Annotated in this window: 46 protein-coding genes and 1 tRNA gene (2 of these 47 only partly in view); 20 read left to right on the forward strand and 27 right to left on the reverse strand. The window is 70.8% G+C overall.

Annotated features, from left to right (window positions below; all coding sequences use genetic code 11):
• Positions 1-416 carry the 5' end (the start) of a S9 family peptidase gene (locus ACZ4XD_RS16650; protein WP_468042785.1) on the reverse strand. The gene continues 1420 nt to the left of window position 1, outside the view, so the window shows 416 of its 1836 coding nt (coding positions 1-416); the start codon lies at positions 414-416; the stop codon falls past the left edge of the window.
• Positions 417-662: 246 nt separating this feature from the next.
• On the opposite strand from ACZ4XD_RS16650, the gene ACZ4XD_RS16655 reads away from it, so the two are divergent.
• Together ACZ4XD_RS16655 and ACZ4XD_RS16660 are read left to right on the forward strand one after the other, a co-directional pair.
• Positions 663-1496 (forward strand): class I SAM-dependent methyltransferase, encoded by an 834-nt coding sequence (locus ACZ4XD_RS16655; protein WP_468042681.1) that lies wholly within the window; start codon positions 663-665, stop codon positions 1494-1496.
• 391 nt (positions 1497-1887) lie between these two features.
• Complete coding sequence (locus ACZ4XD_RS16660) at positions 1888-2970, forward strand: hypothetical protein (protein ID WP_468042683.1); 1083 nt, start codon at positions 1888-1890, stop codon at positions 2968-2970.
• 102 nt (positions 2971-3072) lie between these two features.
• Here the strand turns inward: ACZ4XD_RS16660 and ACZ4XD_RS16665 are convergent, their stop codons facing one another.
• Together ACZ4XD_RS16665 and ACZ4XD_RS16670 are read right to left on the reverse strand one after the other, a co-directional pair.
• Positions 3073-4365 (reverse strand): cytochrome P450 family protein, encoded by a 1293-nt coding sequence (locus ACZ4XD_RS16665; RefSeq protein ID WP_468042685.1) that lies wholly within the window; start codon positions 4363-4365, stop codon positions 3073-3075.
• A gap of 286 nt (positions 4366-4651) precedes the next feature.
• The gene (locus ACZ4XD_RS16670) at positions 4652-5413 is read right to left on the reverse strand and encodes a TetR/AcrR family transcriptional regulator (protein WP_468042687.1); all 762 of its coding nucleotides are present in this window, start codon (positions 5411-5413) and stop codon (positions 4652-4654) included.
• Positions 5414-5830: 417 nt separating this feature from the next.
• Between ACZ4XD_RS16670 and ACZ4XD_RS16675 the strand changes: the two genes are divergently transcribed.
• The 3 genes from ACZ4XD_RS16675 to ACZ4XD_RS16685 all read left to right on the forward strand — a co-directional run bounded on the left by ACZ4XD_RS16675 (position 5831) and on the right by ACZ4XD_RS16685 (position 9723).
• A complete protein-coding gene (locus ACZ4XD_RS16675; protein WP_468042689.1) occupies positions 5831-6010 on the forward strand; it encodes a hypothetical protein in 180 nt (59 codons plus the stop codon).
• Positions 6007-8118: a bifunctional polysaccharide deacetylase/glycosyltransferase family 2 protein gene (locus ACZ4XD_RS16680; protein WP_468042691.1), complete on the forward strand. Its 2112-nt coding sequence runs from the start codon at positions 6007-6009 to the stop codon at positions 8116-8118. Before ACZ4XD_RS16675 ends, ACZ4XD_RS16680 begins: the two co-directional genes overlap by 4 nt.
• A 234-nt stretch (positions 8119-8352) precedes the next feature.
• Entirely contained in the window at positions 8353-9723 is a 1371-nt protein-coding gene (locus ACZ4XD_RS16685; RefSeq protein WP_468042693.1) for an LCP family protein, read from the forward strand.
• Between the two features lie 194 nt (positions 9724-9917).
• Here the strand turns inward: ACZ4XD_RS16685 and ACZ4XD_RS16690 are convergent, their stop codons facing one another.
• Positions 9918-10367 carry a DoxX family membrane protein gene (locus tag ACZ4XD_RS16690; protein WP_468042695.1) on the reverse strand — a complete coding sequence of 150 codons (450 nt, stop codon included), beginning with the start codon at positions 10365-10367 and terminating at the stop codon, positions 9918-9920.
• A 192-nt stretch (positions 10368-10559) separates the two neighbouring features.
• On the opposite strand from ACZ4XD_RS16690, the gene ACZ4XD_RS16695 reads away from it, so the two are divergent.
• Complete coding sequence (locus ACZ4XD_RS16695; protein WP_468042697.1) at positions 10560-11777, forward strand: amidohydrolase family protein; 1218 nt, start codon at positions 10560-10562, stop codon at positions 11775-11777.
• 135 nt (positions 11778-11912) lie between these two features.
• On the opposite strand, the gene ACZ4XD_RS16700 is transcribed toward ACZ4XD_RS16695, so the two are convergent.
• The gene (locus ACZ4XD_RS16700; RefSeq protein ID WP_468042699.1) at positions 11913-12443 is read right to left on the reverse strand and encodes a hypothetical protein; all 531 of its coding nucleotides are present in this window, start codon (positions 12441-12443) and stop codon (positions 11913-11915) included.
• A gap of 287 nt (positions 12444-12730) precedes the next feature.
• On the opposite strand from ACZ4XD_RS16700, the gene ACZ4XD_RS16705 reads away from it, so the two are divergent.
• A complete protein-coding gene (locus ACZ4XD_RS16705) occupies positions 12731-13627 on the forward strand; it encodes an FkbM family methyltransferase (RefSeq protein WP_468042701.1) in 897 nt (298 codons plus the stop codon).
• A gap of 84 nt (positions 13628-13711) precedes the next feature.
• Here the strand turns inward: ACZ4XD_RS16705 and ACZ4XD_RS16710 are convergent, their stop codons facing one another.
• From ACZ4XD_RS16710 to ACZ4XD_RS16750, 9 genes are all read right to left on the reverse strand, one after another.
• Positions 13712-15349, reverse strand: a complete 1638-nt coding sequence (locus tag ACZ4XD_RS16710) for a glycosyltransferase family 39 protein (RefSeq protein WP_468042703.1) — start codon at positions 15347-15349, stop codon at positions 13712-13714.
• Positions 15350-15497: 148 nt separating this feature from the next.
• Positions 15498-17717 carry a hypothetical protein gene (locus ACZ4XD_RS16715; RefSeq protein WP_468042705.1) on the reverse strand — a complete coding sequence of 740 codons (2220 nt, stop codon included), beginning with the start codon at positions 17715-17717 and terminating at the stop codon, positions 15498-15500.
• Positions 17714-18424, reverse strand: a complete 711-nt coding sequence (locus tag ACZ4XD_RS16720) for an ABC transporter ATP-binding protein (protein ID WP_468042707.1) — start codon at positions 18422-18424, stop codon at positions 17714-17716. Before ACZ4XD_RS16720 ends, ACZ4XD_RS16715 begins: the two co-directional genes overlap by 4 nt.
• A gap of 278 nt (positions 18425-18702) precedes the next feature.
• Positions 18703-19461, reverse strand: a complete 759-nt coding sequence (locus ACZ4XD_RS16725; RefSeq protein WP_468042709.1) for a glycosyltransferase family 2 protein — start codon at positions 19459-19461, stop codon at positions 18703-18705.
• 5 nt (positions 19462-19466) lie between these two features.
• Complete coding sequence (locus ACZ4XD_RS16730) at positions 19467-20255, reverse strand: GntR family transcriptional regulator (RefSeq protein ID WP_468042711.1); 789 nt, start codon at positions 20253-20255, stop codon at positions 19467-19469.
• Between the two features lie 633 nt (positions 20256-20888).
• Complete coding sequence (locus ACZ4XD_RS16735) at positions 20889-24896, reverse strand: nSTAND1 domain-containing NTPase (protein ID WP_468042713.1); 4008 nt, start codon at positions 24894-24896, stop codon at positions 20889-20891.
• Positions 24897-25620: 724 nt separating this feature from the next.
• Positions 25621-25694 (reverse strand) — tRNA-Pro (locus ACZ4XD_RS16740).
• Between the two features lie 12 nt (positions 25695-25706).
• The gene (locus ACZ4XD_RS16745; protein ID WP_468042715.1) at positions 25707-26435 is read right to left on the reverse strand and encodes a Pr6Pr family membrane protein; all 729 of its coding nucleotides are present in this window, start codon (positions 26433-26435) and stop codon (positions 25707-25709) included.
• Positions 26436-26600: 165 nt separating this feature from the next.
• Positions 26601-27527 (reverse strand): metallophosphoesterase, encoded by a 927-nt coding sequence (locus ACZ4XD_RS16750; RefSeq protein ID WP_181018553.1) that lies wholly within the window; start codon positions 27525-27527, stop codon positions 26601-26603.
• A 126-nt stretch (positions 27528-27653) separates the two neighbouring features.
• Here ACZ4XD_RS16750 and ACZ4XD_RS16755 point away from each other — a divergent pair, with 126 nt between their 5' ends.
• A complete protein-coding gene (locus ACZ4XD_RS16755; protein ID WP_042150569.1) occupies positions 27654-28118 on the forward strand; it encodes a GatB/YqeY domain-containing protein in 465 nt (154 codons plus the stop codon).
• 93 nt (positions 28119-28211) lie between these two features.
• Here the strand turns inward: ACZ4XD_RS16755 and ACZ4XD_RS16760 are convergent, their stop codons facing one another.
• Entirely contained in the window at positions 28212-30401 is a 2190-nt protein-coding gene (locus ACZ4XD_RS16760; protein ID WP_468042718.1) for a transglycosylase domain-containing protein, read from the reverse strand.
• 383 nt (positions 30402-30784) lie between these two features.
• Here ACZ4XD_RS16760 and ACZ4XD_RS16765 point away from each other — a divergent pair, with 383 nt between their 5' ends.
• Positions 30785-31126: a WhiB family transcriptional regulator gene (locus ACZ4XD_RS16765; RefSeq protein WP_042150566.1), complete on the forward strand. Its 342-nt coding sequence runs from the start codon at positions 30785-30787 to the stop codon at positions 31124-31126.
• A 277-nt stretch (positions 31127-31403) separates the two neighbouring features.
• Here the strand turns inward: ACZ4XD_RS16765 and bagB are convergent, their stop codons facing one another.
• Both bagB and bagA read right to left on the reverse strand, forming a co-directional pair.
• A complete protein-coding gene (gene bagB, locus ACZ4XD_RS16770; RefSeq protein ID WP_468042721.1) occupies positions 31404-32780 on the reverse strand; it encodes an ATPase BagB in 1377 nt (458 codons plus the stop codon).
• Positions 32777-33835, reverse strand: coding sequence for an ATPase BagA (bagA, locus tag ACZ4XD_RS16775; RefSeq protein ID WP_042150562.1), 1059 nt, complete (start codon positions 33833-33835; stop codon positions 32777-32779). The genes bagB and bagA overlap by 4 nt, the downstream gene beginning before the upstream one ends.
• A 209-nt stretch (positions 33836-34044) precedes the next feature.
• On the opposite strand from bagA, the gene ACZ4XD_RS16780 reads away from it, so the two are divergent.
• The 4 genes from ACZ4XD_RS16780 to ACZ4XD_RS16795 all read left to right on the forward strand — a co-directional run bounded on the left by ACZ4XD_RS16780 (position 34045) and on the right by ACZ4XD_RS16795 (position 36610).
• Positions 34045-34206 carry a DUF4177 domain-containing protein gene (locus ACZ4XD_RS16780; RefSeq protein WP_003975360.1) on the forward strand — a complete coding sequence of 54 codons (162 nt, stop codon included), beginning with the start codon at positions 34045-34047 and terminating at the stop codon, positions 34204-34206.
• Entirely contained in the window at positions 34203-34667 is a 465-nt protein-coding gene (locus ACZ4XD_RS16785; RefSeq protein ID WP_467113012.1) for a RidA family protein, read from the forward strand. Before ACZ4XD_RS16780 ends, ACZ4XD_RS16785 begins: the two co-directional genes overlap by 4 nt.
• 123 nt (positions 34668-34790) lie before the next feature.
• Complete coding sequence (locus tag ACZ4XD_RS16790; RefSeq protein ID WP_468042724.1) at positions 34791-35777, forward strand: NUDIX hydrolase; 987 nt, start codon at positions 34791-34793, stop codon at positions 35775-35777.
• On the forward strand, positions 35774-36610 hold the full coding sequence (locus tag ACZ4XD_RS16795; protein WP_468042726.1) for an MBL fold metallo-hydrolase: 837 nt from the start codon (positions 35774-35776) through the stop codon (positions 36608-36610). The genes ACZ4XD_RS16790 and ACZ4XD_RS16795 overlap by 4 nt, the downstream gene beginning before the upstream one ends.
• A 56-nt stretch (positions 36611-36666) precedes the next feature.
• Here the strand turns inward: ACZ4XD_RS16795 and ACZ4XD_RS16800 are convergent, their stop codons facing one another.
• Positions 36667-37476 carry a nucleotidyltransferase gene (locus ACZ4XD_RS16800; protein ID WP_468042728.1) on the reverse strand — a complete coding sequence of 270 codons (810 nt, stop codon included), beginning with the start codon at positions 37474-37476 and terminating at the stop codon, positions 36667-36669.
• 134 nt (positions 37477-37610) lie between these two features.
• On the reverse strand, positions 37611-38285 hold the full coding sequence (locus ACZ4XD_RS16805; RefSeq protein WP_006604164.1) for a Crp/Fnr family transcriptional regulator: 675 nt from the start codon (positions 38283-38285) through the stop codon (positions 37611-37613).
• A gap of 445 nt (positions 38286-38730) precedes the next feature.
• Here ACZ4XD_RS16805 and nth point away from each other — a divergent pair, with 445 nt between their 5' ends.
• From nth to ACZ4XD_RS16820, 3 genes are read left to right on the forward strand one after another with little or no spacing between them, the layout of a single operon-like run.
• On the forward strand, positions 38731-39729 hold the full coding sequence (gene nth, locus ACZ4XD_RS16810) for an endonuclease III (protein ID WP_468042730.1): 999 nt from the start codon (positions 38731-38733) through the stop codon (positions 39727-39729).
• A gap of 53 nt (positions 39730-39782) precedes the next feature.
• A complete protein-coding gene (locus ACZ4XD_RS16815) occupies positions 39783-40502 on the forward strand; it encodes an NUDIX hydrolase (RefSeq protein ID WP_468042732.1) in 720 nt (239 codons plus the stop codon).
• A 13-nt stretch (positions 40503-40515) separates the two neighbouring features.
• Positions 40516-41715: a MarP family serine protease gene (locus ACZ4XD_RS16820; protein WP_468042734.1), complete on the forward strand. Its 1200-nt coding sequence runs from the start codon at positions 40516-40518 to the stop codon at positions 41713-41715.
• A gap of 121 nt (positions 41716-41836) precedes the next feature.
• Here the strand turns inward: ACZ4XD_RS16820 and ACZ4XD_RS16825 are convergent, their stop codons facing one another.
• From ACZ4XD_RS16825 to ACZ4XD_RS16855, 7 genes are all read right to left on the reverse strand, one after another.
• A complete protein-coding gene (locus tag ACZ4XD_RS16825; RefSeq protein ID WP_468042736.1) occupies positions 41837-42034 on the reverse strand; it encodes a hypothetical protein in 198 nt (65 codons plus the stop codon).
• A 247-nt stretch (positions 42035-42281) separates the two neighbouring features.
• Positions 42282-43220 carry an alpha/beta fold hydrolase gene (locus ACZ4XD_RS16830; RefSeq protein WP_468042738.1) on the reverse strand — a complete coding sequence of 313 codons (939 nt, stop codon included), beginning with the start codon at positions 43218-43220 and terminating at the stop codon, positions 42282-42284.
• Positions 43217-43675 carry a phage holin family protein gene (locus tag ACZ4XD_RS16835; RefSeq protein WP_018089969.1) on the reverse strand — a complete coding sequence of 153 codons (459 nt, stop codon included), beginning with the start codon at positions 43673-43675 and terminating at the stop codon, positions 43217-43219. The genes ACZ4XD_RS16830 and ACZ4XD_RS16835 overlap by 4 nt, the downstream gene beginning before the upstream one ends.
• Before the next feature lie 44 nt (positions 43676-43719).
• The gene (gene nhaA, locus ACZ4XD_RS16840) at positions 43720-45114 is read right to left on the reverse strand and encodes a Na+/H+ antiporter NhaA (RefSeq protein WP_468042740.1); all 1395 of its coding nucleotides are present in this window, start codon (positions 45112-45114) and stop codon (positions 43720-43722) included.
• A 376-nt stretch (positions 45115-45490) separates the two neighbouring features.
• Positions 45491-47455: an acetate--CoA ligase gene (acs, locus tag ACZ4XD_RS16845; protein ID WP_042150544.1), complete on the reverse strand. Its 1965-nt coding sequence runs from the start codon at positions 47453-47455 to the stop codon at positions 45491-45493.
• 148 nt (positions 47456-47603) lie between these two features.
• Positions 47604-49934 carry a bifunctional SulP family inorganic anion transporter/carbonic anhydrase gene (locus tag ACZ4XD_RS16850; RefSeq protein WP_468042743.1) on the reverse strand — a complete coding sequence of 777 codons (2331 nt, stop codon included), beginning with the start codon at positions 49932-49934 and terminating at the stop codon, positions 47604-47606.
• Positions 49935-50343: 409 nt separating this feature from the next.
• Positions 50344-51330, reverse strand: coding sequence for an ATP-binding protein (locus ACZ4XD_RS16855; RefSeq protein WP_468042745.1), 987 nt, complete (start codon positions 51328-51330; stop codon positions 50344-50346).
• A gap of 101 nt (positions 51331-51431) precedes the next feature.
• Here ACZ4XD_RS16855 and ACZ4XD_RS16860 point away from each other — a divergent pair, with 101 nt between their 5' ends.
• Positions 51432-52316: a Fic family protein gene (locus ACZ4XD_RS16860; RefSeq protein WP_468042747.1), complete on the forward strand. Its 885-nt coding sequence runs from the start codon at positions 51432-51434 to the stop codon at positions 52314-52316.
• A gap of 369 nt (positions 52317-52685) precedes the next feature.
• Here ACZ4XD_RS16860 and ACZ4XD_RS16865 read toward each other — a convergent pair whose 3' ends face one another.
• On the reverse strand, positions 52686-53594 hold the full coding sequence (locus tag ACZ4XD_RS16865; RefSeq protein ID WP_468042749.1) for an HAD family hydrolase: 909 nt from the start codon (positions 53592-53594) through the stop codon (positions 52686-52688).
• A gap of 463 nt (positions 53595-54057) precedes the next feature.
• On the opposite strand from ACZ4XD_RS16865, the gene ssd reads away from it, so the two are divergent.
• The 3 genes in view from ssd to ACZ4XD_RS16880 are tightly spaced (each overlapping or abutting the next) and all read left to right on the forward strand, a layout consistent with a single transcriptional unit that may run on beyond the window.
• Positions 54058-55296 (forward strand): septum site-determining protein Ssd, encoded by a 1239-nt coding sequence (gene ssd, locus ACZ4XD_RS16870; RefSeq protein WP_468042751.1) that lies wholly within the window; start codon positions 54058-54060, stop codon positions 55294-55296.
• On the forward strand, positions 55293-56459 hold the full coding sequence (locus ACZ4XD_RS16875; RefSeq protein ID WP_468042753.1) for a TadA family conjugal transfer-associated ATPase: 1167 nt from the start codon (positions 55293-55295) through the stop codon (positions 56457-56459). The genes ssd and ACZ4XD_RS16875 overlap by 4 nt, the downstream gene beginning before the upstream one ends.
• Positions 56456-57326 carry the 5' portion of a type II secretion system F family protein gene (locus ACZ4XD_RS16880; protein WP_468042755.1) on the forward strand. The gene runs 50 nt beyond the window's last position, so the window shows 871 of its 921 coding nt (coding positions 1-871); the start codon lies at positions 56456-56458; its stop codon lies beyond the right edge, outside the window. Before ACZ4XD_RS16875 ends, ACZ4XD_RS16880 begins: the two co-directional genes overlap by 4 nt.

Genomic DNA, 57326 nt, shown 5'->3' on the forward strand with positions numbered 1-57326 from the left:
GGCGGTTCGCCCGGCCGCACGACATGGACCGTCGAGCCCTCCTCGTCCGTCGAGCACCCGACGACCGCCGTCCCGTCCCGGCCGATCGCCAGCCCTCCCGGATACGAGGGGGCGAGCCCCGGGGTCGCCGGCTCATCCGGGCCGCCCTCGAAGGGCTGCCGCATCCAGACACCGAACTCGTCCCCGTCGGTGTCCGAGAACCACCAGATCGACCGGCCGTCCGGCGACAGCGTCCCGTCCGTCGTGCCGTTCGGCCGGTCCGTGGCCTGCCGTTGCTTGCCGGTGGCCCGGTCCCAGGCGTAGAGCTCGAAGGTGCCGGTGGCGTTCGAGACGAACAGGGAACGGTCCGGGGCGTCCTCGGCCCAGTCCGGCAGCCCGATCCGCGGTGCGCGGAAGCGCTTCTCCCAGTCCGGCATCGAGGCGTCCGCGCCGCCGGGGGCCGCCGAGCCGGTCGCGCTCGTCGTCGACCCGTCCGCCTCTGTTATCGGGCCGGCCGAGCCGGTGCCCGTCCCGGCGGTGGGCCGGGGGTCGGTGGTCGAGGGGTGTGGAGCGGTGGCGTCGGGGCCTGGGGCTGGGGTCGTCTCGTCAGTCATGGGCCCATTCTGCGCCCGGGGCGGGAAAACCGTTGGCGAGGGCCGCAAGGCTGTGGATAACTTCGCCGAATGCGCAGAATTACCGGTGCCGAGGACTGGCGGGAAGCGAATCGTGCGAGGTGGGACGAGCGCGTCGCCATCCACACCGCGAGTGATTTTTACGACCAGGACAGGTTCCGCAGGGTCCGGGACGTGCTCCGTGACTTCGAGGTCGCGGAGGTCGGCGATGTCACCGGCCGGTCCCTCCTCCACCTCCAGTGTCACTTCGGCCAGGACACCCTCTCCTGGGCCCACCGCGGCGCGGCCCGCGTCGTCGGCCTGGACTTCTCCGAAGCGGCCATCGACACCGCCCGCGCCCTCGCCGCCGAGCTCGGCTACGGCCCGGACCGCGCGGCGTTCGTCGCCGCCGATGTCTATGACGCCGCCGAAGCCGTCCCCGACGCCGGGTACGACATCGTCTACACCGGTTTCGGCGCCCTGAACTGGCTCCCGGACCTGGAACGCTGGGCCGACACCGCCGCCTCCCTCGTCGCCCCCGGCGGCTTCCTCTACCTCGCCGAATTCCACCCGCTCTGCGACGCCCTGGACGACGAGACCGGCTCGCGCATCGTCCACGACTACTTCAGCCGGGACGCCTGGGTGGACGAAGTCCCCGGCACCTACACGGACTTCGGCGCACCGACGGTCAACAACCGCAGTGTCGAATGGCAGCACCCGCTCGGCGATGTCGTCTCCGCGCTGGCCGCCACCGGCCTGCGCATCGACTTCCTGCACGAGCACGACTGGACGATGTTCCAGCGCTTCACCGCGCTGAGCCGTCACGACGACGGCTACCACCGTTTCCCCGCCGGCCGCCCCCGTATCCCTCTTATGTACTCGCTGCGGGCCAGTCGGCCGAGTTGAGAACGGCCGGACCGGCGGCCGGCAATCCCGCCCCGGCCCGGCTGTATGCCCCCCCCGGCTGTATGCCCCCCCGGCCGTATGCCCCCCCGGCCGTATCCTCGCCCCTCCCGTATCCCCGCCCCGCCCGTATCCCCGCCCCGCCCGTAACCCCGCCCCAGACGCGCGCCCGGCTCGCGCGCCCGACTTAGCCGCCCAGGGCCCGCTGCCGCCCGACCGCACCCGGGCGGCTAAGTTCGGGCGTCGAGTGACGTGACAGCGGTCGTGCGGTGCGGCACCACACAACGGTCGTGTGGTGGGACGCCACGCGGCACACATCAACGGGGGATTCACCGTGCGCAGGCCCATGCCCATGCCCATGCCCATGTCCATGCCCGTGCCTAGGCCCATGTCCATGCCTATGCCCATACGCATCGCCGGCGCGGTCGGCCTCAGTGCGCTCATGATGCTGACCGCGGGGTGCGCCGGCGGTCCCGGAGCCGGCCAGGCCCGGCCGGGGGCCCCGGAAGCCGTCACGCCCGCCAAGCCGCTGCCGATGAAGGCCACACCGCGCCCGGCCACCTGGACCGACTCCGACGACAAGGCGCACCAGCTGCGGATCACGCCCACCCGGCTGGCCCGCGGCTCGGACTCCGACCTGGTGCACATCCAACTGGACGACGACCTCAAGGGGATGGTGCCGTACTACCTCACCTTCTCCTACACCAACACCGGCAAGAAGACGGTGCGCGATGTGGACCCGGCGCGGAACTTCTCCGTCAACGGGGCGGACGGCCAGGCCGCCGAGCAGGTCTCGCTGTTCAGGAGCAACCCGATGGCCACCGGCTCGGGCGAGCCCCCGGAGTGCCGCGAGAGCGGCAAGGCGGCACTGGCGGCCGGTGCCACCACGGCGATCTGCCAGATCTTCATGCTGCCCAAGGAGCAGCGGCCGGCGACCGTCTCGTACAAGGACGACGGCGGCGACACCCTCATCTGGCAGGTCGGCGGCGGCAAGGGCGGGGCGTCCGCCGGAATGCTGCCCGCGGGCGAGACCGCCGACGGCAGCACGGAGGACGCCCGCAGCCGCCCCGTCCCGCTGCGCATCACACCGAAGGGTGTGCGCACCGGCTCCCTCGCCGACCTGAGCCGCTTCGACCTGGATGCGGACGAGAAGAAGCTGATCCCGTACTACGTGACGATGCAGTACCGGAACAGCGGCACGTACGACCTGCTGCCCAGCATGAGCGACGGGGTGACGCTGCGGACCACGGGCGGTCAGACCGTGCAGAAGCTGACGCTGATCGACATCGGCGGGCCGGGGGTCGGCCGGTGCCCCGATGCCGTCCCGCACGAGATGGTCAAGCCGGGCGGCACCGTCACCGAGTGCTCCATCCACCTGCTGCCGAAGGGCGATGCCCCGGCCGCCGTCGTCTTCGAAGGCGAAGGGGAGGGCGCGGAGCAGGTCACCTGGCGGGCGTCGGTGGACGACAAGAAGTAGCGGCGGCAAAAGGGCCCCGTGCGGAGAACTCGCCCGCACGGGGCCCTCGTCGCGTCGGCGCCCGTCCGGCGGCGGCCGCCGCGCGCCAGCCGTACGGGACGGTCACCCCAGTCGCAGCGGCAGGCGGTCCAGCCGCCAGCTGCCGGGCGACTGCGTCCGCTCCAGCTGTTCCGCCGCGACGCCCAGCGACAGCTCCGGGTAGTGCGCGAAGAGCCGGGAGAGCGCGACTTCGCCCTCCTGTTTGGCGAGGGTGGCGCCCAGGCAGTAGTGCATCCCGTGGCCGAACCCCACATGGTTCTCGGCGTGGCCGGCGGGGTGACGGGTCAGGTCGAGACGGTCGGGGTCGGTGTAGTGGCGGGGATCGAAGTTCGCCGATACCAGGACCAGTTGCACGGCGTCGCCCTTGCGGATCGTCGTCCCGGCGACCTCGACATCCTCGGAGGCGAACCGCAGCTGGGTGATGTGCACCGGCCCGCACCAGCGCATCAGCTCGTGGACGGCGCGCGGAAGCAGCGCCGGATCGTCCTTGAGCAGGCGCAGCTGGTCGGGGTGGGTGAGCAGCGCCGCCGTGCCGTTGCCTATGAGGTGGGCGGTGGTCTCGTGGCCTGCCAGGACGATGGTGAGGACCATGGTGACCATCTCGATGTCGCTGAGCCGGCCGCCGTCGTCGTCATGGGTACGGATCAGCTCGCTGAGCAGATCGTCGGTGAGTGCGCCGCGCCGCTCGCGGATCAGCTCATGGATGTGCTCGATCATCGCGGGGAACGCGGTGCTCAGCCGCTCCGGCTCCAGCGAAACGAGGTCGGCACCCCACTTCCGCCATTGCGGACGGTCCGCTTCGGCTATGCCGACCAGTTCGCAGATCACGGTGATCGGCAGGGGGTAGGCGAAGTGCTGGATGAGGTCGACCACACCGTCCTCGGCGTGCTCGGGAAGCCGGGCCAGCAGCTCGTCGGTGATCTGCTCGACCCGCGGCCGCAGGTCGGTGATCTTGCGTGCCGTGAAGGCACGCGAGACCAGCCGGCGCAGCCGGGTGTGGTCGGGGGCGTCGTAGTTGAGGATCGATCCCAGCAGATACGGCCGGAACTGGTCGGGCAACCCCAACATCTCCAGCAGCCTGACCGCGGGGCTCTCGTCGATCGAGCGCCCCAGTGACGGCGCGGCCGGATTGTTCACGAGCCGCTGATCGCGCAGGACTTGGCGGACCTCTTCGAAGCGCGTCACGAGCCAGACGGGCGAGTCGTCCATGAACCGGCCCCGTATGACCGGGCCTTGCTCACGCAGTGCGCCGTAGCCGCCGAACGGGTCGGTGATCAGCGCCGGGTCCATCACATTCGGCTCGCCGGGGTGTTTCCCGACATGTGCGGCGAGCGGGGAGCTGGATAATGCCGACATCTTTCGATCTCCTCCGGGTTGGGAGTCGGCCCGCGGGCCAGGGTGGGGCCCGGCCGGGCCAGGGCTTGGACGTGGCTCTTTTCCTTCGTGGAACGCGTGAGCAGTCGTGGCCGGATATTCCGTCGGGCAGGGTCAGCCGGGCGGATTCCGCTTCGTGGAGTCGGCGGCGGGCGGCGGCCGGTCGTGTGCCGCCCCTCGTAGGGAGCCCTCCCCGGACCCGAAGAGAGAGGAATCTCTGTTCGAATCCACCGGGGGAATCCGCCCGCACGGAGAATCCGCCGCGGTCTCAGTCACGTATCTGCCGGCGCATCTCCTGTGCGCAGAGTTCGGCGAAGCACTCGTAGCGGGCGATGATCTCGGGAGCGGCCGCGGTCGCGGCGGCGCGCAGTCGGGCCGAAGCGGCGTCCGGCCCGGAGCCTGGGCCCAGGTCGGAGCTGGAATGCGGGCCGGCGTCGGCCGGCTCCTCCAGCGCGCTTCGGACGGTGTGGGCGAGGATGCCGGCGCGTACCTCCAGGCCGTCCGGGGCACGGTCGATGTGCAACGCCTCGGACATGAAGAATCCGCTGCAGGTCGCCAATAAGGCGTATTGCTGGTGTTGTACGTCGGTGTCGCGGCGCACCAGACCGTGCTCGCGGAGCACTTCGAGATGGTGCCGCAGATTCCGGTCCCCCTCGGCGATCAGATCCGCGAACTCCTCCTTGGCGGTCTCGTTGAGCCGGCCGAGGATATCGCCGTTGTCGCTGTAGGCCGCGCGCAATACCGGTTCGGCCTGGAATTCGAGGAAGAGCCGGCTCATCATCCGGCTCGGCAGAATCTCCAGCGGATCCGCCCGCAGCCGCTCCAACTGCCGCTGGTGCATTCGGGACTGGGCCTTCAGCATCACGGCGAGGAGCAGTGAGTCCTTGGTCTTCCAGTGCAGATAGACCGTGCCCTTGCCGACGTTGGCGCGGCGGGCGATCTCGTCGATCGTCACCCGCCGGTAGCCCCAGGCGAGCAGCAACTCACCTGCCGCGTCCAGGATGCGGTCAGCGCGCTGCGCTCGTTCCATGCCGTGGCCCCCCTCCGGCTCCATGACCAGATTTCGAATCTGGTCACACAGTCAAAGCTAGGTCGGACGCAGCCGGGGGTTAAGAGTGTTTTCAGTCACCGTCCGGGGCGGCTCCGGTGGGGTCGGGTGTTACAACACTCTCAGGCGGAGGGGGCGGGACGCCGCGTTGCAGAGGTCGCAATACCGGGCAAAGGTCGCTGGAGAAATCCGCCTGACCTGGTCAAATGTTGCGCGGGCGCGAGGCCGGGAGGCCGGCTCGGAGGTTGTCACCGCAGCAAGGGATCGTGTGCAGACACCCTTACCCGATCTTCGCAGTGAGTACACTCGCCGACCATGTGTGAGGCCAGCCGGAACGCAAAACGGCAGAAAATACGTCTTCCCCAGTCATGTGCCGACCCTTCCGGCCGGCACGAAAGAGTGCTGCGGAAGTCGGTCGCCGCCGTCGGAAGCGCGCCCCGCCGGGCGACCGCCGCGACCGCCGGCGACGTCCCGACGTTCCTCACCCGCGCCGCGGGCGCTCCGGCAGCAGCCGTCGGCGTCGCCGTCCGAAGACACTCCGTCCTCACCATGACCGAGGTCACCCCGGGAGCGACGTGAGGCGCCGCACGAACCGTGGCCGGCACGCGCAGTCCCGTGATCCCCGGGGTCACTGGCTGCTGCTGATGATCGTCCTCCCGCTCGTCTTCGGCGCCCTGCTCTTCGAGGGCTGGACCGCCCACGAGGTCGACGCCGCGAAGACCCGGAGCGACTGCACCACGCCGGTGCCGAGCGCCGTGGACAAGGGCGGTCCGGTGGTGCGCATCGACGGCGGCAAGACGAAATCCGCCGGGATGCCCGCCCGCAACGTGGCCCTCACCTACGACGGGGGCCCCGACCCCGTATGGACGCCACGCCTGCTCGATCTGCTGCGCAAGCACCATGCGCGCGCCACCTTCTTCTTGCAGGGGGCCAAGGTCGTCCAGCACCCGGACCTGGTGCGCCGCATCAAGGCCGAGGGGCATGAGATCGGGTCGAACACCTACACCGGCGCGGTCATGGGCTCGGCCTCGCCCCTCCGTGCCCAGCTGGAGCTGACGCTGACGCAGAAGGCGCTGGCGGGTACCGCGGGCATCCACACCAACCTGCTGAGGCTGCCGCAGACCACCGCGGTGGACACCATGTGCGGTCCGGAGTGGAAGGCCGCCCAGAAGGCCGCAGCGGACGGCTACACGCTGGTGGCCGCCGACCGCTGGTTCCGTAAGCCGTCACAGGGCGTGGTCCGGCAGTTCAGTCAGGACGATGTCGCCTACCACGACACCGAAAAGCTGCTCAACAACCGCAAAATCGACAAATTCACCACGGTGACGTTCGGGGCCGAACTGCCCCCGGCCGATACCGCGGCCCCCGCCCCGGAGCGATGGCTGGGCACGGCTCTGGTGTGGATCAAGGCCCTCGGGTACGCGTTCGTGCAGGGGATGACCTGGGTGCTGGGCATCGCCGGCGCCCTGGGCGTCCTGCGGCTGGCCTCCCTCGTCTTCTTCGCCCGCGCCCACGTCCGGCGGCTGGTGCGGTTCCGGCCCGGCTCCCCGTGGCTGCGTGAGATCACCGACCCGGTGACGGTCCTGGTCCCCGCCTACAACGAAGCGGCGGGCATCGAGTCCACCGTCCGTTCGCTGCTCGCCTCCACCCACGCGCAACTACAGATCATCGTGATCGACGACGGGTCGACGGACGACACCGCGGACATCGCCACCTGGATCGATGACCCCCGTGTGGAGGTGATCCGCCAGCCCAACTCGGGCAAGGCGGCCGCCCTCAACACCGGTCTGGCCCATGCGCGATGCGACATCGTGGTGATGGTCGACGCCGACACCGTCTTCGAGCCGGACGCCATCTACCGGCTCATCCAGCCGCTCGCGCACCCGGCCGTGGGCGCGGTCAGCGGCAACACCAAGGTCGGCAACCGGCGCCGTCTGCTGGGCAGGTGGCAGCACCTGGAGTACGTCTTCGGGTTCAACCTCGACCGGCGGATGTTCGAGGTCCTGGAGTGCATGCCGACGGTCCCCGGCGCCATCGGCGCCTTCCGCCGGGACGCGCTGATGGGCGTCGGCGGGGTCAGCGAGGACACCCTCGCCGAGGACACCGACCTGACCATGGCCCTGTGGCAGGCGGGCTGGCGGGTGGTCTACGAGGAGACCGCGATCGCCTGGACCGAAGTGCCCACCTCGCTGAGCCAGTTGTGGCGGCAGCGCTACCGCTGGTGCTACGGCACGCTCCAGGCCATGTGGAAGCACCGCCGTGCCGTCATCGAGGTGGGCCCGGCCGGCCGCTTCGGACGCCGCGGACTGAGCTACCTCACGCTCTTCCAGGTCATCCTGCCGCTGCTCGCACCGATCGTCGATGTCTTCGCCCTCTACGGGGCGCTCTTCCGCGGTCCGGTGCTCTCGGCCGGGGTGTGGATCGGCTTCCTCGCCCTCCAGCTGGCCTGCGCCGGGTACGCCCTGCGGCTCGACGGCGAGCCGGTGCGGACGCTGTGGGCGATGCCGTTCCAGCTCTTCGTCTACCGGCAGCTGATGTACCTGGTGGTCATCCAGTCCGTGGTGGCCTTCCTGCTCGGCACCCGGCTGAAGTGGCATCGCATGCACCGCTCCGGCACCGCCGCGCAGCACATCGGCCAGCCGGAGCTCGGCCAGCCGGTCGCATACGAGAGTTTGCCGTCGCGATGACCGTCGGAAGTGTGGCCCCAGGGTGTCCGCCCGGCTACGGACCGGACGGACACCCCGCGCGGCGCGGCCGGGCGCTCCCCGCTCGCCGCCGTGTCCGCGCCCGCGAACCCGGCCGTGGCCCCGTACCCCGCCGCTGGACCGCACATTCACCGCATTCACCGCGTTCACCGCATTCGCTTGTGCAGATCCGCACACTATTTGGTGGAGAACCGACGAGCATGGAGACTGCCGCGCATGAATGATTGGCTGGAGGGGCCGCTCGACGGGAACTGGCGCGACGGCCAAGCGCAGGAGCACATCAGCACCGGGCAGATATGGCGCCCGGGCGACCACGCGCCGCAGATGTACCCGGCACCGCCGCCCCACCCCTACGGGTACGACACGGGCCCACAGACCCCGGTGCCCCCACCCCACTCAAACGGCCACCTCGACAACGGTCACATCGTCAACGGACAGAGCGGGAACGGATACCTGGGCAACGGTCACACCGACAACGGGAGCCCCGCGGTCCGCAACGGGAGCCCCGCGGTCCGCAACGGGAGCCCCGCGGTCCGCACCGGGGGTCCGGCGGGCGGCAACACCGGCCGCGGCCGACGCGCCCCGAGCCCGCCCAGCCGGCGCCGCCGGATCACCCGGGCGCTGATCGTCCTGTCCACCGTGCTGGCCCTCGGCTCCGTGGGCACCTACGTCTGGGCCGACACCGAGCTCCACCGCGAGGTCGACCTCGGCAAGATCGAGAAACGTCCGCCGCAGGGCCAGGGGACCAACTATCTGATCGTGGGCTCCGACAGCCGCGTCGGCCTCTCCGAACGCGCCAGGAAGAACCTGCACACCGGCGGTTCGGCCGACGCGGGCCGGCGCACCGACTCGATGATCCTGCTGCACACCGGCGCCCACGGCACGACGATGGTGAGCCTGCCGCGTGACTCCTGGGTGACCATCCCGTCCCACATCCGCCCCGAGACCGGCAAGCACTACCGCGCGTCGAAGAACAAGCTCAACGCGGCGTTCTCGTTCGGCGGCCCCGACCTGCTGGTCCGGACCATCGAGCACAACACGGGCGTGCACATCGACCACTACACGGAGATCGGCTTCGCCGGCTTCGTCGGCATCGTGAACGCGGTCGGCGGCGTCCCGATGTGCCTGGACCGGGACATCAAGGACGAGAAGTCGGGCGCGGACCTGAAGAAGGGCTGCCACACGCTCGACGGCCGCACGGCGCTCGCCTTCGTCCGCCAGCGCCACCAGGAGGCCAAGGGCGACCTGGGCCGCAGCCAGAACCAGCAGAAGTTCCTGGCCGCCCTCGCCCGCAAGGCCGCCACCCCCGGCGTCCTGCTCGACCCCTCCACCGTCTACCCGACGATGAGCGCGGGCCTCGGCACCCTCATCGTCGACAAGGACACCGGCCTGCCGAACCTCACCTCGCTCTTCAAGGCGATGAAGGCGGTCACCGAGGGCGACGGCCAGCGGCTCAACGTCCCCGTCTCGAACCTCGCCCTCCAGACCCCCAAGGGCAGCGCCGTGCAGTGGAACACCCACCAGGCCAAAAAACTCTTCACCGAGCTGAACAGCGACCGGCCGGTGACGGTGCGGGAGAAGGGCTGACGGCATCCGCCCACCCGGGCGCCTGCACGGCCCGGGTGGGCGAAACGGAACGCCCGGCCCCGACGCCCGGCCCCGACGCCCGACGCCCGGCCCCGACGCCCGGCCCCGACGCCCGACGCCCGGCCCCGACGCCCGGCCCCGGCCCCGACGCCCGGCCCCGGCCCCGACGCCCGCCCTACGCCCCTTCGCCCCGCCTACAGAAACAGCCCCCAGGCCCCATCGAGCGACCAGGTCTGCCAGCTCATGGCGAGGAGGGCGGTGAGGGAGATCAGGAGCATCATCAGGTTCTGGCCCTGCTCCGCCCAGTCGTGGATCATCAGGACGAGGTAGATCAGGTTGAGGAGGGCGCCGGCGACCAGGGCCACCGGGGTCAGGAAACCGGCGATCAGGCCGAGGCCGAGGGCCAGTTCCGCATAGGCGACGACGTAGGCCATCAGGCGGGGGCGGGGCTTCACCAGGCGGTCGAAGCTCGTGCGGATCACGGGCCACCGGTGGTCGGCGGCGATGCCGGCGGCCCAGGTGATGCCGCCGCCGGCGAACCAGCTCTTCTTGTCCTTGTGGCGCCAGCTCTCCAGCCACCACAGGCCGAGGCCGATGCGGAGGACGGCGAACCACTCGGCACCGCTGAGCCAGATCGTTTGCATGCTGCCCCTCCTCGACTGCGCACCAGAACTGACGATGCGTCAGTTCAGCGGACGCCGGGCGATACCGCAAGGGGTGGAGTTCCCGGTCCCGCCTTGTCGTCGGAAGGGTGAGCCCATAACCTCCGAACTGATGGGTCGTCAGATATCGGTTTCCGGCGGCGTGACCATCCGGCCGGCAGTTGGGGGTACAGCGTGATCAGCAACCAGAGCGGCACGGCGGAGCTTCCCAGGGTCATCAGCGTGGATGATCACGTGATCGAGCCCGCGCACCTCTTCAGCACCTGGCTTCCGAAGAAGTACCAGGACAAGGGCCCGAAACCCTTCACCGCCGGCATCGGCGAGCTGGCGTACGTCGGGGGAAAGTACCGGTTCACGACGGACCCCGAGGGCCAGATCACGGACTGGTGGGAGTACGAGGGACTGATCTTCCCGTACAAACGCATCATCGCGGCCGTGGGCTTCTCCCGCGACGAGATGACGCTGGACGGGATCACCCGGGAGCAGATGCGGCGCGGATGCTGGGACCCCAAGGCCCGGCTGGCGGACATGGACCTCAACCACGTCGAGGCGTCGCTCTGCTTCCCCACGTTCCCGCGCTTCTGCGGGCAGACCTTCGCCGAGGCCGAGGACAAGGAGGTCGGGCTCGCCTGCGTGCGGGCGTACAACGACTGGATGGTGGAGGAGTGGTGCGGGGACAGCGGGGGCCGGCTGATTCCGCTGTGCCTCATCCCGCTGTGGGACATCGATCTGGCGGTCGCCGAGATCCACCGCAACGCCGCCCGTGGGGTGCGGGCGGTGACCTTCAGCGAGATTCCTACGTACCTGGGGCTGCCGTCCATCCACTCCGGCTACTGGGACCCGTTCTTCGCCGCGTGCGAGGAGACGGGCACGGTCGTGAACATGCACATCGGCTCGTCGTCACAGATGCCCGCGGCGTCCCCCGACGCACCGCCCGCCGTGCAGGCCTCCCTGAGCTTCAACAACGCGATGGCGTCGATGATGGACTTCCTGTTCAGCGGCGTCCTGGTGAAGTTCCCGCGGCTCAAACTCGCCTACAGCGAGGGCCAGATGGGGTGGATCCCGTACGCCCTGGAGCGTGCCGACGCCGTCTGGGAGGAGCACCGGGCGTGGGGCGGGGTGAAGGACCTGATCCCCGAGCCGCCGTCCACGTACTACTACCGGCAGATCTTCTGCTGCTTCTTCCGCGACAAGCACGGCGTCGACTCGATCGAGACCGTGGGCGTGGACAACGCCACCTTCGAGACCGACTACCCGCATGTCGACTCGACCTGGCCGCACACCAAGCAGGTGGCGGCCGAGCATGTGGCGGGCCTGTCCGACGAGGTGACGTACAAGCTGCTGCGCGGCAACGCCATCCGGATGCTGGATCTGCCCTTCGATCAGGGCTGAACGGTTGCGCTCCGGAGACCGGCTGGTTCGATCAGGGTGGGACGGCTACCGGCACGCCACGCCACGCCACGCCCGGCCGGTCCGGCACCGCCCATGTCATGACCAGCGGTGCCGGACCGGTCGCCGCGGTGCGGGCTACCGCCAGCCCGCGGCCTCGGCAGCGGCGACGGCGGCCGCCTCGGCCGCCTCCGCCTCGGCATTCAGCAGCTCGCTCCTGCCCATGCCGTCCCTCCCCGCGGCCATACCGGCAGCCTGCGAGGCATTGAGGGCGGCGTGGTACGCGGCATCGGCGAGTGGGCCGGCGCCGTGGGACTGCGCGATCTGAGCGGCGAGGACGGAGGCAGCGGCGGCGTTCCGGGCCTGACGGGCGTCGGCCGCGGGGTCCGGGGCTCCCTTGGCCAGCGCGGTGAGCGCGTCGGCAGACAGGCGCAGGGCATTGGCGGCCTTCGCAGCCGCCTCCGTGGGTACGGCGATCACGGCCGCCGGGTCCGCTTCGACGCCGGCCGCGCGGCAGGCGGCCCTGGTGCGCTCGGCGGCACTGCGCGCACGCGCGGTATGCCGCCCTCTGAGCGCTTCCTCGGTGCCTGTCACCGCTGTTCCGTGGCTCGGGGTGGCCCGGTCCTGCAAGGCGCCCTGTGGCGACGCGTCTCCATGGGACTCGCTCATTGCCGTCTCCTTGTCTGTCAGAGCGACAGTGCTGCGTTCACTGGATATCCCTTGGCGGGCCCGGGCACCGCATGTGCCGAGGCCACGCCGCGGGTGTCGCGCAGGGTGGCATGCCGGGCCACAACAGACCAGAGCGGTGGCCGATTCCCCCGTTCGCGGAGTAGGCGCCGTGGTCACGGAGATAAGCCCCGTACGGAGGCAGCGGCGCACCACGGCGCCGAGCGAAGCCGGCGGAAGGGCGAAAACGGATGAGCACCACCCCGAGGGACCCCCTGAGGGAGACCCTGATGACTCTCGGACGCGGATATCTGAGGGACGCCCCCGGATCGCTGGGCAAATCAGCACTCGCCACGCGCTGCCTCAATCCGTGGTTACGGGACCACCCCCGCCGGCGGGTCGTCCGCACCCGGTTCGGCGCCGCGATGGCCGTGGACACCCAGGATCTGATCCAGCGCTTTGTGTATATGTTCGGCCTCTGGGAGCCGCATATGACGCACTGGCTGAAGCGCCGGCTCCGCCCCGGCGACACCTATGTCGACGTCGGCGCCAATGTCGGCTACTTCAGTCTGCTCGCCGCACAACTCGTCGGCGAGCAGGGCCGGGTGGTGGCGATCGAGGCCTCGCCGACGTTTCACGCCAGAATCCTCCAGCATGCCGAGCTCAACGACTGCCACCACATACGCGCCGTCAACACCGCTGTCGCCGACGAGCGGAAGACGGTGACCCTCATCCTCGCGAGCTCCCACAACATGGGGGCGGCCAGCATCGTCCCGTACGGGGGCCCCGCGGAGGACATCCACGAGATCGAGGCACGCCCGCTCCCCGAGCTTCTCGACCCGGACGAGGTCGCCTCCGCCCGTGTGATCAAAATCGATGTGGAAGGCGCTGAGGGCGGCGTGATCCGCGGCTTGGCCCCCCTGCTCGACACCCTCCGGCCGGACGCGGAAATCACCGTGGAAGTGACCCCTGAACGGATGGCAGCCCTGGGGGAGTCACCCGATGCCCTCCTCAAAACGATGCGCGAGCACGGGTTCCACACCTATCGCCTTCCCAACAGCTATGCCCCGGGGAGCTATCCGGCGGCGATGCGCCGGTCAGGCGGCGTGGCAGTGCGGTGGCGGGACCCGGTGGCCGAGGAGAGCGATCTGATCTTTTCGCGGGTCGATGCGGAGAGGCTGCCTTGAGGACGCGCACCTGGCAGACAGAATTCGGCCTTACAACTCCCGTGCTTTCAACCTGCTTTTTCCAGACTGCTTACGGGACATCACTTAGCGGGGACCATTGCTGGCCCCTAGCGTAAGCGTGATCACGGTGCTTGTGCCGAGTGGCCCGTCGGTCTGGATGGTGCGGCTGGTATGAGGGTGGGAGCCGATCAGGCGTTGCAGGTCGGCCGCGTTCGGCTGAAGGCGACCGCGCTCGAAGAGAATGAAGCTGATCTTTGTGTCAAGGGGCGGGGTCATCCGGCTGTACTGGGCGTAAGTGACAGCGTCGCATCCGGAATACCAGCCGACCTCGGGTTCGTACCCGGTGACCAGGAGGCATGGCTCCTTGGAGGAGAGCTGTCGGGCTACGGGGACTGTGGATTGGCTCAAGCTCGTGGGGCCGGGCATGGCTCCATGAGCGACCACCTGGGTGGTCCCGAAGATTGTGAGACCGGCAAGTGAGGCAATGGCCAATAGCGCCTGCGGAGACCAGCGAGCGGTCAGTTCGGAGATGTATTGCACGCCCAGCGCGGTGAGCAGTATGACCGGGAGGTAGACGAAGCGTGGCTCACCGTCGGTCGCCACGCCCAGGACGACGAAGATGAGGAGCGAAGCGGTGCCTAAGAATGCCCGCCGACGGTCGTCACGCGGCGGGGCAGCGCTGTGTTCAAGACGAGTACGGCGAATTCCGCGGATGGCGAGCCATGTGACCACAATGCCTGCTGCCATGACCACGGCACCGAGGTCGCCGGCTAAGCGATAAGGGAAGATCGCCAGGTAGTAGAGGAGCCCGTCGCCGATGAAGTCGCGTTCCGCTTGCTCGGTCGCGTAAAGAATGACGCCGAGGGGCGAGCCGGTTACGTGGACGGCATAGACGAAGTGAGGCACGAGGCCGGCAAGGAGGGCAGCGCCCGCGAGGGTCAGTTGCTGCCAATGAGCGAGCCAGGCCCGAGGGCCGTATACAACGACTGCTGCCACGGCTATCGCCAGGAGATTACCCACCACGCCATAACGGAGGTAGAAGGCCGCGAGGATCACCAACGGTGCCATCAACAGGGCTCGTGATCGGGCTTTCTCCTGCGCGCGTATGAGCAAGAATACGACGATCAGCAGAAGGCCGGTGCTGCCGATGTCATTGAGGAACTCGGGCACGCGACGCAGGAAGCCGAGACCGCTGAGCAGAAGCAGCATCGTGACGACGGCCTGGCGCGGGGTGGTCCAGCGGCTTGCGACGAAGTACGTCACGCTCAGCGTGAGCAGTGCCAGGACGAGCGTGGTGGCCCGCAGTGCTCCGACGTCGTCGTGCAGGGCGAGGGCGATACGCCCGAGGGCCGGGAGGCCGATGGGCCGGTAGACCCCCCACCCTGCGTCTGGTGTGCCGTCCTGCCAGGAACGTGACTTGTTCGCGTAGACCGCTTCTTCGTGTCCGATGTAGGGCTCGTCGTCCTGGAGTGCTGCCCACACGCCTACAGCCAAAGACAGCACCGCTGTGACGAATGCCCATACGGGCACGCGCCGCAGCAGGGTCACGCACTTCGACCAGACTGGCCACGAGCCGAGAGCTCGTGGCCAGTACGGCCGAGCGATCAGCCACGCCGGCGCGGCACCCAAGAGGTAGGGCCAAGGCTGCCAGCCCGGCAGCCAGCCTCCCAGGCCGATGGCGAGGAGTAGCTGTTGCACAGCCGCAGCTGCGGTCAGGGTCACAGCGATGCGTAAGGCAGCGCGCTGCACGGCTGTGGTCTCCGAGCGACAGAGACAGTCCTGCCTGTCCCGTTGGCGGGGAATGTTGTGGCGGGCGGGGTCCTGTGCACCGCAGCCAACTGTCGTCCGCGGGCCTTGAGACGGCGGTATGTCATTCGCCATAGGGCCGCCACCGGCTCGACTCGCGTACGGCCGCTCTTGCGCCCCACCACCAGGTAAGGAGGGCCAGGACGGCGAGTGCACTGGACGTGGTGGCGAGCACGTGGCCCGAGAGTTCAACGCCGTCCGCGGCTCTTTCCTGGGGAGCTGCGAGCCAGCTGGCGGCGATCACGCTCGTCGCGATCGCCGCCAGCAAGGGCATGAGCAGCGCCCACGCCGCCGTCGAGTAGTAGACCGTCCGCTTTCCGGTGAGGACGCTGAGTGGTGCGACCTTGCGGCTGAATCTCAGGAATTCGGCAAGGTTGGCGAGGGCGACGGCCAGTGCGACGATCAGGACTCCGGGCACGCCGAAGAAGATGACCCACTTGCCGTGCGCGACGGACTCCCTGGCGCCTACGAGCCATTCGGCACCCGGAGCATCCGCACCTGCGGAAGCGACCGGGAGCGAGTCCCTCAGCAACTGCTTGATCTCCGCCTGCGGGAGGTTCTTGCCATCGGAGGCAACGAGGACGAGCTTCTCGGGCGCGGCAGAGGAGTTGCCAGGAAGCGCCGGACCTTGCTGTACCTCGAACCGGTCCACCACCGGACTGACCCAGCGGAGGGTTTCCACCAGACGCTGGTCCGCGACCCGTGAGGAGACGATCACGGGCCTTGACGGGCAGCGGAGCTGAAGAATGCGCAAGGTGTGGCAGGGGCCCTGGATACGGGCGGGGGCTGAGGCACTCGGGTTCTTCGGCCGGTACACGGCGAAGGTCTCCACCCCTGCCGGAAGGTGGCTGAGTACGTCGCCCACCCGGTCGGGGGGAAGCTGATCGGAGAAGTTCGCGAGCAACACGCTGTGGCCGACACGGTTCGCGGTGGCTTCTGCCGCCCGCGTGTTTTCGCCGAACTGGGCATTTTTCAGCTGCACTTGAGAGACCAACACCAAGGCGATTCCGACTCCGGCCACCAAGCGTGCGGTGACTCCCGGGTGCGCGGCGGTGTGCCGGCCGGAGATCAGAGCCCCCACATCGCCGGTCCGCCGCGACCAACGAGCCAGCAGTGGCCCCAGCGCCGCGGCAACGACCGCGACCGCACACGGTAAGGTCGCCATCACCGCTACCACGCCGGTGTTGTAGAGCTTCATTCGCAGGTCGGCGTAGTGCGACGGGTCCAGCTGCGCCGGCCCCCACACGGTGGCGAAGAGAAGAAGCGGGCAGGCGAAAGCCGCCCATCGAACGGCCCGGCCCGTGTGGACGGCCAGCCGCGTCGACCGTGACCTCCTTCGTGTTACCCGGCGGTGCACAAGGCACACGAGCAGGAGCATTCCGGCCAAGGCTGCGAGACCGGCGAGGACGATCGCCCCCCACCACTGCCGCAGGTCCGTTGCCGACAGCCAATAATTGATCCAGGGCAACCGGGTATCGCCGAAGGCTGTCATCGACAAGGCGGGCAGCGTTCCCAGCACGGCACCGGCCATTACAGGGACCGCGGCCTCACCGAGGTTGAGCAGAGCGCGATGCCGCCGCCCGCCGCCCAGGGCGCTGACAAGTGCCGTGCGCTTGTCCCGGCCCGCAGAGCCCATGCGTACCGCGACGAGGGCGAGCGCGGCAGTGGGCAGCAGAATCAGGTACAGGGCCGTCAGGAACTTGCCGCGATCGGCGATGAACCGCACATCCCCGGTAGGCATGCCGCCGTCGCCGAAGCCGACGATGGGGTAGGCGCTCTTCTTGTCGAATTGCCGGTCCGTGGGGTTGACGTAGGCGTATCGCTCACCAGGGTTGGCCAGACCTGCGCCACGAATCGTTCCGATGACCTTGCCGTATCGGTTCAGGGCACCTTCCGACCGCAGGAGACGCATCAGTTCCGGGGAGAGCACCGCCTCGCCCGGAGCAGGCCGGCGGTCGACGCCCGGCGGCAGCGCGGTATGAGAGGACAGCGGACGCACATAGACCAGGCTGAATTGCCGGCCCTCGATCTCGTCAAAATCGGCTTTGGCCAGCGCCACGGCAGGGCGGGCGGGAAAGGCGTCATGGAAAAGCAGGCTGCGGTGGGCGGTGCGCTGCTCGATTCCGTCGTACACGGCGTACGTTGCGGCCACCGCTGTCAGCCCGATTGCCAGGAGGGCGGTGGCCAGCAGCAGTGCGATCGTCCGGACTCGGCCGTCACCGGCCCGCTGCCCCGCCGCCCGCCCCATCCGTAGCAACTGCCACGACAGCGAACGGCGCTTCATGAGCGGTCCCCCGCCTTACGCGGCACGAGCGCCGCAGTCGTGAGCTCCAGACAACGGTCAGCTCGGTCGGCCACTTCGAAGTCATGGGTGACCACAACCAGGGCGCAGTCCCAGCGCTTGGGAACATCGAACAGAAGCTGTGTGACGCTGTCACGGGTGGCACGGTCCAGGGCTCCTGTCGGCTCGTCCGCGAGCAGGACGGCCGGCTGATTGATCAAGGCTCGTGCCACGGCCGTGCGCTGCCGCTCACCGCCCGAGAGCTGGCCTGTCGGCGCCCCGCCGTACGGCACCCCCAGGTCACGGAGGAGAATCTCCGCGCGCTCGTAGGCCTGGTCGCTCGGGGTTCCACCCAGCAGCGCCGCCAGCGCCACGTTCTCCACCGGAGTCAGTTCGGGCAACAATTCACCGAACTGGAAGACCACGCCCATATACCGGCTGCGATGCCGCTCCAGAGCCCGTTGCCGCATACGTACGAGATCTTGCCCCGCTACTTCAACTTTTCCCTGGGCCGGACGAACCAGTCCCAGCACGCAGCCGAGCAACGTGCTCTTACCGCTGCCGCTGGGCCCCACCACCGCAGCCGACTCCCCCGCACAGACTTGCAGGTCCACGCCATCCAGCAGCACACGATCAGCGACTTCGTAGCGGAGCCCGCTGACCTTCAACACAGGCGCGCCCGCGCCCGTTTCGCCCTTGACCTGCCCCACTGGTCCCCCACCATGCCGTCTTGATCGCGCCGCAACGTATGGACTCCGAGGCTGTACGGGCAAGCATCATGTGGAACCAAGGGCCGAAATCAGCGCGTTCGCAGGGAGCGATAGGTCTTGATAGGCCCCGTAATGCGTGGCACTTCACCCGCCGCCGTAAGAAAGCGGAGTGTCACATTGTTGGCCATTTTCAGGTAGCTGATGTGGTTGATAGCCGCAGCGACGCCTCGGTCTCTGCCCTGAGACGGCACAAGCGGTGCCGCGCAACCAGCAGCCCCTCACCCCACCCCCCGATACCCCCACCCCAACCGCCCCAGCTCCCGTGCCCTGGCCTCCACTACTGCCATGCGGGCTTCGCGTTCGGCGGTTTCGGTGTGGGAGGGCTGGCTGGTCGCCTGGCCGGGCCACTTGCGGTAGTGGAGGCCGACCTCGGAGGAGAACCAGCCGCGGCTCGTGGCGTTGAGGGCGAGCAGCAGGCCGGTGTCCTCCGAGGCCGGCAGGGCCATCCAGCCGCCGAGGGCGAGCACCAGGTCGCGGCGCATGAAGAGGGTCGCTGGGTGGACCTGGGCGCGGAAGCCGTTCGCCTTCCAGTGGTCGAGCACGGCTCCGCGCTCGATCGGGCCGGGCTCGGGGTCGCCGGGGAAGCCGGCGGTGGAGCCGTCGGGCAGCAGATCGAGGACGCGGGAGGTGGCCCAGCCGAGGCCGGGGTCGCCTTCCAGGGCGGCCAGGTCACGGGCCAGCGCACCGGGGGCCAACTGGTCGTCGGCGTCCAGGACCTTGAGGTACTCGCCCTCGGCGTGCGCGAGGGCGATGGTGCGGGCGACGCCGGGGCCGCCGGCCCGCCCCTGCCGGAACGTCACCCGCTCGTCGTCGGGGACATGGGGGGCGACCGCGTCGCTCGTGCCGTCCTCCTGGATGACCCAGTGCCATTCCCATCCGTCGGGGAGCTCCTGTTGGCGGAGCGACCGGTAGGCGTCCGGCAGGAAGTGTGCCGAGGGCGGATGGACGGCGGTGACGATGATGATGCGCCGGCGCACGGCACTCACCACCTTTCCAGGGGAGTGGTGAACAGCAATTCCGTGCGGTCGCCGGGCAGCACGACGTCAGAGACGTCGACGACCCGGTCGTGGATGTCGATCGAGGTCTTGCGGAGGGCGAGGACCGAGGTGCCGGGCGGAAGTTCCAGCTCCGCCGCTTCCTCCGGCGTCGGCGGGCGGGCGGTGACGCGCTCCTCGACGCGGTCGAGCTCGATGCCGACGCTGTAGAGCTGGCTCTGCGATCCCCCGGGCCACGGCTCGTTCGACGCGTCGAGAAGAGCGGGGTTGCGCGCGATCAGGTCGTGGACCAGATACGAGGTCACCAGGCTGAAGGGCGCGTTCTCGGCCGCGTACCGGGTGCGGTAGGTGCGTTCGAGGAGGGCGGTGCCCTCGGGGAGGCCGAAGGCTTCGGCGAGGTCCAGGCTCGCCTCGATCTTGCGGTACGACGCATGGAAGACCAGGTCGTCGACCGTCAGGCCGGTGTCGTGCTCGGTGGCGCCGGTCTGGGCCCGTTCCGCCAGCGGCTCGCGGGCCCGGCCCTTCTCCCACTGGTGGCGGAGGTTCGAGCGCCGTGCCGGGGTGCGTGGCCGGCGGACGAAGTTGCCGCGGCCGTGCTGTTTCTCGATCAGCCCTTCGTCCCGGAGGGCGCGGAGTGCCTCGCGGATGGTCGGCACGCTGCGCCGGAACCGTTCGGCGAGCTTCGACTCGGCCGGCAGCTTGTCCCCGGGCTTCAGCTCACCCGCACGGATCGCCGCGCGGAGCTCTTCCGCGATCCGCTCGTACGCCACTGCCATGGGTGTTCACCGTTCCATTCCCTGGTGCCCTGGCCGGCTCGTCCCCGCCGGACGGCCCCACCTTATGACTCCTCAAGAGGTGTTGACGAGTGAGGAGGCGCATGCGCCGCCATGGCGGGCGGCTTCAGGAGTGCCGGGGAGGGAGGAAGCCAAGGGGGCGGGTGCGGGCGGAGTGCCGGGAGACACCGGGAGATTCCTGGCCTCGGCTTCGGTTTGCGTGCGGGGAAATCGGGCGGCTCGGCCGTTGTTTCTTGAGTGACGGTAACGGTATTTGAACTCGCGACCATTTCCCCCAAGAGGCCCCTTGTCCGGAATTCGGGTCTCCGGTCGGTTCCCTTCCGATCCCTTCCGACGCCCAAAGCGCCTCGCAATGGGGTCAGGGCATGAAAGCGCCCGATCGCTGGCGACGGGGGATGCACCAGCGATCGGGCTATGGCCAAGAGTAGCAAGGCTGACCGCGCGGTGGGAGCTAACTGCTGAAGTGGAATGCAGAGTTGTGGTTGGAGTCACGTGGCGCGGTCCGTCGGAGCGGGAATCGGAGGGCCGTGGTCGGCCGGGACGTCCGGCCGGCCAGGCCCAACGCCGCCCCGTCCGGCGCCGGGCCCCTGCCGCTCGACAGGGGCACCGGATCCGTTACTTGTCGCACGGGGGCGCGTACGCGAGATGGGGCAGATACTCGCGCCATTTCTCCGGTGTCAGCACGCCCCGGGTGGTCGAGCAAATGCGGCGAATGGCCTTGTCGGCGTCCAGGTTCCACAGCCGGACGGTTCCGGCGCCGCTCGACACCCCGAGCATGCGGCTTTGCGGGCTGAACGACAGGAAATTGCCGGTCTTGGCGTTGGGGCTGGTCGATTGTCCGATGGGCGTGGCCCCGGACGGTGGTGTGACATCCCAGAACCGGACCGTGTTGTCGTTCCCGCCACTCGCCAGGGTGTGGCCGCCCTTGCTGAACGTCAGCGACACCACCGCCTCGGTGTGGCCCCTGAGCGGGGAGCCCAGCCGGGTCGCCTTACGGGGGTCGGTGGTGTTCCAGAGCCGTACGGTGTCGTCGTCGCTGCCACTGGCCAGCGTGCGCCCGTCCGGGCTGTAGGCGAGCGCGTTGACGGGTCCCAGGTGCCCGGTGAGCGGCGCGCCGAAGAGGACGGCATGACGGGGGTCGGTGATGTTCCAGAGCCGTACGGTGTCGTCCGCGCTGCCGCTGGCGAGCGTGCGCCCGTCCGGGCTGAAGACGAGGGAGTTGACGTACCCCTTGTGCCCGGTGAGCGGCCCGCCGAGCGGACGGACGCGGGACGGCGCGCTGACGTCCCACAGCTGGATGGTGTGGTCCTCGTACGCGGTCGCCAGCGTGCGCCCGTCGGGGCTGATGGCCAGCGCGTCCGGGCCCACGAAGCGGGTCCGCAGCGTGGCGGGCTTCCCGTAGCGGACCGGATGCGCCGGGTCGGTGACGTTCCACAGCTCCACGGCCTGGCTTCCCATCAGCACCGCGAGGGTGCGGCCGTCGGGGAAGAACGCCAGGGAACGTACATCGCCCTTGCCGGGCACGAACGGCTTGCCCAGCACCACGGGCCGGTGGGGACGCTGCACGTTCCACAGCCGCACCCTGCGGTCGCGGGCACCCGTGGCGAGCACCTGCCCGTCCGGGCGGAACGCGCCGATCCGGCCGACCATGTTGGATGTCGGAATCGACCAGAGACGGACCTTGCTGTCGCCGCTCCCCGTGGCCAGGGTCCGCCCGTCGGGGCTGAAACCCACCGCGTACATCTCACCGCTGCTGCCCGCGAGCGGCTCGCCGACCTGCGACGGGTACGCCGGATCGCTGACGTTCCACAGGCTCGCCGTGCTGTCCGCGCTGCCGGCGGCGAGCATGTTGCCGTCGGGGCTGAAGGCCACTGACCACAGGGGGCCGGTGTGTCCGGTGAGCGGCGCGCCGAGCGGTTCCGCGTGACGGGGGGAGGACACGTTCCAGAGCCGGAGGGTGTTGTCCGAGCTGCCGCTGGCGAGCGTGTGGCCGTCGGGGCTGAAGGCCACGGAGTGCACCGTGTCCGTGTGCCCGGTCAGCCCGCCGCCGATCCGCTTCGGATGCCGCCGGTCGGCCATGTCCCACAGCCGGACCGTGTTGTCATCGCCGCCGGCCGCCAGCGTCCGCCCGTCGGGGCTGAACGCCACCGAGCGTACGGCGGCGGTGGGGCCGGTCAGGGTGCCGAGCGTCTTCGGCCGCCGGGGATCGCGGACGTCCCACAGATGCACGGTGTGATCCTCGTCGGCGCTGGCCAGCGTCCGCCCGTCGGGGCTGAAGGCGAGCAGGAAGACCGTGCCGTGGTGACCGGACAACGGCGCCCCGAGCCCGTGCGGATGGTGGGGATCCCGTACGTCCCACAGCCGCACCGTGCCGTCGTCCGCGGCGCTGGCGAGGGTGCGGCCGTCCGGGCTGAAGACCGCGGTGCTCACCCAACTCGTGTGGCCGGTGAGGGGCTTGCCCAGGGGTTTCGGGCGCGTCGGGTCCGCCACGTCCCACAGGCGCACGGTCCGGTCGTAGCTGGCGGTGGCCAGGAACCGTCCGTTCGGGCTGAACGAGGTGAGGTAGACGGCGCCGGTGTGGCCCAGCAGCGGGGTGGCCAGCGGTGCGTTCACCATCGAGATCAAGCGGTTGTTCGTGCCCTCGTCGTCGGGCCGCAAGCCGTGTGCCACCAGATCGAGTTGCGCGGACAGGGACGGATCCGTGTACTGGGCGCGGTCGGCCTGGGCGAGCACCTGCTCGAAAACGGTGTCGTCCCGCTGCTGCCGCGCGATCACCGCCGAACCGACCGCCAGCAGCGTCATGACCACCAGCGCCGCCACCGCACCACGGCTGAGCAGGACGGTGCGCTTGCGCAGCCGGACCGAGGCGGCCAGGAATTCCACCGCGCTGCGGGTCAGAAACGTGTCACCGGCGGAGTCGGCCCAGGTGCGCGCCTGCTCCAGACGGGAGCCCCGGTAGAGCATGGAGGTGTCGCGGCCCGAGTCCTCCCAGGCCCGGCCGTCCTCCTCCAGCCGCTGACGCAGCAGATTGCCGTTCCGGTCCTCGTCGATCCAGTCGCGCAGGCGCGGCCAGGCGTGCAGCAGCGCCTCATGGGTGATCTCGACCGCCTCCGCGTCGAGGGTCACCAACCGGGCGTGCACCAGCGCTTCGAGCGACTCCTCCGTCTTGCCCGGGTCGGTCGACTCATTCGCCAGTTGGTGACGCTTTCCCCGCCTACGGGTGGCCTGGGTGTCCTCTCCCAGCCGGACCAGCCTGAGCAGGAGCAGCCGCGCGGCCGTACGCGCCGTCGGGTCGAGGCCGGACCAGGCCCGCTCGGCGGTCGCCGCCACCGCTCCCTGGATGCCGCCCGCCGCGCGGTAGCCGGCCAGCGTCAGCCGTCCCGCCTTCCGCCGCTGCCAGGTGGCGAGCAGGGCGTGCGAGAGAAGCGGCAGTACCCCCGCGTCATGCGCCCCGCCGGCGCCGTCGGCGCTGACTTCCCGGACGATCAGTTCCGTCAGCCCCGGTTCGAGTTCCAGGCCCACGGCCTTGGCCGGGCCGGTCACCGCCTCCCGCAGCTCGGCGGTGGTCAGCGGCCCGAGCACCATGTGCCGGTGCTGGAGCGCATCGGCCAGTTCGGGGTGCCCGAGGCACTGCTCGTAGAAGTCGGCCCGTATGCCGAGGACGACGAGCACGGGGGCCGGGTCACCCGAGCCGGAGGGCGTGCACACGGCGTGCAGGGTCTGGATGAAGGCGCGCGTGGCCGCTTCGTCGGAGCAGAGGGTGAAGGCCTCCTCGAATTGGTCCACGATCACGACCGGACGGGCGGCGGAGGAGGATGCCTCGCGTTCCGCCCATGCCCTGGCGGCCTCCCGCACCGCGTGCGCGAAGTGCGGAGTGCCGGGCTCCGTCGCCACCGAGCCCGCCGCGGCGGAGAGGACCTCGGCCAGCCCGGGGATCCGGCGGGCCAGCTCCGCGAGCGGATCGCCGCCCGGCACGAACTGAAGAACCTCCCGCTTCGGGCTGTTCTCGTCACCCGGTGCGCCGTTCTGCAACGCGGGTACCAACCCGGCGTTCAGCAGGGAGGACTTTCCCGCCCCCGAGGCGCCCACCAGCATGACCAGGCCACCGGTCTCCTCCGCCGTGCGCAGCTGCGCGACGAGGGCCTCCGTGCTCCGCTCCCGCCCGAAGAACCACCCGGCGTCCTGCTGACGATACGAAGCCAGCCCCCGGTACGGGCACACTCCGGGGACGGCCGCGGCATCGACCGGAGGGCGTTCCTCCACTTGTGCCGGTCCCGCGGCACGGTCGCCGGCCGGCCCGGCGACCGCGCGCTCCCACAGCCGCTGCCACTGCGCCAGGTCGTACAGCCCCGGGGACACCGGCGTGGGCCGCAGCCGTCGCGCCTGCGGGATCAGGATGTGCAGCACGGCGGCGAGCGCGGCGAACTGAGCGGGTACGTTCTTGGCCCGTCGCCAGTCGCTGATCCGCTGCACGGACACCCGCACGGGGCGCCCTCGTTCGTCGACCCGCTGCAGCCGGACGACCGCCTCGGCCACCTTCTTGAGCGGAGGGTTGCCGGCTTCCCTGTACAGCAGCGCGAGACGTTCCGCGAAGGCTGTACGTGCCCCTGAGTCGGAACTCAAGGCTCCACCCCCTACGTCCCCCGCACTTGGACATCCGGACCGGAAAACTCACCTTAGCTGGCTGACCTGTGGAGACACCGTCCTCCCAAGACCGGAACCTCCTCTTCGGGACCCCCAGCTGGCAGGATCCCGTCGCAGCGGCGCAGCAACCGGGCCCACCCGGACAGCTCACCGGCTCAGCGCTCGGAGACCACTCCTGATGCACGTTCGCGGTCATTCTCCGCCGGAGTCACGAGCCGGTGGTGAGGGTCCTGGCGCGCTCACGCGAGGGAACTGTGGAAAACGGTCCCCACCGGATTGCTGCCGCGTCGACCACGGGTCCGGCCCTTCCTGGATCCGCGCCGGTACGGGGGGCGCGGATCATCGCCGCCCGCGCCGTTCGGCACCGGTCCTCACAGGGGAGGGACCGGTGGCGAACGGCGCGGCGTAGTTCCTGCCGCACGGCACGGGCGAGCCCGCCGCCGGCCCGTCCATGGGCGAGGTGGAGCCCAGGAGCAGCCCTGCCGAGGCGTCCGGCACCACGGGCACACCGTTATCTGTGGCCCGGATCACATCCGATGTCGCGTCTGCCGGGCCGGGGAAAAGCCCCTGAAGGGGCATCAGCGGGCGGCACCGGCCCGCGTGCAGCCAAGATCCGCTTCCCGCCCGCTCACGAGCTGCCCCAGGAAACACCTCAGGCCCGGTCTTCCTTGACGGAAGGCCGGGCCTGACGTTGTTTCTTCAGTCGGGGTGGCGGGATTTGAACCCACGACCTCTTCGTCCCGAACGAAGCGCGCTGCCAAGCTGCGCTACACCCCGAAGCAACGAGCTCTACTTTAGCGGACTGATCCCTGTAGGTGAAATCCGGTTCTTGTGGAGCCGGGGAGAGGGCCTGACCTGGTCGATCCCGACGGCGATCAAGGGGAGCAGGCAGACCGCCGGAGCGAGGGTGAGGGCGGTGGTGACGGTGGGGGGCGGGGCACCGGCCGTGGCGGGGAAGGCGAGGGCGAACGCGAGGTAGAGGAGCGGGTAGGCCGGCCACTGCCAGGCGCAGGCCAGGCGGAAGCCGCGGGGGGCGGTGAGCAGCAGCCAGTCGGCGAGGGCGGCGAGCGGGGTGAGGCCGTAGAGGAGGTGGTGGGAGAGGGCTTGGGTGGCGGTGGGGGTGCCGGTGGCCGGCAGGGTGAAGGCGGTGGTGTCGCCGGCGGGGAGGGCGTAGTGGACGAGCGCGGGGAGGGCGAGGAAGCAGAGGAGCGCGCCGGTGAGGCGGGGGCTCACGGAGCGGCGGCCGGACCAGGCGCGGTGGGCGGAGCAGAGGGAGACCAGTGCCACGGCGAGGTTGGCCTGCACGGTGAAGCGGGCGAGGAGGTGGGCCGGGGCGGGGTCACCGACGGCGGCGAGGACCAGGCCCGTCAGGGCGGCCGCGGCGAGGCCGGTGCGGAAGGCGGCCGCCAGGGGGCGGCGGATCGTGGGGGCGACTGCCGCGGCCGGGGTGCGGGCGGCGGCAGCGGCGGGGTCGGTGGCGTGGCGCGTGGACTGCGAGGTCCGGGTGGGGTCGGACATTCCTCCACGTTAGGGGGGATGATCAGCGGGCGGGGAGACCCGATCCGGCAAATCCGCGAGTCGCCCCCGGTGCCCCGCCCGCGGGCCGGTTCCGGCCCCGCCCCTGAGTCCCCGCCGCTGAGTCCCCGCCCCTGCGTTCCCGTCCCTGAGTTCAGCCCTGAGCCGTCAGTCCCGCGCCGTCAGGGTCAGCAGCGTCGCCTCCGGGGGGCAGGCGAAGCGGACCGGGGTGTAGCGGTTGGTGCCGCAGCCGGCGGAGACATGGAGGTATGAGGTGTGGCCGGCGGCGGTGTGGGTGGACAGACCCTTCACCCGGTCGGTGTCGATGTCGCAGTTGGTGACGAGGGCGCCGTAGAAGGGGATGCAGAGCTGGCCCCCATGGGTGTGCCCGGCCAGGATCAGCGGATAGCCGTCGGCGGTGAAGGCGTCCAGCGAGCGCAGGTAGGGGGCGTGGACGACGGCCAGCGAGAGATCCGCGCCGGATTCCGGGCCACCGGCCACCTCGGCGTACCGGTCCCGCTTGATGTGCGGGTCGTCCAGGCCGGTCAGGGCGATCTCGATGCCGTCCAGCTTCAGGCGGCCGCGGGAATTGGACAGGCCGACCCAGCCGGCCGCGTCGAACGCGTCCCGCAGTTCTTCCCACGGGTTGTGGACGACGCCCACGGCGGGCGCGTTGCCGTTGAGGCCGTGCCGGCCCTGGGCCCGCTCGATGAGGTAGCGGGCAGGGTTGCGGAGCTTGGGACCGTAGTAGTCGTTGGAGCCGAAGACGTAGGCGCCGGGGAACTCCATCAGCGGGCCGAGCGCGTCCAGGGTCTCGGGGACGCCCTCGGTGTCGGAGAGGTTGTCGCCGGTGTTGATGACGAAGTCGGGGCGCAGCCCGGCGAGCGACTGGAGCCAGCGCTGCTTCTTGCGCTGCCCGCTGACCATGTGGATGTCGGAGACCTGGAGGACGCGCAACGGCCGCATTCCGCGGGGCAGTACGGGCACGGTGACGCGCCGGAGGCGGAACGAGCGGACTTCGAAGCCGGCGGCGTAGGCCAGGCCGGCCGCGCCGACTGCGGTCAGGGTCAGGGGTACTCCGTATCGCGCGCGCATGCGTCCCATCGTCGCAGAGTGCGGGGGGTGCATGCAGCGGCGGAACGGCCCCGTCGTGCGGCGGGCGCGGCGGGCCGGGAGGAAAAGGCTCGGCGGTTGTCGGTGGGGGGAGGCATACTCAACGGCATGACCACGCTCAAGTCCAAGCTTCAGGACGACCTCACCGTCGCGATCAAGGCGCGCGACGAGCTGCGCTCCTCCACCCTCCGTCTCACGCTGACCGCGATCCAGAAGGAGGAGGTCGCGGGCACCGAGGCGCGTGAGCTGTCCGACGGCGAGGTCGAGAAGATCATCGCGCGGGAGGCGAAGAAGCGCCGGGAGGCCGCGGACGCCTTCGAGCAGGGCGGCCGTGCCGAGCAGGCCGGCCGGGAGCGCGCCGAGGGCGAGGTGCTCGCGGACTATCTGCCCAAGCAGCTGACCGATGACGAGCTGGAGCAGCTGGTCGCGGCGGCCGTGGCCGAGGCCAAGGGCGCCGGTGCCGAGGGCCCGCGGGCGATGGGCGCCGTCATGAAGATCGTCAACCCTCAGGTGGCTGGCCGCGCCGAGGGTGGCCGGGTGGCCGCGGTGGTGAAGAAGCTGCTGGCCGGCTGAGCGGCCGGACCGAGTCCCGGAAAGACGGCTGAGGGGGGCCCCCGTGGTGGGGGCGCCCCTCAGCCGTTGCCGTACGGGCCAATCGGCCGTCTGTCAGCCGCCGTTGCCGCCACCCAGGATGTCGGGGAAGCCCGGAATGTGCCAGCCGCCGCCCGGCTTGTTGTCGCCGCCGGGGCCCCGGCCGGGCTTGGGCTTGCCGTGGCCCTTGTCGTCGCCCTGGGGCCGCTCCTTGGCGGGGTCGTCGATCGGGACGGTGGGCAGCTCGGGCGCGGGCCGGTCGGCGAGGGCGCCGCTCATCGCATCGCGCCAGATGGGGCCGGGGGTGTCGGCGCCGTAGACCTTGTCGTGCGGGACCCCGCCGATGCTGATGTCGTACATCTTCCGCTTGTGCAACGGGTCGCCGACCCAGACCGCGCCGGCCGCGTTCGGGGTGTAGCCGACGAACCAGGCGGCGTAGCGGCTGTCGCTGGTACCCGTCTTGCCGGCGCTGTCCCGGCCCTGGAGGCCGGCTTCCTTGCCGGTGCCGTCCTCGACGACGCCTTTGAGGAGGGTGTTGATCGTGTCGGCGGTCCTCTTGGACATCGCGCTGCGGCAGCTGGTCTGCGGGACCTTCAGCGCCCGGCCCCGGGCGTCGGTGATCGACTCGATGGCGACGGGGGAGCAGTACTCACCGCCGTTGGCGAACGCCGCGTACCCGGCCGCCATGGTCAGCGGCGACATCTCCTGCACACCGAGCGTCATCGACGGGACCTGCTCCAGCGGCTTGCCGTCCGCCCGCTCGATGCCCATCTTCTGGGCCATCTTCACCGCGGGGCAGACGCCCATATCGCTGATCAGCTGCACGAAGTAGGTGTTGACCGACTTCGCGGTCGCCTCCTTCATGGCGTACGGGCCGACCTCTTCCCGGTTCTCGTTCTGCGTCATGGCGCTGCCCTGCCACTCGCCGTCGCAGGTCTGCACCGGGCTCGGGTACGGCATCCGGTACGGCGAGGGGTACTCCTGCTCCGGGTTCGTGCCTTGCTCCAGCGCGGCCGCCGCGATCACCGGCTTGAAGGTCGACCCGGGCTGGTAGCCGGCGCCGCCGCCCATGTTGTTATCGACCGAGAGGTTGATCACGGTCTGGTTCTCGCCGAAGCCGTACGGCCGCGACTGGCCCATGCCGAGGATCTTGCCGGTGCCGGGCTCGACGATGGTGGCGGCACCGGCGACCGGGTCGTCCTCGTAGACATGGTCCTTCAGCGAGGCCTGGACCGACTTCTGGGACTGCGGATCGAGGGTGGTGCGGATGGTCAAACCGCCCTCGTCCCAGCGCTGGAGGCGGGCCTTCCGGCTCTTGCCGAAGTGCTTGTCGTTGAGGAAGACCTTGCGGATGTAGTCGCAGAAGAAGCCGGCGCCGTCGGTGGCGGTGATGCAGCCGTTCTTGGGGCGGCTGACCGCCAGCTTTATGGGCTTGTTGGCGGCCGCGTCGGCCTGCGCCTGGGTGATGTCCTTCAGATCGGCCATCCGCTGGAGGACGGTGTTGCGCCGCCGGGTGGCCTCCTGCGGGGCGTTGACCGGGTCGTAGCGGGTGGGCGACTGCACGATGCCGGCCAGCAGCGCCGACTCCCCCAGATTCAGGTCCTTGGCGTGCTTGCTGAAGTAGCGCTGGGCGGCCGCCTCGACGCCATAGGCCTGCTGGCCGAAGAACGTGATGTTGAGGTAGTTCTGAAGGATCTTGCGCTTGCCCAGTTCCTTCTCGACCTGGATCGCGTACTTCAGCTCCCTGACCTTGCGGCCGAGGGTCTGCTGGGTGGCCTGCGCGACCTTGTCCGCGTCGTTGCCGGCCTCCTCGATGAAGACGTTCTTCACATACTGCTGGGTAAGCGTCGAGGCGCCCTGGGAGACGCCGCCGGACTGGGCGTTCTTGTTGACCGCCCGCAGGATGCCCTTCATGTCGATGGCACCGTGCTCGTAGAAGCGCGCGTCCTCGATCGCGACGATCGCCTTCCGGATGTACGGCGACATGTCGTTGAGGCCGACGACCGTGCGGTCACGGGAGTAGACCTTGGCGATCTCGCCGCCCTTCGCGTCCAGAATCCTGGTCCGCTGGCTGAGCGGCGGTGTCTTGAGGTTCGCGGGGATGTCGTCGAAGCCCTCGACCGATCCCTTGGCGGTCAGACCGAGTGCCCCGGCCGCAGGGAGCGCAAGACCGGCGAGTACCGCTCCGGCCAGGACGCTGACACCGAGGAACTTGGCGGCCTGCTGCGTCTTGGACAGACCTCCGCCATCGCGCTTCTTAGGCATGAGGGCAGCCTACGTTCTCAATCCGCCGGACAGGGGCGCACGTGTTCGTTTAGCCTGTCCTCAGCTACCACAGCCGAACGGTTACGCCCGAGTTCGTCAACCCCCTCTCCCCGCGGTACGCACCCCCACGTGACCGCAGGCGTCGAAGAAAACCCCGTGTCAGGCCGGTGAACTGTCCCGTCTTGCGCGCTAAGTGAGGTATGCCCTGCGGTCACTCCGTTGGGTGATCTGCCGCATACGCATAGTCCGTTCGGGCCATCCAAGATTGGGCCCGAAGGGGGTGTTGCGCCCTGCCTGCTTTCCGTAACGTCCTCAACTGGCAACGGTGAATATGCCGCTTGCCGCCGTGGGGGAGCCTCGATTCGGGAGAGGACGGCGCCAGCATGAGCTGGGTAACCGACTGGAGTGCACAGGCAGCCTGCCGCACTACCGATCCGGATGAACTGTTCGTTCAAGGGGCGGCGCAGAACCGCGCCAAGGCGGTGTGCACCGGGTGTCCGGTGCGCACGGAGTGCCTGGCCGACGCCCTGGACAACCGGGTGGAGTTCGGCGTGTGGGGCGGGATGACCGAACGCGAGCGGAGGGCGCTGCTGCGTCGCCGCCCGACCGTGACGTCATGGCGCCGGCTGCTGGAGACAGCACGTACGGAATATGAGCACAGCACGGGCATCCTGCCGGTGGACTGTGAGGACGAGGCCTTCGACGAGTTCGCCGCGGTCGGATAGCGGCGGGCGCCGGCTGGAAAGTCGGCCGAGAAGGTTCGGTTGATGGCGCGGTCTGATCGGTCCGACAGGCGCGACGCGCCGTCAGTCACGGTGCGCGGCACCGGAGTTGGAGGCATGGATGGGGGTGGGCGCGCTGATACGGCGCGCCCGGTGAAGACGTGGTGCGGCGCCGGGGGTGTGAGGTGCGGGCGCTTCGTCGGTGTGTGGAGGGCTCGGTGTGTGGCGAGCCGGGCGTGCGGAGGGCCGGGAGTGTGCAGGGCCCGGGCGCGCGTACGGCTCAGTCGTCGGTGTCCGTGGGGTTCAGCGCCAGACGGTCGCCGATGGCACGCAGTCCCGCGAGGTCATGGACGTCGCCGGGCAGCGCGGCGACCTCTGTCACCGGAACCTCGGGGTGCAGCGCGGTGAAGCGGTCCCGCGTGCGCCGTTCGCGCGCGAGGACCTGCATCCGTTCCGCGTGCAGTCGAAGCAGCCCGGCGGCCAGTTGCGCCGCAGAGGCCGAGGTGGGTGTCGCATGCTCCGCCGCGGCAGCGGGGGAGAGGCCGCCGGCGGTACGTGATCCAGCCTTCCCGCCGTCGTGATCCACAATGCCGTTGGCTTCAAGATTATTTTCTGTGCGGTCGGCGGCGGGAGCGGCCGCGGTGCCGGGGGCCGTGTCGGTGTCCGCGGGCGGGTCCGCGTGGGTGTCCTCCGCCATGCGGTCCGTGAGGGCCTCCGCGGCGGCCAGTGCGCGCTCGGCGCTCAGTTGGGCGGCGCCGCTGCCGTGCACACGGTTCAGCACCAGCCCGGCCAGCGGCATCTGCTCGGCGGCCAGCCGCTCGACGAAGTACGCCGCCTCGCGCAGGGCGTCCCGCTCTGGCGCGGCCACCACGAGAAACGCCGTACCGGGCGCCTGAAGCAGCCGGTAGGTGGCGTCCGCGCGGGTGCGGAAGCCGCCGAACATGGTGTCCATCGCGGCCACGAACGTCTGCACATCGCGCAGCAGTTGACCGCCCATGAGCTTGCTGAGGGTGCCGGTCATCATCGACATGCCGACGTTGAGGAACTTCATGCCGGCCCGGCCGCCGACCTTCGCCGGCGCCATCAGCACCCGGATGAACTTGCCATCCAGGAAGGAGCCCAGGCGCTTGGGCGCGTCCAGGAAGTCCAGGGCGGAGCGGCTCGGCGGGGTGTCGACGATGATCAGGTCCCACTCGTCGTTCGCGCGGAGCTGGCCCAGCTTCTCCATGGCCATGTACTCCTGCGTGCCCGCGAAACCGGCCGACAGGGACTGGTAGAAGGGGTTCTCCAGGATCGCGCGGGCCCGGTCGGCGTCCGCATGGCCCTCGACGATCTCGTCGAAGGTGCGCTTCATGTCCAGCATCATCGCGTGCAGTTCGCCGCCCGCGGACTCGTCGACGCCCTTGACCTGACGCGGGACGTTGTCGAGTTCGGAGATGCCCATGGACTGCGCGAGACGCCGGGCCGGGTCGATGGTGAGCACCACGACCTTGCGGCCGCGCTCGGCGGCGCGCACACCCAGCGCCGCGGCGGTCGTGGTCTTGCCGACGCCGCCCGAGCCGCAGCACACCACGATGCGGGTGTGCGGGTCGTCGAGCAGCGTATCGACCTCGAGCCGCGGGGCCGAGGCGTCCAGCGTCGTGTTGTCCGAGGTCATATGGGCCCCTGTTTCCGCAGGTCTCTCGCCAGGTGGTAGAGCCCGGCGAGGTCCACTCCCTCGGGGAGCAGCTCCAACTCGTAGGTGGGCAGGCCGAGGGCGGTCAGCTCGGCGTGCTCGGCGCGCTCCAGCTCGACCCGCTCGGCGTGTTCGCGGGCCTGCTCCAGCAAGGGGTCGATCAGCCGTTCCGCCAGCCCGCCGCGGCGGGCGCCGCCCAGACCGGCCTGGGAGAGCGCCTTGGCGACGCCGCCACGGGCGTCCCGGGCGGCGATGTCGAGATCGCCGTTGTCCAGCAGCGCCGGGCGGGTCATGTTGATGACGATGCCGCCCACCGGGATGCCGGCTGCGCGCAGCTCCTCGACCCCGTCGGCGGTCTCCTGGACGGGCATCTCCTCCAGGAGCGTCACCAGATGCACCGCGGTCTCGGGCGACTTGAGGACCCGCATCACGGCCTGCGCCTGATTGTGGATCGGGCCGATCTTCGCCAGCCCGGCCACCTCGTCATTGACGTTCAGGAAGCGGGTGATGCGGCCGGTCGGCGGGGCGTCCATCACGACCGCGTCGTAGACGAACTTGCCGTTCTTGTCCTTGCGGCGGACCGCCTCGCACGCCTTGCCGGTCAGCAGGACGTCCCGCAGGCCCGGTGCGATGGTCGTGGCGAAGTCGATCGCGCCGAGCTTCTTCAGCGCCCGGCCCGCGCTGCCCAGCTTGTAGAACATCTGGAGGTAGTCCAGAAGGGCGCGTTCGGCGTCGATGGCGAGGGCGTGGACCTCGCCGCCGGCCCGTCTCCCGCCACCGCCGCGCGCGGGATCCCCGGCGGACGGCGCGCCGGACGCACCCCATGGGGCGGCACCTTCCGATGCCGGACCCACGGCGATCTTGCGTTCCTCGTAAGGAAGCGCTTCGGTCTCGAACAACTGGGCAATGCCCTGCCGGCCCTCGACCTCGACCAGGAGGGTACGGCGACCCTCGGTGGCCAGGGCGAGGGCGAGGGCAGCGGCGACCGTGGTCTTGCCGGTGCCGCCCTTGCCGCTGACGACATGGAGCCTGCTCACGCAAAGGAGCCTAACCAGTCCGCGTCCCGGCTACGCACGGGATACACCTGGGAAGCCCCGGATATCTGCCCGCGACCCGTCAGGGACGGGTCAGGGATGATCCGTAGGGGCCCGGCGTCCCTGGCCGCTGAACGCCGTCCGGAGCGGGTGCGGGCGGGCCGCGGCGGACGGGGTCCGGCGCGGCGCTGGACAGGCATTACGCTCGCCCCATGACCAAGTGGGAATACGCGACCGTGCCGCTCCTCGTGCACGCGACGAAGCAGATTCTGGACACCTGGGGCGAGGACGGCTGGGAGCTGGTCCAGGTCGTTCCGGGCCCGAACAACCCCGAGCAGTTGGTGGCCTACCTGAAGCGGGAGAAGCAGGCATGAGCGCGGTGGAGGACAAGATCGCGGCGCTCGGGCTGAAGCTGCCCCAGGTCGTGCCGCCGCTGGCCGCCTACCAGCCCGCGGTGCGCTCCGGCGCCTATGTGTACACCTCCGGCCAGCTGCCGATGGTGGACGGCGCGCTGCCGGCCACCGGCAAGGTCGGTGCCGAGGTCGGCGCGGAGCAGGCCAAGGAACTCGCCGCGACCTGCGCCCTCAACGCGCTGGCCGCCGTGAAGTCCGTCATCGGCGACCTCGACAAGATCCAGCGGGTCGTCAAGGTCGTCGGCTTCGTGGCCTCCGCGCCGGACTTCACCGGCCAGCCGGGCGTCCTCAACGGCGCCAGTGAGCTGCTGGGCGAGATCCTCGGCGACAAGGGCGTGCACGCCCGGTCCGCGGTGGGCGTGGCGGTGCTGCCGCTCGACGCGCCGGTCGAGGTCGAGATCCAGGTCGAGATCGCCGAATAGGGACGCGCGGGGACGCCGCCCCCGTGGTGGCGTGTCCTGTGCCGGAGGGCCCCGCGTCTGCAGGGGCCCTCCGGCGCGAAAGTGGCCCTCGAACATCCGCGCGCGAGCGCATAGCATCCGGCCATGTCGTCCACGACCAATGGCCAGTGGTACCCGCCGGAGTGGCCGGACCGTATCCGGGCGCTCGCGAACGGCGAGCTGACCCCTGCCGAGCCCCGGCGGGCCGCGACCGTCCTGCTGCTGCGGGACTCCGGCTCCGGCCCCGCCGTTCACATGCTGCGCAGACGCGCCTCCATGGCCTTCGCCGGAGGCGCGTACGCCTATCCGGGCGGCTCCGTCGATCCCCGTGACGAACGGCCGGTGGCCTGGGCCGGTCCGTCCCGCGCCCAGTGGGCGGTCCGTATGGGCGTCGATCCGGCCACCGCGCAGGCCATCGTCTGCGCGGCGGTCCGGGAGACGTTCGAGGAGGCCGGCGTGCTGCTCGCCGGCGCCTCGGCCGACACGGTCGTCGCGGACACCACGGGCGAGGACTGGGAGGCCGACCGCGCCGCCCTGGTCGCCCATGAGCTGTCCTTCGCCGACTTCCTGGGCCGCCGCGGCCTGGTGCTGCGCTCCGACCTGCTGGGCGCCTGGGCCCGCTGGATCACCCCGGAGTTCGAACCACGGCGCTACGACACCTGGTTCTTCGTCGCCTCGCTGCCCGAGGGCCAGCGCACTCTCCCCCAGGAGCCGGCGGCCGGCTCCGGTCCGGAGGTGTCCCGCCTCGCCACCACGGAGGCGGACCTCGCGGTCTGGATCCGGCCCGAGGAGGCGGCCGCCGGCTACGACCGCGGTGAGCTGCTGATGATGCCGCCGACCATCGCGACCCTGCGCGGGCTCCAGCCGTACGCCACCGCCGCGGACGCGCTGGCCGCCGCGGAGGCCCAGGACCTGACGCCCGTACTGGCCAGGGCCCGCCTCGTGGGCGGCGAGATCGAGCTGAGCTGGCCGGGGCACGACGAGTTCACCAAGCACATCACACGGACGGACGCCGGAACCGGTGCCCCCGGGGGCGACGCGCCCGAGGGGCCCGCGGACGGCACCGGCCCCTCGGGAGGGACCCCCGCATGACCGACGCAGCCGCCCTCCCCGGACAGCCCCGCGGCGGAGTGATCTCGGGGCCCGCGACCGCGCGCGCCCATTGCGTCCTGGCGCCCAACCCGTCGCCGATGACGCTGGACGGCACCAACACCTGGATCGTCGCCGAGCCGGACTCCGACCTGGCCGTCGTCATCGACCCCGGGCCGCTCGACGAGAGCCACCTGCGTGCCGTCCTCGACACCGCCGAGCGGGCCGGCAAGCGCATCGCGCTGACGCTGCTGACCCACGGTCACCCGGACCACTCCGACGGCGCCGTCCGCTTCGCCGAGCTGACCGGTTCCTCCGTACGGGCGCTGGATCCGGCGCTGCGCCTGGGGGACGAGGGGCTCGAAGCGGGCGATGTCATCACCACCGGGGGCCTGGAACTACGGGTGGTGCCCACCCCGGGCCACACCGCGGACTCGCTCTCCTTCCACCTCCCGGCCGACCGCGCGGTGCTCACCGGCGACACGATCCTGGGGCGCGGCACCACCGTGGTCGCGCACCCCGACGGGCGGCTGGGCGACTACCTGGACTCGCTGCGCCGGCTGCGCTCCCTCACGGTCGACGACGGGGTGGCGACGGTCCTGCCGGGCCACGGGCCGGTGCTGAACGACGCCCAGGGAATGGTGGAGTTCTATCTGGCGCACCGGGCGCACCGGCTCGCCCAGGTGGAGACCGCGGTCGAGGCCGGCCACCGGACGCCCGGCGAGGTCGTGGCGAGCGTGTACGCCGATGTCGACCGCTCCCTGTGGCCGGCCGCCGAGCTGTCGGTGCGGGCGCAGCTGGAGTATCTGGGCGAGCACGGGCTGATCGAGGACTGACGCGGCGGGACGGCGGCCGGGCGGCTCCGGGTCGCCGAGAGGCCCCGTCAGCGCTCCTACGGGCGGGGAGCCTTCGCCCCGTGGACGGCCAGATACTCGTCGGCCAGCCAGGGGGCGAGGCCGGACAGCAGCTCGTCCAGCAGCTCCGGGTACGCGGCGGGCGTCCGGGCGGCGCGCGCCGCGGCGCGCATCTGCTCGGCGTACGCGGGGTAATAACGGCCGAACACTTCGGCGGACTCGGTGAGGTCGCTGGTCCAGCCGCCCCAGCGCGGCATGACCAGGGTGAACCCGGTACGGACGAGCCGGCGCGCCACGCCCCGGGTGAGCCGGATGCGCTCGGCTTCCGTGGTGGCCGCCGCGGCCCGCGCGCGCAGACCGGGCAGGCCGCGGAAGAGGTCGCCGTTGGTCTCGCGGGCGAGGAGCGAGGTGGGGCGGTAGCGGGGCAGCCGAGCGGCGAGATCGGGGCCGCTGAGCGGCGTGCACAGGCAGGCCACGAACCACCCCAGGTCGTATCGCTCCGGCCCGCTCAGCACGCGGTGCACGCCGAACAGCAGGATCCCGACGCCGTTGACCTGTGGGAAGGCCGCGTCGAGGCCGCTCTCCACGGAGCGGGCGGCGGCCCGGTCGGCCTCGGTGGGCGTGTCCCGCAGGGCGAGCAGCACATCGAGGTCGGAGACGCCGGGGACGGCGGTGCCCCGGGGGACGCTGCCGTAGAGGTAGCTGCTGTGCAGCCCGGCGGGGACGAAGTGGTCGCCGAGCCGGGCTGCCAGCTCCGCCACCACGGGCGCGAACGGCGCGGACACCCGGTCCAGGGCTCCCTCCCGTAGGAAGCAGCCGTCCCGGTCCAGTCCCGTGCCGTGAGTCATGGCGCCACTCTGGCGGGGCCTGCGGTGGTCCGGCGAGCCAATTACGGACCGCGGGGGCCGGCCGGTGGTCCGGCGGCGCCCATGACGAAGGGCCCCGCCGGAGCGGGGCCCTTCCAGGCTGTCTGCGGGCCGGCTCAGCGCGAGCGCTTGGCCAGCCGCTCGACGTCCAGCAGGATCACGGCGCGCGCCTCCAGGCGCAGCCAGCCGCGGCCCGCGAAGTCCGCGAGCGCCTTGTTGACCGTCTCGCGGGAGGCGCCGACCAGCTGGGCCAGCTCTTCCTGCGTCAGGTCGTGGACGACGTGGATGCCCTCCTCGGACTGCACGCCGAAGCGGCGTGACAGGTCGAGCAGGGCGCGTGCCACGCGGCCCGGTACGTCCGAGAAGACCAGGTCGGACATCTGGTCGTTGGTCTTGCGCAGCCGGCGGGCGACCGCCCGCAGCAGGGCCGTGGCCACCTCGGGGCGGGCGTTCAGCCAGGGCTGGAGGTCGCCGTGCCCCAGACCGAGGAGCTTGACCTCGGTGAGGGCGGAAGCCGTGGCCGTACGGGGGCCGGGGTCGAAGAGCGAGAGCTCACCGATCAGCTCTCCGGGGCCGAGGACGGCGAGCATGTTCTCCCGTCCGTCGGGGGAAGTGCGGTGCAGCTTCACCTTGCCCTCGGTGACCACGTAGAGGCGGTCGCCGGGATCCCCTTCGTGGAACAGGGCGTCGCCGCGGGCGAGCGTGACCTCTCCCATAGAGGCGCGCAGCTCGGCCGCCTGCTCGTCATCGAGCGCCGCGAAGAGCGGTGCGCGCCGCAGAACGTCGTCCACGAGATCTCTCCTTGTCGACATGCTCCGGGGGACTGTGGTCCCCATCATGCCGGAATGCAAAACAGTGCGATCAATCACAAGTTTGCCGGACCGGTGCCCCGAGCCATAAGGCAGGGGGCCGATTGGGGTCAGGAATCACAGCGATCAAGCCGGATGTCAGTGGCTGGCCTTAGTCTGGCCGAGTGTCCAATACGCCGGTGAGAGCAGAGGACTGGGGGGCCGGAAGAGTGAGCGCAGGGCGGGATTCCGCTGTGGGCGAACAGTCGTCCGGCCGCGCATCGGATTCGGATAAAAGTAACAAATCCCTCTCCGGGGTGGCACCCCACCGGAAGCCGCCCGTCCGGAAATTCGGCGCGTCGCGACCGTCGGCGCAGGACACGACCGTGCAGACCGCCGCGAGGATGACTCCGGCAGGCAAGACCTCGGCAGGGAAGAAGGCCGCCCCGTGAACGCAACCCCCGAGAAGCCGGCGGCGGCCAAGAAGGCCGTCGCGAAGAAGGCCGCGGCCAAGCAGACCGCCGCGGCCGCCGAGCAGGCCCCCGCCAAGAAGACGGCCGCCGGAAAGACCACCACGGCCAAGCGGGCGACGGCCAAGAAGACGGCGGCGAAGAAGACCGCCAAGACGGCCGCCGGGAAGGCGCCCGCAAAGAAGGCGCCCGCACGCAAGCCCGAGTCCCGGGTCGCCATGGTGCGGCGGGCCCGCCGGATCAACCGCGAGCTGGCCGAGCTGTATCCGTACGCCCACCCCGAGCTGGACTTCACCAACCCCTTCGAGCTGCTGGTCGCGACGGTCCTGTCCGCGCAGACCACCGACCTGAGGGTCAACCAGACCACCCCGCACCTCTTCGCCGTGTGTCCGACGCCCGAGGACATGGCCGCGATGCCCCCGGAGAAGCTGGAGGAGCTGATCCGGCCGACCGGCTTCTTCCGGGCCAAGACCAGGTCGCTGCTCGGCCTGTCGGCGGCGCTTCGCGACCGCTTCGGCGGGGAGGTCCCGGGCCGCCTGGAGGACCTCGTCACCCTCCCCGGGGTCGGCCGCAAGACCGCCAATGTGGTGCTGGGCAACGCCTTCGGCGTCCCGGGCATCACCGTCGACACCCACTTCGGCCGGCTGGCCCGCCGCTTCGGCTGGACCACCGCGGAGGACGCCGAGAAGGTCGAGGCGGATGTCGCCGCGATCTTCCCCAAGAGCGAGTGGACGATGCTCTCGCACCGGGTCGTCTTCCACGGCCGCCGCGTCTGCCACTCCCGCAAGCCCGCCTGCGGAGCCTGCGCCATCGCCCCGCTCTGCCCCGCGTACGGCGAGGGCGAGACGGACCCGGAGAAGGCCAGGAAGCTGCTGAAGTACGAGCTGGGCGGCCAGCCGGGGCAGCGCCTGAAGCCGCCGGCCGACTATCCGGGGCGGCCCGCGCCGCCGATGGCGCCCCCGGTGGCCGCTTCCTGACGACCGCCGCCCAGAGGTGACCGACGATCGATGCCAGGCCTGAGGGGGCGCGGATGCGGAGTGCACGGGAGCAGCAGTACGGCACGGAGGACGCCGGGGAGGCGTCCGGCCGGGAGGCGGTCACGGCCGAGGGCCTGCCCGAGTGGCTGGCCCCGGTGGCCCGGGTGGCCGCCACCATCGAGCCGCCCCAGCTCAGCCGCTTTCTGCCGCCCGAGAGCGGCGGCCGGCAGTCCGCGGTACTGATCCTCTTCGGCCATGGCCCCCGTGGCCCCGAGCTGCTCCTGATGGAGCGCGCCGGCACCCTGCGCTCACACGCCGGCCAGCCTTCCTTCCCCGGTGGCGCCCTCGACCCGGAGGACGGCGATCCGGAGGGCCCCGGTCCGGTCCAGGCCGCCTTGCGGGAGGCCGAGGAGGAGACCGGCCTCGACCCCTCCGGCGTGCAGGTCTTCGGTGTGCTGCCGCGGCTCTACATCCCCGTCAGCGGCTTCGTGGTGACGCCCGTCCTCGGGTGGTGGCGCCGGCCCAGCCCGGTCGGCGCGGTCGACCAGGCGGAGACCGCCCGGGTGTTCACGGTTCCCGTGGCGGATCTCACGAACCCGGCCCACCGCGTGACAACGCGCCATCCCAGCGGCCACATCGGGCCTGCTTTCCTTGTCGAGAACGCCCTGGTCTGGGGGTTTACGGCCGGAGTCATCGACCGGATCCTGCACTACGCGGGCTGGGAGATTCCGTGGGACCGTGACAAGGCCGTCCCGCTCGACTGGCGCTCGTGAGACGGTGTCCGGCGTGAACGTCCTGGACATTTTGCTGCTGGTCGCGGCCGTGTGGTTCGCCATCATCGGCTATCGGCAAGGCTTCGTCGTCGGCATCCTGTCCGTGATCGGCTTCCTCGGAGGCGGCTTGATCGCGGTCTATCTGCTGCCGGTGATCTGGAACGAGATCACCGGGGAGGCGACCCCCGGTACCTTCGCGGCCATCGCAGCAGTGGCCATCGTGATCGTGTGCGCATCCGTGGGCCAGGCGCTCACCACCCATCTGGGCAACAAGCTGCGCCGCCACATCACGTGGTCACCGGCGAGAGCGCTGGACGCCACAGGCGGCGCGCTGGTCAACGTCCTGGCGATGCTGCTGGTCGCCTGGCTGATCGGCTCGGCGCTGGCCGGCACCTCCCTGCCGACGCTCGGCAAGGAGGTCCGTAACTCCAAGGTGCTGCTCGGGGTGTCCCGGGTGCTGCCCCCGCAGGCCGGCACCTGGTTCGCGGACTTCTCCTCGGTCCTCGCCCAGAACGGCTTCCCGCAGGTCTTCACACCGTTCTCCAACGAGCCGATCAACAATGTCCCGGCGCCCGATCCCCGGCTGGCCACCAGCCCGGTCGCGGCGCAGGCCAAGCGCAGCATCGTCAAGGTCGTCGGCACGGCCCCCAGCTGCGGCAAGGTTGTGGAAGGCAGCGGTTTCGTCTTCGGCCGGCACCGCGTGATGACCAACGCCCATGTCGTCGGCGGAGTGCGCGAGCCCACCGTCCAGGTGGGCGGCGAGGGCCGTACGTACGACGCCAAGGTCGTGCTCTACGACTGGCGGCGCGATATCGCGGTCCTGGACGTGCCCTCGCTCCGGGCCCCGGCGCTGCAGTTCACCGGCGCCGACGCCAAGAGCGGCAACAGCGCCATCGTCGCCGGCTTCCCGGAGAACGGCGGCTATGACGTCCGCGCGGCCCGGGTTCGCGGCCGCGTCCAGGCCAACGGCGCGGACATCTACAAGCGCGGCACGGTCGGCCGCGATGTCTACTCCCTCTACACCACGGTCCGGCAGGGCAACTCCGGCGGCCCGCTGCTCACCCCGCAGGGCAAGGTCTACGGCGTCGTCTTCGCGAAGTCGCGGGACGACTCGCGCACCGGCTATGCGCTGACCGCCGACGAGGTCCGCGAGGACGTCATCAGGGGGCGCAAGGCCCAGCAGCAGGTCGACAGCCAGGGCTGCGCGATCTAGGGCCACTCCGGTGGGCGGGTCATGGGCCCGGCCACCGGACGGGCCTGGCGGTCCGGAGGATCACTGCCGTCCGCCGACGGGGTGCGGGAAGTCCCGCGCCGGACGTCGGCGGGCCGAGGAGTCAGGTACGGGTATGGCGTAGTCGCGCACTCATCCAGCGCGCTCTGCGGCGCAGGATGCGCGGAATCCCCATCGGGTGCGCCGGGTCGGGGGATACGCCGGACCTGAGGTCCGGGGTTTCCCTTTCCTGAGTACCCACGGAAACGGTACTGCTGCGGCGGTTGCGTGCCACGTCACGGTAGTCGTGCGTCCAGCCCATACCCTCGACTCTGCCCGTGGCCCAAGGTCCGTAACCGCCCCGGGGACCGCCAATTGGCCTATGCGCCGGGCAAGTGGCTGTTCGTCATACGCGCGTTCGAGTCGGGTGCACGGCTGCTCCGCCGAGCGGTGCGGAAAGCCCGCTCAGCGGTCCGCGGAGGGCGGGGACGAACCGGTTCACGCGATGGGTTCAACAGGCCGCCCCGGGGGCATCGTTGCTCTCCGCCCGACCCCGGGACGGCGGCCCGTCACCGGTCCGGTTCCGGGTCCTTCAGCCAGTTGATCAGCTCCGTGGAGAACGCCACCGGGTCCTCCTCGTGCGGGAAGTGCCCCAGACCGTCGAAGAGCCGCCAGCGGTACGGCGCCTCGACGTACTGGCCGGAGCCGGCCGCGCTGCGGGTGCGCATCACCGGGTCGAGCGAGCCGTGCAGATGCAGCGTCGGGACCCGTACGGGCATCTTCATCCGGCGGTTGAACTGGAGACCGTCGGGGCGGGCCATCGAGCGCACCATCCAGCGGTACGGCTCGATCGAGCAGTGCGCCGTCGAGGGGATGCTCATCGCCCGCCGGTAGACCGCCAGCGCGTCGTCGTCCGGCAGCCGGGGACCGGACCAGTCGCGGATCATCCGGCCCACCAGCGCCGCGTCGTCCGCCGTCAGCGCGCGCTCCGGCAGCCAGGGGCGCTGGAAGTTCCAGATGTGCGAACTCCGGGCGCTCTGCCGGACGTCGGCGAGCATCGCCGAGCGCCAGCGCCGCGGATGCGGCATCGAGGACACCGCCAGCCGGCGCACCAGCTTGGGCCGCATCACCGCCGCCGTCCAGGCGAGATAGCCGCCCAGGTCGTGGCCGACGAGCGCGGCGTCCGGCTCTCCCAGGGACCGTATGACGCCGGTGATGTCCAGGGCGAGGTTCGCCGGGTCGTAGCCGCGCGGGGTGCGGTCGCTGCCGCCGACGCCCCGCAGATCCATCGCGACCGCCCGGAAGCCCGCCTCGGCGAGCGCCGGCATCTGGTGCCGCCAGGTCCACCAGAACTGTGGAAAGCCGTGCAGCAGCAGCACCAGGGGGCCGTCGCCCATCTCCGCGATGTGGAAGCGGGCGCCGTTGGCCGCGACGTCGCGGTGCGACACCTCGTCCCCGCTGGGGAGGTCGATCCGTACGACCGAGGCGGTGCTGTCAGGGGCTGTCATACCGATGAGCGTGTCACAGACTCCAGCACCGGGTGCTCCACGGGCGCCACACGCGGGTGCGGCTTGGCCTTCTGGAGTACGGCCGCGGTCTCCTTGGCGGAGTTGATCGACTTCTCCGGCTTCTTGATCTTCTTCATCTTGGCCATCGCGATGAGGGCCAGCAGTCCGGCGAGGACCAGGAAGGCGCCCCCGACGATCAGGAAGGACCAGGCGAGCCCGAGACCGAGGTTGTGGATGCCGTACGCCGCCGCGAAGCTCAGCACCGGCAGCGCGAACAGCGCCAGTGCGCCGGCCACCATGAACGCGGCACTGCCGATGCCGGCGCGCTTGGCGTCCTGCCGGAACTCCGCCTTGGCCAGCGCGATCTCGTCGTGCACCAGCGCGGACATTTCGGCGGTGGCCGTGGCCACCAGCTGTCCGAGGCTGCGGTCCGTGCCGTCGTGCACTGCGCTCATCGCCGTCTCCCTCATCTCTTCACCCGGATGCAAAGCCTCTCAGATCATGCCGGACCATCGTCTCCGGCATGCGAGTCGGAGGCCACTTCGGCAAGCCGCCGGTGCTCAGCGGCCTTGGCTTCGTGGATTGCCGCCATCCGCAGGTGGTATTCCGGCTTGTCGAGTTCGTAGACGTCGGGGATGCCGTCCTGGTCCTCGTCCCGCTCCTCGTCCTCGCACAGCTTCTTGTACTTGGTGTTGCGGAGCTTGAGGAGGATGCCGGCGAAGACGGCCGCCAGCAGCGAGCCGATCAGCACCGACGCCTTGATCTCATCGGTCAGCACCAGGTCTCCGGCGAAGGCGAGTTCGCCGATGAGCAGGGAGACCGTGAAGCCGATGCCCGCCAGAGAGGCGACGGCGAAGACATCCGGCCACTTGAGGTCGGGGTTGAGCTCGGCCCGGGTGAAGCGGGCGGTGCACCACGTGCCGCCGAAGATGCCGAGCGCCTTGCCCACCACCAGGCCGAGCACGACCCCGAGCGTCTCCGGCCGGGTGAACACCTCGTGGACCGCGCCGCCGGATATGGACACGCCCGCGGAGAACAGGGCGAACAGCGGGACGGCGAAGCCGGCCGAGAGCGGGCGGACCAGATGCTCGATGTGCTCGCCCGGGGACTGGGTCTCACCGTCGCGCCGGGTGCAGCGCAGCATCAGGCCCATGGCGACGCCGGCGATGGTGGCGTGCACCCCGCTGTTCTCCATCAGGCCCCAGATGACCAGGGCGAGCGGGACGTAGACGTACCAGCCGCGGACACCCTTGCGCAGCAGCAGATAGAAGAGCACCAGGCCGGCGACGGCAAGGCCGAGCGCCAGAAAGTTGATCTTCGAGGTGAAGAAGATCGCGATGATCAGGATCGCGAAGAGGTCGTCGACGACGGCGAGGGTGAGCAGGAAGGCGCGCAGCGCGGCGGGCAGGGACGTGCCGATCACGGCGAGTACGGCGAGCGCGAAGGCGATGTCGGTGGCGGTGGGGACCGCCCAGCCCTGGAGCGAGCCGCCGCCGATGCTGTTGACCACGAAGTAGACGGCCGCCGGCATCGCCATCCCGCAGAGCGCGGCGACCACGGGGAGCGCGGCGGCCTTGGGGTCACGAAGCTCGCCGGCGACCAGTTCGCGCTTGAGCTCGATGCCGGCGACGAAGAAGAAGACCGCGAGCAGCCCGTTGGCGGCCCAGTGCTGGAGGGACAGGTCCAGACCCAGCGCGGCCGGTCCCAGATGGAAGCCGCGGACCGTCTCGTAGCTCTTGCCGAGGGTGTTTGCCCAGATCAGAGCGGCTACGGCGGCGGCGAGCAGGAGGACGCCGCCGACGGTTTCGGCGCGTAGCGCCTCCGCGATGAAGTTCCGCTCGGGCAGGGACATCCGCCCCAGGAAGGGGGTGCGGCGGTTCCGGGGGGCGCTCATGAGCGGGCCTCGCCGCGCTCGGCGGGACGGTGGGCGCGCGGCGCGCACTTCTTGATCGTTTGCTTGCTTCGCGCGCTCACTGGGTGACCTCCGGCTTTCGGCAGCTGTGTACGGCTGTTGCAGTTGCCGACCAGACTTCCCGGCGCACCCAGAGTTTTAGCGTGTCATTGACGCGTGTCCCACTGTACCGGGCGGGCGCGAGCGGCTATCCGGTGGTCTCACTTTACGGTCAATTCGGGCGCCGGGCCGCCGGAGGGACGGGACGCCGCCGGGGTGCTCCTCGCCGCGATGCCGCCGGGAAGGCGGGCCGCCTGGGCCACGGCAAGGGGGGCATCCGGCCACGGCGGCCGGATGCCCCCTCCGTGCGCCGTCCCGCTCAGTCCTCGCTGGCCGCGCTCGGCAGCTTCGCCTGGATCAGGTCCATGACCGAGGAGTCGGTGAGGGTGGTGACATCACCGAGGTCGCGGTTCTCGGCGACATCGCGCAGCAGCCGCCGCATGATCTTGCCGGACCGGGTCTTGGGCAGCTCCGCGACCGGCAGGATCCGCTTGGGCTTGGCGATCGGGCCGAGCTGCTGGGCGACATGGGCGCGCAGCTCCTCGACCAGGCCCTCGTCCTCCGCCGCACCGCCGCGCAGGATGACAAAGGCGCAGATGGCCTGGGTGGTCTGCGGGTCGGCGGCGCCGACGACCGCGGCCTCGGCCACCTTCGGATGCGAGACCAGCGCCGACTCCACCTCGGTGGTGGAGATGTTGTGGCCGGACACCAGCATCACATCGTCCACCCGGCCGAGCAGCCAGATGTCGCCGTCGTCGTCCTTCTTGGCGCCGTCGCCGGCGAAGTACTTGCCCTCGAAGCGCGACCAGTACGTGTCGAGATAGCGCTGGTCGTCGCCCCAGATCGTGCGGAGCATGGCCGGCCAGGGCTCGGTCAGGACGAGGTAGCCGCCGGCGCCGTCGGGGACCTCGCGCGCGTCGTCGTCCACGACCGTCGCGGCGATACCGGGCAGCGCCACCTGAGCCGAACCGGGCTTGGTCGCCGTGACGCCCGGCAGCGGGCTCAGCATCATCCCGCCGGTCTCGGTCTGCCACCAGGTGTCGACGATCGGTGTCTTGTCGGCCCCGATGTGCTTGCGGTACCACATCCACGCCTCGGGGTTGATGGGCTCGCCCACCGATCCGAGGACGCGCAGCGACGACAGATCGAACTTCGCGGGGATGTCGTCGCCCCACTTCATGCAGGCGCGGATCGCGGTCGGCGCGGTGTACAGGATCGTCACGCCGTACTTCTGCACGATCTCCCACCAGCGGCCCTGGTGGGGGGAGTCGGGCGTGCCCTCGTAGAGCACCTCGGTCGCGCCGTTGGAGAGCGGGCCGTAGGTGATGTACGAGTGGCCGGTCACCCAGCCGACGTCGGCGGTGCACCAGAAGACGTCGGTCTCCGGCTTGAGGTCGAAGACGGCGTGGTGGGTGTACGACACCTGGGTGAGGTAGCCGCCGGTGGTGTGCAGGATGCCCTTGGGCTTACCCGTCGTGCCGGAGGTGTAGAGGATGAACAGCGGGTGCTCGGCGTCGAAGGCCTCGGGCGTGTGCTGGTCGCTCTGCCGGTCGACGATCTCGTGCCACCACACGTCGCGGCCCTCGTGCCAGTCGACGTCCTCCTGGCCGGTGCGGCGTACGACGAGGACGCTGCGGACGTTCTCCGTGCCGGGCTTGGTCAGTGCGGCGTCGACGGCGGGCTTGAGGGCGGAGGGCTTGCCGCGGCGGTAACCACCGTCGGCGGTGATCACCACACGGGCGTCCGCGTCGTTGATGCGGGTCGCCAGGGCGTCCGCCGAGAAGCCGCCGAAGACGACCGAGTGCGGAGCACCCAGGCGCGCACAGGCCAGCATGGCGATGACCGCCTCCGGGATCATCGGCAGGTAGATGGCGACCCGGTCGCCGCTGCGCACGCCCAGCTCGGTCAGCGCATGGGCGGCCTTGGAGACCTCGCGCTGGAGCTCGGCGTAGGTGATCGCGCGGGTGTCGCCGGGCTCGCCCTCGAAGTGGATGGCGACCCGGTCACCCAGGCCGTTCTCCACATGCCGGTCCACGCAGTTGTACGCGACATTGAGCTTGCCGTCGGCGAACCACTTCGCGAAGGGTGCGTTGGACCAGTCGAGGGTCTGCGTGGGAGCGGTCTCCCAGGACAGGCGTTCGGCCTGCTCGGCCCAGAAGCCCAGCCGGTCTGCCGCGGCCTGCTCATACGCGGCAGCCGTGACGTTGGCGTTCGCGGCCAGATCGGCGGGCGGCGGGAACCGCCGCTCCTCCTTGAGCAGGTTGGCCAGGCTTTCGTTGCTCACGACATCTCCCAATCCCAGGGCGTCCGATGTGTCCCCAGGTCATAGCTCATCAGCCCGCGCCCGGCCCTGACAAGGGCTGTGGACAATTATTGGTGTAGACCTTTCGTTCAGGGTGTGTTCAGGGGCTATTGAGGAGACGCCGCGCAGGTCAGACCGTGACCGGCGCAGGTTCGCCGCGCACCGCGCAGAACCGCCCGGCGGCCTCGTCGAGCACATATGCCTGGGCCTCGCCGACATGGAAATACATGCCGTGCAAGGTCAGTGTGCCCTCGGCCGCCCGGCGGGCCACACACGGGTGGGCCCGGAGGTGGTCGAGCTGTTGCATGACGTTGACGAGCGCCAGCCGTTCCTGGTCATCACTCACCGGGCGTTCGCTGAGGGCGACTTCACCCCGGCCCAGCCGTCCGATGCGCTGCATACGGGCCAGGCTCGGCCGGCCGTGCCGCAGCCAGCGGGAGAGCGGCGTCGGCTCGGCGTCCTGTGGTGCGGCGGCGCCCAACAGGGCCCCCATGGCGCCGCACCCCGAGTGGCCGCAGACCGTGATCGAGCCGACCCGCAGTACCTCCACCGCGTACTCGATCGCCGCGCCCACGGAGTCGCAGGAGGAGTCCGAGCCGGGCGGCGGCACCAGGTTGCCGACATTGCGCACGGTGAACAGATCGCCCGGCCCGCTGGACGTGATCATGCTCGTGACCAGCCGGGAGTCGGCACAGGTCAGAAACAGCTGGGTGGGCCGCTGGCCCTCACGCGCCAGCCGGGACAGCTCCTCGCGCACCAGCGGAGCCGTATGGCGCTGGAACGCGGAGACCCCGCCCAGTAGTTGGCTGCCGCTGCTCTCCGGCACCGCCGCCGGGTCCGGGGCGGGCCGGGTGCAGTGATGGTTGCGCCAGGGCGTCCACGGCCGGCAGGAGTGCGCACCGGCCTGCGCGGCGAGCGGCCGGCCCGAGCGGCCGCCGAGCGTCACCCGGCCGCCGTGCGCCCGGTGGGTGGCCGACCAGGACTGAAGCGCCTCGTAGGCGGCGTGGTCCATGAACGAACCGCACAGCTCGACGACGACATCGGTGTGCGCCGGCACCTGCGCCAGCGCCCGGCTCAGCCGCGGCACCGCCAGGAACGTCAACTGCCCGCTGACCCGCACCCGGTGGCCGTCCGCCTCCTCCGTGACCGTGACACGGGTGTGCGTCAGCCGGCGCAGCGCCAGGAAGACCGCGACCGCGATGCCCGTCGCCACACCCTGGAGCACCCCGAAGAGCACGACGCCGCCCAACGTGGCCGCATACACCGGGAATTCGCGGTGCCGCTGGACATGCCGGATGTGCGCGAAGCTCACCATCCGCACGCCGACGACCATCACCAGCGCGGCGAGGGCGGCCAGCGGAATCAGCTCCAGCGCCGTGGCCAGCAGGCCCGCGCACAGCAGCACCCACACGCCGTGCAGCACGGTGGCACGGCGGGTGACCGCGCCGGCCCGCACATTGGCCGAGCCGCGGATCGCGCCCCCGGAGATCGGCAGCCCGCCCAGCAGCCCGGAGACCGTATTGGCCACGCCCTGGCCGGCCAGCTCACGGTTGAGCCGCGCGCGCCCTGTGGGAGCGCCCGGACGTTCGGCCGCCAGCCGGTCCACGGCCACCGCCGACAGCAGTGACTCCATGCTGGCGACGAGGGTGACGGTCAGTACCGCGGCGGCAAGGGCCGGAAGGGAATCGTCCGGAAGCACCGGCAGCTCGGGCATCCGCCAGGACGGCAGCTCCACCCGCGCCACCTCCGTCCCCGCGCTGACGGCCGTCGCCGCGAGCACGGCGGCCAGCGGGGCGGGCAGCACCCGCGCCCAGCGCCCGGCGCGGCCCGGCAGCCGTCCCCAGCCGAGGAGTACGGCGACGGTGACGGCGCCGATCAAGAGGGCGACGGCGTGCGGGTGCGCCAACTGGTCCGGCAGCGCGGCGGCGTTGTCGAGCGCCGAGCTGTCCGGACTGCCGCCGAGCACCACATGGAGCTGGCCGAGGGCGATGGTGGCCCCGATGCCGGCCAGCATGCCGTGCACGATCGCCGGGCTGATGGCCAGCGCCGCGCGGGCCACCCGCAGGGCGCCCAGGGCGAGTTGGGTGAGGCCGGCCAGGATCGTGAGGGCGCAGGTGGCGCGCCAGCCGTAGCGCTGGACCAGATCGGCGGTGACCACCAGGAGGCCGGTTGCCGCCCCGCTCACCTGGAGCGGGGTGCCCCCGAGGAGGCCGGCGACGATGCCGCCGACGACCGCGGAGACCAGCCCGGCCTGGAGGGGGGCGCCGGTGGCCAGGGCCAGGCCCAGGGACAGCGGGACGGCGAGTAGGAAGACGACGACCGAGGCGGAGAGGTCCCGGCGGGCGGCCCGGCCCTTCTCCACAGGGGAGCCGGGCTCGGACGGCGTACGGGGCTCGGGAGGGATCTCGGTGCGGTGTGATGTGCGCGGCGGCTGCGGCGGCGACTTCTCGGTCTGCGGCATTCCCGTCTCCTCCGGGGCGACGCGGTCGCGCGGGGCGCGATCGTGGGGCGGCGGTGTACTGCGGCGGGACGTGAGCCGACCGGCGGGCATCACGGTCGGGTGATGTTCCGGTGACTCTCAAGCATCGGTAAATGAACCGTAATGAGAGGTAAAGGTAAGGAGAAGCTTTTGCGGGCATTCGCCGCAATGCATCCCTCTATCTGGTGAATATGGCGACTTCCGCCTTGTGGTTTTCCGACCTCTTTCCTGGCGCGTGAAGGTGGTGCGCGGTGAGTCCGGTCCCTCACCGGGAGGGGCGCTCACCGCCGCTGCGCATGACATCGCCGGCCGCTGAGTCGCGACGCGGAACGGGCTGCCGCCCGGGCGAACCGCCCGGGCCGGTGGCGCCCGCCCCGCGTCGTCCGGCAAGTCAGGCGGGCTGAGGGGTGGCCGCTCCCTCGGAGAGCATGAAGGCGGGGTCGACCTGCGCGGCGAGATCGACTCCGGTCTTCGCATTGCCCCAGCTCTCCGCGTTCTTCAGGTGGAAGTGCACCATCTGCCGGGTGTAGCGCTCCCAGTCGCGGCGCCCGTAGGCGGCATCGGCGGTGTGGTGCAGCGTTTCCAGGGCCTGCCGGTTGACCTCCTCCAACTGGTCGAAGCGGGCCGGGCGGCCCTTCTCCATGGCGCGCACCCAGTCGGAGTGGCCGACGGTGACCAGCAGATCGTCGCCGGTCTCGTCGCGCAGGAACGCCAGGTCCTCCGGGCCCTGCACCTTGTTGCCCACGACCTTCAGGGGGACGCCGAAGTCCCGTGCGTATTCCTTGTACTGGCGGTAGACGGCGACGCCCTTACGGGTCGGCTCGGCGACCAGGAAGGTCATGTCGAAGCGGGTGAACATCCCGGAGGCGAAGGAATCCGAACCGGCCGTCATGTCGACGACGACATACTCCTCCCGGCCGTCCACGAGGTGGTTCAGGCACAGCTCCACGGCGCCGACCTTGGAGTGGTAACAGGCCACGCCGAGATCGGACTCGGTGAACGGGCCGGTCGCCATCAGCCGCACGGTGCCGGCGTCGAGCTCCACCGTCCGGACGCAGGCGTCGTAGACGGGGTTGTCCTCACCGACCCGCAGCAGTCGCGAGCCCTCGCCGGGAGGGGTGGTCTTGATCATTGATTCGGCGGACGGGATCCGGGGATTGCTGCCCCGCAAGTAGTCCTTGATCAGTGGCAACTGGGCACCCATCGCGGGAAGCGCGGCGGCCTCCGCTTCGTCGAGGCCGAGCGCGGCGCCCAGATGCTGGTTGATGTCGGCATCCACGGCGATCACGGGGATCCGGGAGGCGGCGAGATGTCGGATGAACAGGGAGGACAGGGTGGTTTTGCCGCTGCCGCCCTTGCCTACGAAAGCGATCTTCATGTTCACCAAGGGTAATCTTGATCTCGCTCAGGGTGAGAGGGCTGCGTGAGGAAGACCACTCCTTCGAGGGGTCCGGCCTGGTGGTGCGTAGGGTCGTACCCATGGCTGGAATCTCCCGGGGGACGCCCCCCGAACCCCCACAGGCGAGCGCCGACCCGCTCGTGACCCTGGCCTCGCTTCCGGGAGTCGCCGACTCCGTGGACTCCGTACGCAAGGGCGTCGACCGGGTCTACGGGCATCGGGTCATGCGACGCCGCAGCAACGAGGTGACGTCCGAGGCGGCGCTTCGCGGAGCGCGTGGTTCCGCGGCTCTTTCAGGGGCCGACTGGGCGCTCGAAGAGGTCCGGCGCCGCACCGACTTCGGCGTCGAGGGCGAGCCGCGCACGGTCGGCGCGGCCCTGCGGCTCACCGCGGAGGCCGGGCAGCTGCTCAGTGTGTGGCGGCAGTCGCCGCTGCGGGTACTGGCGCGGCTCCATCTGGTGGCCGCGTCCGGCGGGGGACGAAGCGCCGATGAGGCCGGCCGGGCGGCCGACGACACGGTGGGGCGGCCCCGGCTGGGCGCGGAGCCGGTGAACGAACCGCTCATCGAGCTGCCGCTGCCGGATGCCGACGAGGTCGCCGGACGGCTGGACGGGCTGGCGCGGCTGCTCCTCGCGGGCAGTGAGGCGCCGGCGCTGGTCACCGCGGCGGTGGTGCACGGTGAGCTGCTCGCCCTGCGGCCGTTCGCCACGTGCAACGGGCTGGTCGCGCGGGCCGCGGAGCGGATCGTCCTGATCGGCAGCGGACTGGACCCGAAGTCCATCTGCCCCGCCGAGGTCGGGCACGCCGAACTGGGGCGCGCGGCGTATGTCGCGGCCCTGGAGGGCTATGTCTCGGGTACCCCGGAGGGCGTCGCGGCGTGGATCGCGCACTGTGGGCGCGCGGTGGAACTCGGCGTACGGGAGAGCACCGCCGTCTGTGAGGCGCTCCAGCGCGGCGCGGCATAACGGGCGGCGGGACGAAACCCTTTGGGCGACGCTCGAAGAATTCCGGAAGGATTGCTTCATTAGCCCCTGAACAAGGGTTGCGGCGGTACCAATCGGTGGTACCGCCGCTGGCATGTCTGCCGGGTTACCAAGCGTGCTCGAATATTTGCCCATCAGGCCGGAATCTTTGTCCGGTTACCTGGTGCGGCTGGCCCGTAATCGACGGGTCGGCGTCGCGTGGGTGCCCGACATTCATGCATCGGTCCGTGGGCCACTTCCTGCGTTAAAGGTGTTCCTCTCGGATGTCCTTGGTCTCGCGGGCCGTTAAGTCCTTTGTACTCCTCGGGCGGGGGAAGCGGAACCCCGTGCCTCAGATCTTTACGTTTGACTTCAAACGCGGGCATTACGGGCGACGCGGCCGCTCCGGCCAATAAGGCCGAGGCGCGGCTTTGTGGTTTTCCGCCGGCTCGCGTACCAGACCAGCGTCGCCGTCGCCGTGGCCGCTCCCACCGCGGCCATCGCGGCGAGCACCGGCCGCGAGGGCATCGACAGCGTCGGCAGCCGCTGCTTGAGCGGGACCGGCCGGTTGAAGGAGAGAACCGGCCAACCCCGCGCGACCGCCTCGCGGCGCAGCGCCCGGTCCGGGTTGACGGCGAAGGGGTGGCCGACCGCCGAGAGCATCGGGACATCGGTGGCCGAATCGCTGTAGGCGTAGCAGCGCTCGAGGTCGTAGCCCTCGGACGCGGCGAGTTCCCGCACGGCCTCTTCCTTGGTCGGCCCATAGGCGTAGTACTCCACCTCGCCGGTGAAGCGGCCGTCCTCGCCGACGACCATGCGGGTGGCCACCACCCGGTCCGCGCCCAGGAGTTCACCGATCGGTTCGACGACCTCGGCACCGGAGGTGGAGACGATCACGACGTCCCGCCCCGCGGCATGATGTTCCTCGATGAGCGAGGCCGCCTCGTCATAAATGATGGGGTCGATGAGATCGTGCAGCGTCTCGGCGACGATCTCCCGCACCTGTGCCACGTCCCAGCCGCGGCACAGTGAGGAGAGATATTCCCGCATCCGCTCCATCTGATCGTGGTCGGCGCCGCCCGCCAGGAACACGAACTGGGCGTACGCGGTGCGCAGTACGGCCCGCCGATTGATCAGGCCGCCTTGGTAGAACGACTTGCTGAAGGTCAGCGTGCTTGACTTAGCAATGACGGTCTTGTCCAAGTCGAAGAACGCGGCAGTACGGGGAGTCGAGTGAGGCACGGAGTGGTTTTCCACGGGGCGAGCATAGGCGCCCACCATTCGGCGTAAGGTGTGGCGCGTGGGTTTGCCTGAGAAGCCTCTCGGGTACACCATGGAAGTCACGGATCGTTCGCGACCGTGCTAACCCGGTCCGGCTCCTCCCCCCCCGAGTCGGCCGTGGGGACGACCCCCGCTCTCCCCCCCGGCGGGGGTCGTCGCATGTCCGGACGCATTTTCCGCCACCGGACGCTGATCCGCACTTCTCCTGGCCTGCTCGGCGCCCGCGGTCTCTCCGCTTGCGGATCATTACGTACCGTAGTCAGCCTGCTGCTCTGCGGAAGACTCTTGGGCCCCAGAAGTACCGCCCGTCGCTGGAATAGGTGACAGGGATATCCACAGGCCCGGAGTTGTCCACAATTTTGGGTCAAGATCCACAAGTTTTTCCCGATCGGTGCAGCGTAAAAGTCCGCGAGTTCGCGGATACGCGAGTTGTGTAGCGATAGGGGGACGGAACGTGGCCGGAATGACGCCATCGGAACAACCGGTCCATACCGGCGAGGAGCGGGGCGGGCCGCTGATCATCACCGAGGACGAAAGACTCCTCGACGATCTTCTGCGGCTGTGTGCGGCGGCCGGGGCGCTGCCCGAAGTGGCGCACGGCCTGCCGGCCCGTAAAGGGGACTGGGAAGCACCGCCTCTGGTGATCGTCGGCGCTGACTGCGCGCCCCGGATGCGCGGGGCCGGACGCCGGGCGGGCGTGATCCTCACCGGGCAGGACGCGGACGATCCGGCAGTACTGCGGCTGGCCGTCGCCCTTGGCGCCGAGCGGGTGCTGGCCCTCCCCGACGGTGAGCGCTGGCTTGCTGACCGGATCGCCGATGCCGTCGAGGGCGTCGGGCCGCCGGCCTTGACGGTCGGCGTCCTCGGCGGCTGCGGCGGCGCCGGAGCGAGCACCCTGGCCGGCGCACTGGCCGTTACCGCGGCCCGTACGGGACGGCGCACGCTGCTCGTTGACGGAGACCCGCTGGGCGGTGGGCTGGACGTCCTGCTGGGCGGCGAGAAGGAGAAGGGCCTGCGCTGGCCCGCGTTCGCCGAATCACGGGGCCGGGTCGCCTGCGGTGCCCTGGCCGAGTCGCTCCCGCGGCTCCACTCGTTCCGGGTCCTCAGCTGGGACCGGGGCTCCGATGTCACCATTCCGCCCGCGGCCATGCGCGCGGTGATGGCCGCGGCGCGCCGGCGCGGCGGTGTCGTGGTGGTGGACCTGCCACGCAGGGTCGACGCAGCGGTGACGGAGGCCCTGGCCCAGGTGGACATGGGCCTGCTGCTCGTCCCTACGGAGCTGCGCGCGGTCGCGGCGGCGCAGCGGGTGGCCGCCGGGGTGCAGAAAGTGCTCGGTGATCTGCGCGTCGTGGCGCGCGGGGCTCCCGGAAGGCACGGACACGGCCTGCCACCGGACGAGATCGCCCGCCTCATGGAGCTGCCCTTGGCCGGTGAAGTGCCCTGGGAAGCCGGCCTGTTGGCCGATCTGTCGCGAGGGGTGCCACCGGGGGCGCAGGTGCGCGGGCCGCTGGCGAGGTTCTGCACGGCGTTCTGGGAGCGGATGACCGTGAGCGGGGGCGACGGTGGCGGGCCTGCGTCCGCCACGGGGACGGGACCGGGCGGTGGGCCGGGGTGGAGCACAAGGCCCGGGATCGGTGCGACCGGGCCGGCGAATGCGCCGATGGCTTCCCATGCGGTCGGCCGGGGCGGAGGCCGGGGATGAGCCAGGGACCGGACCTGCTGGAGGGGGTGCGCCGGCGGCTCGCCGAGGCCGGGGCGGAGCCGACGCCCGCGCGGGTGGCTGTGGCATTGCGTGAGCAGGGGCGGCTGTTGGGCGACGCCGAAGTGCTGGGCGTGGTGGCCGCGTTGCGGTCCGAGATGGTGGGCAGCGGGCCGCTGGAGTCGCTGCTGGCCGCGCCCGATGTCACGGACGTCCTGGTCACCGCGCCGGACGAGGTGTGGGTGGACCGCGGCGGTGGGCTGGAGCGTACGGACGTCCGCTTCCGGGACGCGGCTGAGGTGCGCAGACTCGCCCAGCGGCTGGCGGCGGTGGCCGGCCGGCGGCTGGACGATGCCCGGCCATGGGTGGACGCCCGCCTCCCGGACGGCACCCGGCTGCATGCCGTGCTGCCCCCGGTGGCCGTCGCCGGGACCTGTCTGTCCCTACGGGTGCTGCGGCCGCGGGCCTTCGACCTCGCGGAGCTGGTGGCGGCCGGCACGGTCCCGCCAGGTGGCGACCGGCTGCTCCGGGTGCTGCTGGCGGCCCGGCTGTCGTTCCTGATCAGCGGCGGGACGGGCTCCGGCAAGACCACTCTGCTCAGCACGCTGCTCGGCCTGGTCGGCCCCGCCGAACGGATCGTCCTGGCCGAGGACTCGGCGGAGCTGCGGCCGGACCACCCCCATGTGGTGCGGCTGGAGAGCCGGCCCGCCAACCAGGAGGGCGTCGGCCGGGTGACGCTGCGGGACCTCGTACGGCAGGCACTGCGGATGCGTCCGGACCGGCTGGTGGTCGGCGAGGTGCGCGGTGCCGAGGTGACGGACCTGCTCGCGGCTCTGAATACGGGCCATGAGGGTGGCTGCGGCACGGTCCATGCCAACGCCGCCTGCGATGTGCCCGCGCGGCTGGAGGCCCTCGGTTCGACCGCGGGCCTGGACCGTGCCGCGCTGCACAGTCAGTTGGCAGCCGCGCTCTCGGTCGTGCTGCATCTCGTACGCGACCGGACCGGGCGGCGCCGGATCGCCGAGGTCCATGTCCTGGAGCGGGACCGCGACGGCTTCGTGGTGACCGTGCCGGCCGCCGTCTGGAGCCCGGGCGGCTTCCGGGAAGGGCGCGGCTGGGAGCGGTTGAGGCAGCTGTGTGAGCGGGGCGGGGGTGCGTCCGGATGACGTTGGCCGGGGTGGCGCTGGTGGTTGCGGTGCTCTGCACGGGCGCCGCCCTCCGGTCGGCGGGTGGCCGGCCGGACGACGTACGGCGACGGGCCCGGGCGCTGCTCGGCGGGGACGGGGCAGCGGATCCGGAACGGCGATGGCCCGCCCGGTTGCGCGGCGAGGGGGTGCGGAAGTGGTGCGCGGGGCGGCTGGTCGAGGGGGACGGGGGACGCCGTTGGCGGCTCGGCCGCTGGGGAGACATCGGGCAGGAGGTCTGGTGTCTGCCGGTGGGGCTGGCGCTGGGGGTTCTGGGCGGATCCGTGTTCCCGGTGGCCGCCTCCGTGGTCGCGATGTTCCTCGTCCGCCGGTGGCTGGTCACCCGCGGCGCGGGGCGGGTGCGCGACAGGCAGGCCGCCGCGGTGATCGCGCTGTGCGCGGCCGTGGCGGGGGAGTTGCGGGCCGGGCGGCAGCCCGCGCAGGCCTTGCTCGCCGCGGGCGCGCCGGGTCTCGGACCGGCGGGCTCAGCGGTGCTGGCGGCCGCGCGGTACGGCGGGGACGTCCCCCAGGCGCTGCGGGTGGCGGCGCGGCAGCCGGGGGCCGCGGGGCTGACCGGTATGGCCGCGTGCTGGCAGGTGGCCGTGGAGGGCGGCGCGGGGCTGGCCTCGGGGCTGGAGCGGATCGCGGCGGGCCTCAGGGCGCAGCGGGATCAACGCGACGAGCTGCGCGCCCAGTTGGCCGGGCCCCGGGCCACCGCGCTGATGCTCGCACTGCTTCCGGCGGCCGGGCTCCTGATGGGCAGCGCGCTGGGCGCCGACCCACTGCGGGTGCTGCTGCACACGCCGGCCGGGTGGGGCTGCCTGGTGGTCGGCGGGCTCCTGGAGTGGG

Source organism: Streptomyces sp. NPDC029466 (genome assembly GCF_055574515.1).

Bases quoted from the DNA above. Each gene is read 5' to 3' on its own strand.
- ACZ4XD_RS16655 (WP_468042681.1), top strand. From the start codon at position 663: ATGCGCAGAATTACCGGTGCCGAGGACTGGCGGGAAGCGAATCGTGCG.
- ACZ4XD_RS16660 (WP_468042683.1), top strand. From the start codon at position 1,888: ATGCCTATGCCCATACGCATCGCCGGCGCGGTCGGCCTCAGTGCGCTC.
- ACZ4XD_RS16665 (WP_468042685.1), bottom strand. From the start codon at position 4,365: ATGTCGGCATTATCCAGCTCCCCGCTCGCCGCACATGTCGGGAAACAC.
- ACZ4XD_RS16670 (WP_468042687.1), bottom strand. From the start codon at position 5,413: ATGGAACGAGCGCAGCGCGCTGACCGCATCCTGGACGCGGCAGGTGAG.
- ACZ4XD_RS16685 (WP_468042693.1), top strand. From the start codon at position 8,353: ATGAATGATTGGCTGGAGGGGCCGCTCGACGGGAACTGGCGCGACGGC.
- ACZ4XD_RS16690 (WP_468042695.1), bottom strand. From the start codon at position 10,367: ATGCAAACGATCTGGCTCAGCGGTGCCGAGTGGTTCGCCGTCCTCCGC.
- ACZ4XD_RS16700 (WP_468042699.1), bottom strand. From the start codon at position 12,443: ATGAGCGAGTCCCATGGAGACGCGTCGCCACAGGGCGCCTTGCAGGAC.
- ACZ4XD_RS16705 (WP_468042701.1), top strand. From the start codon at position 12,731: ATGACTCTCGGACGCGGATATCTGAGGGACGCCCCCGGATCGCTGGGC.
- ACZ4XD_RS16715 (WP_468042705.1), bottom strand. From the start codon at position 17,717: ATGAAGCGCCGTTCGCTGTCGTGGCAGTTGCTACGGATGGGGCGGGCG.
- ACZ4XD_RS16730 (WP_468042711.1), bottom strand. From the start codon at position 20,255: ATGGCAGTGGCGTACGAGCGGATCGCGGAAGAGCTCCGCGCGGCGATC.
- ACZ4XD_RS16745 (WP_468042715.1), bottom strand. From the start codon at position 26,435: ATGTCCGACCCCACCCGGACCTCGCAGTCCACGCGCCACGCCACCGAC.
- ACZ4XD_RS16750 (WP_181018553.1), bottom strand. From the start codon at position 27,527: ATGCGCGCGCGATACGGAGTACCCCTGACCCTGACCGCAGTCGGCGCG.
- ACZ4XD_RS16755 (WP_042150569.1), top strand. From the start codon at position 27,654: ATGACCACGCTCAAGTCCAAGCTTCAGGACGACCTCACCGTCGCGATC.
- ACZ4XD_RS16760 (WP_468042718.1), bottom strand. From the start codon at position 30,401: ATGCCTAAGAAGCGCGATGGCGGAGGTCTGTCCAAGACGCAGCAGGCC.
- ACZ4XD_RS16765 (WP_042150566.1), top strand. From the start codon at position 30,785: ATGAGCTGGGTAACCGACTGGAGTGCACAGGCAGCCTGCCGCACTACC.
- bagB (WP_468042721.1), bottom strand. From the start codon at position 32,780: ATGACCTCGGACAACACGACGCTGGACGCCTCGGCCCCGCGGCTCGAG.
- ACZ4XD_RS16780 (WP_003975360.1), top strand. From the start codon at position 34,045: ATGACCAAGTGGGAATACGCGACCGTGCCGCTCCTCGTGCACGCGACG.
- ACZ4XD_RS16785 (WP_467113012.1), top strand. From the start codon at position 34,203: ATGAGCGCGGTGGAGGACAAGATCGCGGCGCTCGGGCTGAAGCTGCCC.
- ACZ4XD_RS16790 (WP_468042724.1), top strand. From the start codon at position 34,791: ATGTCGTCCACGACCAATGGCCAGTGGTACCCGCCGGAGTGGCCGGAC.
- ACZ4XD_RS16795 (WP_468042726.1), top strand. From the start codon at position 35,774: ATGACCGACGCAGCCGCCCTCCCCGGACAGCCCCGCGGCGGAGTGATC.
- ACZ4XD_RS16800 (WP_468042728.1), bottom strand. From the start codon at position 37,476: ATGACTCACGGCACGGGACTGGACCGGGACGGCTGCTTCCTACGGGAG.
- ACZ4XD_RS16815 (WP_468042732.1), top strand. From the start codon at position 39,783: ATGCGGAGTGCACGGGAGCAGCAGTACGGCACGGAGGACGCCGGGGAG.
- ACZ4XD_RS16825 (WP_468042736.1), bottom strand. From the start codon at position 42,034: ATGGGCTGGACGCACGACTACCGTGACGTGGCACGCAACCGCCGCAGC.
- ACZ4XD_RS16830 (WP_468042738.1), bottom strand. From the start codon at position 43,220: ATGACAGCCCCTGACAGCACCGCCTCGGTCGTACGGATCGACCTCCCC.
- ACZ4XD_RS16835 (WP_018089969.1), bottom strand. From the start codon at position 43,675: ATGAGCGCAGTGCACGACGGCACGGACCGCAGCCTCGGACAGCTGGTG.
- nhaA (WP_468042740.1), bottom strand. From the start codon at position 45,114: ATGAGCGCCCCCCGGAACCGCCGCACCCCCTTCCTGGGGCGGATGTCC.
- ACZ4XD_RS16850 (WP_468042743.1), bottom strand. From the start codon at position 49,934: ATGCCGCAGACCGAGAAGTCGCCGCCGCAGCCGCCGCGCACATCACAC.
- ACZ4XD_RS16855 (WP_468042745.1), bottom strand. From the start codon at position 51,330: ATGAAGATCGCTTTCGTAGGCAAGGGCGGCAGCGGCAAAACCACCCTG.
- ACZ4XD_RS16860 (WP_468042747.1), top strand. From the start codon at position 51,432: ATGGCTGGAATCTCCCGGGGGACGCCCCCCGAACCCCCACAGGCGAGC.
- ACZ4XD_RS16865 (WP_468042749.1), bottom strand. From the start codon at position 53,594: ATGGTGGGCGCCTATGCTCGCCCCGTGGAAAACCACTCCGTGCCTCAC.
- ssd (WP_468042751.1), top strand. From the start codon at position 54,058: ATGACGCCATCGGAACAACCGGTCCATACCGGCGAGGAGCGGGGCGGG.
- ACZ4XD_RS16875 (WP_468042753.1), top strand. From the start codon at position 55,293: ATGAGCCAGGGACCGGACCTGCTGGAGGGGGTGCGCCGGCGGCTCGCC.